Origin of the sequence: Bacteroides sp. OF04-15BH (assembly GCF_003477995.1) — a bacterium.
GTDB lineage: Bacteria > Bacteroidota > Bacteroidia > Bacteroidales > Bacteroidaceae > Paraprevotella.
The window spans coordinates 1-57,671 of sequence record NZ_QUEM01000016.1 but is presented as its reverse complement, the minus strand read 5'-3'; the positions used below and the strand labels follow the sequence as shown (position 1 = coordinate 57,671).

The window sequence follows — 57,671 nt, the reverse complement described above, 5'->3', positions numbered from 1 at the left end:
AAACAAAAGAAACTTTGTCCGTACGAGCGCGATTCCCACCGTTCGGACATGAGAAACATCTTCGACCAAATTGAACAGATGAATCCCGAAGCCCGGCATTCCATGTGGAACGCTTTGGACCGAGAGGGTAAATTGGTGGAAGAATAGAACACTGAATTGTTTTTTAACAGATAAATAATTCTTCTATTAGAAAGATTTGTCTATCTTTGAAACAGTATAAAACGAATAGACATGATGAAACTGAAAATCATATCGCTAGCTGCCTGTTTGGCTTTCTGCACGGACGGAATGGCTCAGAAGAGCAAGTCCAATCCGGCTGTATCTTCTTCATCTGTTGATTTTTATCTGGAACAATATGATTTTGACAATGCAGAAGCACAGTTGGAACGCAACATCAAGATGCTGCAAAGAAAGAAACAGTCTACGGAAGAAGCCGAAAAGCAGTTGGACAAGATTGATATGGCGAGAGCCATGCTGCATGCCACAGAGCGTGTGGTTTTTATCGACAGCATCGTGACCGACAAGGCGACTTTTCTGGATGCGATAAAAATTACTCCGGAGAGCGGTACCTTGACCTCGTATGCCAAATTCTTCGGTACCGGTGATTCGGTGGGCAGTGTTTATCTGTCGGAACTGGGGAATAAGATCTATTATTCCGTTCCTACACAAAAGGCTGACGGGCAAGGTTCCCGTAAGACACGTATCTTTACCAGCGATCTGCTGGGAGGTCAGTGGAGCAAGGCTACTCAGGTAAAGGGGCTGAATGAAGATGAGGATCAGGATTATCCCTTTATGCTTTCTGATGGAGTGACTCTTTATTATGGAGCACGCGGAGAAGAGAGTCTGGGAGGCTATGATATCTTTGTCACCCGTTATGATGCGGACAACAAGACTTTCCTCAAGCCCGAAAATATCGGTATGCCTTTTAACTCTCCGGCCAATGACTATTTGTATGCCATTGATGAAATCAATAATCTGGGCTGGTTGGTGACAGACCGCTGCCAGCCTGCGGGAAAAGTCTGCATCTATATCTTTGTGCCGAACGCATTGCGCAAGACCTATGATTCTGAGGCTTACAGCGAAGAGGAACTGAAAGGACTGGCCAGAATCAGCAGCATTGCGGCCACCTGGGGAGATGCGGCTCTGATGGCAGAAGCTCGTGAGCGTCTGGAACAGGTGATGAACGAGAAGCAGGATGTTGTCAAGCCAAAAGACTTTGATTTTGTCATTAATGATGATTTGACCTATACACTGGTGGCTGAATTCAGATCTCCTGAAGCACAGAAAATGGCTTCGTGGTGGAAGGAAGGACAGGCCCAGCTGACGAAGAGCAAGGAAACGCTGCTGCAGTTGCGTAATGCATACGCACAGGGCAATGAAAGCAGAAAACAGCAGCTCAAGCAGCAGATTCTGACCATGGAACAGGCTTATGAAAAGCTTTACTATGGTTTGGAAGAGCAGGAAGTCAAAATCAGAAATACAGAGATAAATTATCTGAAAAGCTCCAAGTAACCCTGCTGGGATTACGGAGCGGAATTTTAAAATTGAAGGCCTATGAAAAAGTATTTTGCAGAATCTGAATTGATTATCAATCCGGATGGAAGTATCTTCCACTTGCACCTGAAACCGGAGCAGTTGGCCGGTAAGGTCATTCTGGTGGGTGATCCCGGACGTGTTCCAACAGTGGCTGCGCATTTCGACAGTCAGGAATGTGATATTCAGAGCCGTGAGTTCCGAACCATAACCGGTTCCTATAAAGGAAAAAGAATCACGGTGCTTTCTACGGGTATCGGTTGTGACAATATCGATATTGTGATGAACGAGCTGGATGCTTTGGTGAACATAGACTTTCAGACCCGTGAAGAAAAAGACGAACTCCGGTCGCTGGAGTTGGTTCGTATCGGAACGTGCGGCGGATTGCAACTGAATACTCCCGAAGGTACCTTTGTCTCCAGTGTAAAGAGTATCGGTTTTGACGGACTGTTGAATTACTATGCCGGAAGAAACGAGGTGTGCGATCTGGAACTGGAAAAGGCCTTTATGGAATATATGGACTGGTGTCCGCAAAAGGGAGCTCCTTATGTGATAGATGCTGATCCCGAACTGACCGACCGTATTGCGGGTACCGACATGGTGCGTGGTATCACCATCGCCTGCGGAGGCTTCTTCGGGCCACAGGGCCGTGAATTGCGCATTCCGTTGCAGGATCCGCACCAGAATGAAAAGGTGGAGAACTTTGAGTTTAAAGGGCTACGTGTGAACAATTTTGAAATGGAAAGCTCGGCGCTGGCGGGTCTGGCCCGTTTGCTGGGCCATAAGGCAACGACCTGTTGCATGGTTATTGCCAACCGACGTACGGGCAAAGCCAATGCGGCTTATAAGCAGACGATTGATTCGCTGATACAGACCGTATTGGATCGGATTTAAAAATGAAACAAAAGTATGCCCGGCTGTTGATAGTCGGGCATATCTATTTTATACAAACAAGTAAAATCAATATGAATTTCTCAGAAACTATTTGTGCTATTGCCACAGCTCCGGGAGGAGCAATTGGTATGATACGAGTATCCGGACCGGATGCTATCAGGATAACAGATTCTATTTATAAAGGAGTAGGGGGTAAGAGTTTATCTGCTGCAAAACCCTATACCTTGTCTTTCGGACAGATTATCGGAGAGAAAGAAGAAGTGGTAGACGAGGTGCTGGTCAGTGTGTTTCATGCACCGCATTCTTATACCGGTGAAAACAGTGTGGAGATTTCCTGTCACGGTTCTGCCTATATTCTTCAGACGGTAATGCAGCTGTTGTTGCAGCATGGATGTCGCACTGCCGAGCCCGGTGAGTTTACACAACGTGCCTTCCTGAATGGCAAGATGGATTTGAGCCAGGCTGAGGCAGTGGCCGATCTGATTGCTTCCAGTTCGGCGGCAACTCATCGTTTGGCGATGAGCCAGATGCGCGGCGGATTCAGTCGTGAACTTTCCCAACTTCGTGACCAGCTGTTGCACCTCACTTCGTTGATGGAGCTGGAGTTGGATTTCAGTGATCATGAAGAACTGGAGTTTGCCGACCGTTCGGAATTGCGTACTCTGGCCGAGAAAATTGAGCAGGTAATCCGTCATCTGGCCCAATCCTTCCGTTTGGGCAATGCCATCAAGAACGGTTTCCCGGTGGCTATTGTGGGAGAGACCAATGCCGGCAAATCCACCTTGCTTAATGCCTTGTTGCATGAAGACCGGGCCATTGTAAGTGATATTCACGGTACCACACGTGATGTGATTGAGGATACGGTCAATTTGGGTGGCATTACTTTCCGCTTTATTGATACGGCCGGTATCCGTGAGACTACGGACACAATCGAGAGTCTGGGTATTGAACGCAGTTTTCAGAAAATGGAACAGGCACAAATCGTGCTTTGGCTGGTGGACAGTCAGTGCGCTGCGGAACAGATCCGTACTTTATCTCCTCAGATTCTGCCTTTGTGTGCCGATAAGAAACTGGTGGTGGTCCTGAATAAGGCTGATCTCTTGGCAGGGGCTTCACCTGCACATTTGCCGGAATTACCAGAAGGAGTGGACGTCATTTCCATTTCCGCCCGCGAGAAGCTGGGATTGGAGCAGCTTCAGAATCTGTTGATCGCTACAGCTCAGTTGCCCGAAGTGGGAGAGGGGGATGTGGTGGTGACCAATCTTCGTCATTACGAGGCTCTGACGCAGGCTTTGGAATCTATTGAACGCGTGTTGCAGGGTATGGATCAGGGCTTGTCCGGTGATTTCATTTCTCAGGATTTGCGCGAATGTCTGTTCCACCTTGCAGAAATCGTTGGTGGAGAGATTACTACGGATGAGGTGTTGGGTAATATCTTTAAGAATTTCTGCATCGGGAAATAAGGACTGAAAAACGATGAAAAACGCCAGCAAACAATAACAAATAAAAGTCTAATAATCAATATATTAAACAATGTTAGCAATCTACGCTAACATTGTTTATTTTCACGGTTTTGCATATTTTTGTACCCCGAAAGTACCTGTTGACTCATTAGAGTAATTTTTCACTAACAACGTGTGCGAAGTACAAAAGGTATTTACACATCATTACACACCTTTACACACTATTTCGCAGCGAGTTTTGGAGAGTAAAATATGGGTAACAAGGTAAGAATTGAAAGAATCTGTGAATTTTGCGGGAAGACTTTCATAGCAAAGACCTGCAAGACACGTTTCTGTTGTAAGGCTTGTAACGACAAGTATTACAAGGAGTTAATTAGAAGTGACCGCTATAATGCAGTCACAAAAGAAGTGAAAGAGGAAAAGAAGAAAAGAATCCGTCTGGCTGTAGATGAACTGGAAGTTATACAGGCGAGAGAATTTATCAGCCTGAAACAACTCGCCATTTATCTGGGGGTAAGCCGAAAAAGTATTTATACTTACATGCGGATTTATGAAATTCCATTTTCACAAATTGGCAAGTAGGATATTGTAATCAACTGCAACGAATTAGAACCAACTATAATGAAGTCGCTGATTTTCAGCGGCTTTTTTATTTGCCAAAAATCCAGCTATATTCGTACATCAAGGCTGAGTTCAAGAATGTCGCTCATCAGAAGAATCGACATCGAACTTATGCTGAAAACAAAACCTTATGAATTTCTCAGACCAAAAGATGAATTTGACGTTACCGAGTATTATACCGCTGAACAGATTGTGGAAAAGTACAAAGTCAACGCCGTGTGGACCTATACCCGGCAAAACAATCTTCCAAAATCAGAATCCGCCAGCCATCATTCTATAAAAGTTTATTTATTTTCCGGAATTCTGTAGGACTGACATCCTTGTATTTCTTGAATAATCTGTTCAGGTGGCTTTCATCAGTGAAGCCCAGTTCTTCTACTATTTCATTTATCCTCATATCACTATGTAAAAGTCGGCTTTCTACCATCTTCATCTTATAATTCAATATATATTGTTGCATGGTTTCATTGGTTTGCTTTTTAAAATATTTTCCAAGATAATTGGGAGAGATACCAAAATGTCGACATATTTCTTTTGCTTTAATTTTTTCCGGGAAACAGATATTGGACTGTATATATTGCAAGATATTAAGTACCAGATCTGTCGAATTGTCATTCAGCCTTTCAGGAAGAAACATGGCCACATTTCTGGCTACCACTATAATTATAGTATTAATCAATTGCGTAATTATCTCGGTACTATAGATATGCTTGTTTTGGTATTCACGTATGATAGCCTCTATCATGGGTTTGACAAGCAGTTTATCCGTGGTGTTTCTTAGGATACACCCGGGCTGATGGTTAGCATGCTGGAGAATAAACTCCAGTCTCTGAATATTATCATCACCTAAAACAGCAGAATGGATATAAATATCATTGAACTTGATATAGATAAAAGTTGTTCTGGTATGAATCTCAAATGAGTGAATATCACCGGGAGTAATCAGAAATAGATGTCCGTCATGATACGGAAACTTATGGTTGTTTATCCATTGAATTCCCGTACCGGTCAGAATATATACCAATTCAAAAAATGTATGATCATGTTCTTTCAAGTTCGTATCATCTACCTCACTGAGGGTGATTTCAAAAGGCTGATGTAAGTTTTCTCTTTTCATGGGCTTGTATATATTCACAAAGATACAGATTATAGGAAAGATATTACAGAGCAAAATCGGAAAAGTTGTATAATTTTGCCTTTGTAGTTAAAAGAAAACTGATTATGGAAACAGAACTGGAAAAATGCTTGTCCGGAGAATGGTATGATTGTCATGCTCCTGTCTTCATCGAATTTAAGACGAAGACACATAAACTGTTATTAGAATACAATGCCTTGCCCTACGATGCAAAAGAGAAGAAGTATGCTATACTGAAAGATATGTTCGAAAATATTGGAAAGAATGTTTCTGTAGGCAGTCCATTTGTATGTGATTATGGATGCCACATAACGATTGGCAACAATGTCAGCATCAATACAGGGTGTACACTGGTCGATTGTAATAGAATTACTATAGGAAACAACGTACTGATAGGACCGAATGTACAAATATATACAGCAACCCATCCGGTTGAATTGGAAAAACGATTAACACCTGTGGAAACGCCTGACGGAATAAAATATATACGCCATACGTATGCACTTCCTGTAACCATCGAAGATGGATGTTGGGTTGGCGGTGGAGTCATCATTCTACCAGGTGTCACCATAGGCAAAGGAAGTGTCATTGGTGCTGGTAGTGTCGTTACAAAATCTATCCCAGCTGATTGTTTGGCTGCAGGTAATCCTTGTAAAATCATCCGTAAAATCAATGTACCTAATGAACAAGATTAAGTTGGTAGCCTTCGATTTGGATGGAACCATTGCGGATACGCTTCCACTATGCATAAAAGCTTTCAGAATGGCTGTACAACCATATATATCACAGACTTTATCAGATGATGATATCATAAAGACTTTCGGTCTGAACGAAGAAGGAATGATAAGAAAGGTGATTAAAAATGAATATTGGAAACAGGCACTACAAGATTTTTATCCTATTTACATGAAACTGCATCGTTTTATGTGTCCACAGCCATTTCAAGGTATACGTGAACTGATTATTCAATTAAGACAAAATAACCTAACTGTAGCACTTGTCACAGGCAAAGGAGCAAAGAGTTGTGAGATTACATTGCAGCAATTGGGGATGAATTCTGATTTCGACAGAATCATAACAGGTAATGCAGAACGAAATACCAAACATGAAGCTTTGAATGCATTGTTGAATGTTTACCATCTTTCCCCTGCAGAAATCGTGTATGTCGGAGATACTGTTTCTGATATAATACAATGCAGGATGGTGAACGTGGTATGCTTGTCCGCTGCCTGGTGTGTAACAAATTCTATTCAAGAAAAACTGGAAAAATGCAATCCAGGAAAAGTATTCAACAGCATTGAGAAAATATCGGAATATCTTTTGAATATCTCCAATGAATATTGAGAATATTTCCATATTTTTGAAATCTAAAAAAGAAATAGCATGACTTTATCAGATTGGTTCTAAGGATTCGAAAAAGGGATAAGCTGTCTGAACGAGGAACAGCGCGCCTCATTCTTTTCGGAATGCGGGAAAAATTGTGTGAAATGTGGAACACTACAAATCTATCAGCAACTATATGAAAAAGCAAATGGTGATTTGGACACCTTCTTTTCAGAAGCAAACAAACTGCCTGGAGTTAAAAGCGAAATCATTGAAAAAGGTTCTGCGTATCATCTGCACTTTATGGAATGTACGTGCATGCTTCACCGGCAAGGATATGTTTCCACACCCTTACTTTGTGAGTGTTCCAAGCAAAGCATTCTTTACGTCTTACATTCATTATGGAAAGACAAGGCATTTCGGGTAACAATCTGCGAATCCATTTTACGAGGTAGCCAATATTGCAAAATGTAAATTGAAACAACAAACAATGGAAATACATAATTTACTGAACGTCAAATCAAGGGCAGAGCTACGTGAGTGGCTTATTCAGAACCACAAAACAGAGAAAGAATGCTGGGTTGTGGTAAAACGTGGTAGACCTACGGATAACAATACTTTCTGGTATATCGATGCTGTAGAAGAAGCACTATGTTTCGGTTGGATAGACAGTACTACTAAGAAAATAGCCGATGATATAACAGCCCAGAAACTTTGTCCACGAAAGCCAAGAAGCAATTGGTCCGAACTCAACAAAGAAAGATGCCGCAGAATGGAACGGTTAGGACTGATGACCGATGCCGGAAGAGCTGTTTTGCCGGATATGTCGCCTAATGGTTTTATCATAGACAAGGATATATTACAGAGGCTACAATCCGACCCTGTAGTGTGGAAGAACTTCTGCCAATTTCCTGATTTATATAGGCGAATCAGAATTGATACCATCCAAATCAAGAGGAATCAACCCGAACTTTTTGAAAGTCGCCTGAACAAATTTATAGAAAATACCCGAAAAGGACTTCTCTACGGAGAATGGAATGACAACGGAAGATTATAAAAATACGGCACTATAAAATCAAAGCTTTCATTCCCTTCGGACGATGCCGTAAAAAAGACCGTTTACCTTTCACTTATGGAGATCGAGAAGAAATGGACACAGCCTATTCATAACAGGGGCTTGATTATGAACCAATTTATGCTTATTTTTGAAAACAGAATCCAGATCGTAAGAATAAACTTACAGCTGAATCCTGTTTCCATTTACACAAAATTTTGGATAGTGTTGAGATAAGAGATTTTATATTATAAATTACAAATATAACTATCTAATTTACGATTAATCTGCGTTCTGCTTAGCTTTATTTTCTTTCTCATTAAATTTTTGAACTTTCTTAAAATCAAATTCTTCAATATAAACAGCCACTTTAAAACGGTTTTCCAATGGTTTTGCAGAATCGTTTTGACTTATTATTGCACTAAATAAAATATCATCATCCCATCCCATTTCAAGGAAGTCTTTAATAAATTTTCCTTCTTCTTCGGGAATTACGCCAATGACTATACCATCGTTACTTCCTTCCTCTTTCTCTATGATATTGCTCTCTATAATTTTTTCTGAAATATCCTCTGCAATCTTTTCTGATTCACCATTACTTCTATTAATAGTCTTCGATATAGTTTTTTTATATTCTTTCGTTGAAACTATATTACCTTTCCAAACAACTCCTACCTGTTTTTCAAATCCTGTAAGTTTGTACTTTTTTTTTAAATCGTTCACTAAAAAGACTTTATTTCCTACATTAACTTTATCCCAAGAGTTTGTTCCCCCACACTCAAGAACTTTTTTTAAGCCAAATTCTTTGTAAAATTTTTCCATAAACTAATCTTTTTTATAATTAAAAATATCATTATCAAATTGTTGTTCAACAGACATTTGTCTAATTTTATCAAGCCATTCTATTATCTGCCTTGGTGAATTTTTGAATCCTTCAGTCTGATGCCTTTCAATAGCCAAAGCTATCAAAGAATACTCTCTTTCCAATGATGTAGAAAATACACCCTGATCGTCTGTATTGATTGAAACGGCTATATCATGTTTGTTGTAAGGAGTGTTCAAACCACTATTATAGAATTTCAGTATAGGATGTTCATCATAGTTTGACATTTCTCCAATTCTGTAATTGGAAGTAGGATTACATTCTATAGATATCCTCTTGCTTTCAATCTCTTTAAGTAATTGCTCTTGTATTGCCTCAAGAAGCTTATAAAAATCTTCTACATAGCTTTCCTTTATAGTAAAGGCTACAGCTTCCGAGCCTCTCTCTACAATTTCATCTTTATGATACTGATCGAACAATTCAAGCGCATTGATATTGAATTTTGCGATTTCTATTCCATATTCATGATTTTCTGCACAGTTGTCCCATTCTTGTTCTAATTCATCATCACCTTCTTCCCTATCACTAGCAAATTTAGGATTATTCCCTCTTAACACCCACGACTGGTAATAGTCATTGATATTATTTTTAACATCAGGATCATCCAATAATTCATAATTAATCTTACCATCCTGATATATTTGTCCTTGATACACTTCATAAAAATATTGATTAAATATTCCTTCTAAATAATAACAGAGAGGAGTAAAGCCAAACAATCTTTTACACTTGTGGTGTAACCAAACCATATTATCAAGCAGGACCTGCTTGGTACAGCATATAGTGTTATAACGCATGGAATAGTATTTTCTTACGTCAGTACCTAGTACAAGACAATGGCCTAATCTGTCACCATTTTTCAAGTTAAAGTAAATCATAGCTTCCTCGACTGCACGAAGTCCATCTGCTATATCATAAAAATCTTCTCCAACATGATAGGTTATATTCAAATCATTAGGTCTTTGTCTTCCATTATTCTTTATATTATGGTATCTAAGGAATCGAAAAGCTTGAGCAAAGACCTCTGGACGACACATGAGCTCTGTATTTGCAGCATCAATTCCCACAACATATCCAGAAAGAGGATAATCTTCGGAACCTACTCCAAGATATTCAGCATTATTACGGAATTTATGTATAGCAAAAGCTCTTTTTTTGATATCTTCTCTTAATTCCTTATGCCTATATTCCTTATCCTTTCTTTCATCTCTAGACTTTATGAAATGTAATATAATTGAAAATCTTTCTTTATATTTTTCATCTACACTTTCTGCTATTTCTTTTATTTTTTCTGCTATACCCTCTGCTGTTGTATCAGGAACTATACGAGTTTCAAGATACCTATCTTTACCATTTATTAAAAAAGACTCTATCGCTGCTTTATAAAGAAATTTCTTATGTCTTTTTGCAATAAACTTATCTTTTATTTCTTCATACAATGTAAAATTGTGAAATCCAACCGTAGAATTTAACTGAATTATTGCATTTCTAAATTTAATCTTATAACAGAGATAACTATAAAAAAGAGAACTTATATCTTTATAGTCATCACAACCCTCTAATAATAGTCTAAAAACACTATACATCAGCTCTCTTTCAGATGAAAGTATAGATCTAACATTATCCTTATTGTAACGTGGAATTCGTATATAATCCAAATCCTGGTAGTCAGATTTATCTTCAAAATGTTTTGATGTTTCCTTAGCTTTGGACAGTAGAAATTCCAATGAATGTGATTCCAATAATTGACGTTTGGCAGACTCATCGATTGCACTGTGTACGATAGCGTCATTTGCATTATTCATTTTATCGTCAATGATAATTGACAATTGAGCAGATGTAATTTGGGCATTTTCTGATAGTAATCCGGTTCGTGAGGCTAAATATAAACGTATGGCACATGCTCTATACATTTTTGCATAAAGATCCTTATCCCATCCGTAAGTTTTCCGCAAGTTATAAACTTCGGTAAAAATATTCTCCATGCTCGTAATATTGTTCATTATCGAAAGCCAGCTTATATCAAAATTATATGAAGAGCCTTTTAAGTGCATGTGGAGATCTGCCATTTTATTTTTAAACAGAGCATTAATTTCCTTATTATTATGATCAATATATGCCGGCCAATCAAAATATTTCCTTTTGGACCTGTTAACAATATCGAGAGATGCTGCAAAAACAGTAGTAAATGTATCTTCTCCAAAGAGATTTGAGACATTATGCCACCTTAATAATTTGGAATAATGACAAACCGGATCGTTGTTTTTAAAATATATAGTCTTACACGCAAAATGCAACAACATATTGAAAACAGACAGGTTGAAAGATTTTAACTCTTTATGAGACTTTAAAGGTTTCATCCACTCAGAAACTACAACCTGCCCCACTATTGATTCTTGATCTAAAGTATTATATGTATTAACCTTTCTTAATAGGTATTGAATCTGCGATTCTTTCATCTCCGTATCAGGACGTGGCATTTCACCACGGTTATATTGATTATCCTTTTGCATCATATTCGCACAAAAAAGGACTTCATCGCCATCCTGTTCCTTAAAAACAGCTTTCAGCGCATTACTTAAATGTTCCATTATATTATAGATTTATTAGTCAAAAAGTTGTTTTATCTCTTCTATTGTGAGTTTTTCATTTATAGTATTGAATAATTCGGACATTTCCTCCTTGTTTTTATGTAGTTCCAAAATTTTTTCTTCAACGGTATCTTTGCAAACCAAACGATATACCTTAACATCATTTTCTTGACCTATCCGGTGAGTCCGTGCAAAAGCCTGACTTTCAACAGCAGGATTCCACCAGTCATCCAGAAGAATTACTCTATCGGCAGCTGTAAGATTCAGTCCTGTTCCTCCAGCCTTTATACTTACCATCATAACTGTGGCAGAAGGATCATTCTGAAATGTATTGACAAGTGTTTGTCTGTTACGCGTATTACCTGTAAGTATTAACGGGTTCAGTTTTTTCAGTTCCGAATGCTTTATAAGTAATTCCAAAGCTGAAGTAAATTGTGAAAACAACAATACTTTATGATTTTGTGAAACGAAATCCTTTATCAGTTTTATTGCGAATTTGAATTTAGAACTGTCTATCATCGCTTTTCCACTCAGATTAAGTGGCAAAAGACTGGTGTTTACACAGCATTGTCTTAATCTTAATAACCCCTCAAGTGCTATACTGGTCAATCGTCCACTTGTTCCATCACTCATAGCAAGGAGAAATGTTTTTCTTACTTTGGAATATATTTCTCGTTCTTCCTTCGAAAGCTTTATATATACATTTTCTACGACCATATCAGGCAGATTCAAAACATCATCTTTTGTCCTTCTTAATATAAACGGTGACAGAAACATTTTAGACAGTTCCACTACCTTCTTTCTATCGTTAGTGTCAGTCAAACTCTTGATTTTATTATATATCAGCTCAGTTTCTGGCTGTATAAGTTTAAATTGTGCCCATATTTCATCAATAGAATTTTCAATGGGAGTACCACTAAGTATAATCAAATAATGTCTGTTAAGTGACTCTATGGCTTTATGACGGTGTGTATTGTCATTCTTTACCATTTGTCCTTCATCTACTATTATTGTATCAAATACTCTTTTGCGGTATTCCGAAGCATGAATCCTTATGGCTTCGTATGACTGTATTTCGATTCTTTCTAACAATTGGGGGGTAAACTTTATTATTTCATTTTTCCAATTTGCAGTAAGTGAAGCTGGACATATTACAAGAAATCTGTTACTTTCTTCAGCTATTGTAGTAAGATAAGCCAATGTCTGTAATGTCTTGCCCAATCCCATATCGTCAGCAAGCAGCCCTCCCCTATGATTCTTTCTGAGCTGAGATAACCACATAACGCCATCCATCTGATATGGTTTCAAATGTACATTCACATTTTCAATAACTATCGAAGTTATTTTTTCTCTTTCGCTATCAGATAAAGGTAGTATAGGTTTATAAAAATTCTCGATATTTATATTGTTGGGAATCAAACTACCGATAAACTTCTCAGGAGTAAGATTCTTTATCTTATCAGAATCAAACAAATTAAAGTTACCATCCGACTCTATATAATTTCTGCTATTAAGGTATGCATGAAGAATATCTTTAATATTTAAAGAGTCAGGACTTTCTTCATTTTCAGACGAAAACCACTCTATCCCGTTCTTATCTCTATGATATGAAGCTGTAGAGTATACTCCTTTAGAAGAGGGTAAATAGAGTTTCCATCCCTTAGATATAAGTTCTGTAAGTACTTTTACATCGGGCTTGTCTAACGATAACGTGCTGTATAATCTGTCAAGATTTAAATCAATAGATTCTATAAATATATCTTCACCCTCTTTATCTCTGTAAAAGAAATCGTTATTATCATTTTTAATTGGAATGGAAGTATAACATATTGGATATAATGTAGCAGAATCTTCATATCTAAATCTTAGATTCATTTTCTTCCACCACGCCCGAATATCTGATATATAAATTTCTCCCCCGATAAGTTTTCCTTTGCAAATAGGTATTTTATCCGAGGAAACATAGTTTTTCAGAACAGATGTTATATTTTTTATTTTTCTTAGAGATGAATTTTTCCCTCCAGAACGCTGGTATATCCATTCATGATTAGACAAAGCTTGAATTAGTTCTTCATTCACCATTTGCACTGGAGCGAAAATAAACGGCTGTTCTTCCTGTCCAACCATAAACAGGAGTTGAGCCAAACGGTCTGTCTGAAAAATTTTGGAACGACGAATATCATCTCCGTTTACTTTTCTTTGAAACGGAGACAAAGATCTGGAACCTGTTTCCATACAGACTTCAATGTCAATATTTCGGTTTGAAGTCGTATTATTCAATATACATACAAACCTGTATTCCATCAGTCAAACTTATAAAAGTAATTAAAGCTATCTATCATTCTTTTCTTCAGCTTATTCTTTTTTTCATCATTACAACTTATCTGATGATATGGCAAAACCGAAGATTGTATTTTACCTGCAAAATCGAAATCATCTATTCTACATCCACCGTCACAAATATATCTCAATTCACAGTCTCTACAAGGGATAACATTATCAACTGAAGTAGCCGAATGTATTTCTTTACCTTTTTCCATGAAAAAAGACATTGGTTTCTCAGTAACATTTCCGAATGTTTCCATTTCGTTTATTCTGTTACAGAAGTAGACATTTCCATCCGAGCTGATAGAAATACCTCCCAATCCACAATTTATAGCTACCAGATTTGCAGTATGACCGGCAAGGAAGTTCTCATAATCTGCATTTTCATCAACATGCTTTTCTATATCCTTTATTATTGCAGAATATTTTTCGTTCTCTTCAGCTGTAAAATGCACATCTCTACCGGGAAGAAGCTTCTTGCTAAGTTTGAAGAATACATCTTTACCTGATGTTTTTTCTTTTATCAAATCGACCAGATTTTTGTATCGGGTCTGTGTATTCTCATTAAGATTGTCATAAGTAAATGTAGTAGCGACAGACGTCTTTACTCCAGCATTGGCAAATTTCACAATAGTATCTACAACTTTTTCAAAATGCCCACTTCCTCTTACCATGGAGTTTGTTTCTTCATCAACACCATCAAGGCTAAACTGAATTTCATCAATAAATGGAGCCAAATCATGTATCAATTTATCTGACCACAACAACCCATTGGAAAGAACAGTACTTTTCAAACCTAAATCATGAGCATGATTTATTATTTGCGGGAAATTTTTAAACATAAGAGGCTCTCCACCAGAGAAAGTTACAAATTCTCCTCCATTTTCTTTGAATGAGGTCAGAACTTCCATCCAGTCTACTAATGTTAATTCATTTTCCAGTTTTTTCCCGGACAGCATAAAACAATGTTTACATTTAAGATTACATGCATTTGTAATATATATATTAAGCATTTTGTAACCTTCAAGATATTCTTTAGTTATCTCGTCATTGACTCCTGCAAATTTTCTTGCAAAAATTGCAGCCAAGACAATCTTTAAGTCACCCATTGCTTCTTCGCTATCCACTGTTTCTATTACATTGCCAACGCACTTTCCAGAACGTAGCATATTTAGAAAATCTATCTGTCTGGTATTATAAAGGACAATCCAATTTGCTGTTTGTACGGCAATAACCAGATAGAAATTATTGATTTTTTCTACAACTATTTCATTAGGGAAATGAAGTATATCATCGTAATTCAATTCTCCATTCATAATCTATCAAAACTTATATAAATAAAAAATGCCCCACTTTTTTCTGGGGCATCAAAATTTCTGTAAACCAAAATTAGTTTTGGTTTACATCACAGCGTTTGAAGCAATACATAGCTCCTACGCGCTCAGCATCAGAAATCTTTTTTTCTGACCAATTGAATGTAATTCTCTTTTTCATTTTTTTTAATTTATTTTTAAGTTTATAATTATAAATAATGTCTGTTCTCTATTAACTCAGTTATTAAAGTACAGCAACTTTTTAAATCCTCTATATCTATGGTCTCAACAGGACTATGCATATATCTACAAGGAATACTCAATAACAAAGTACGGATTCCATCACGGCTAATCTGAATCACATTAGCATCAGTACCAGTCGGACGTGCAAAAACCTCTATCTGATAGTTAATATTCAAATTCTTTGCCAAAGATACAACTTTTTTCGTAATTTCATTATCCATATTAGGACCAATTGCAACAACAACGCCTTTTCCTAAATTTATATTACCATCTCTTACTGGAGACATTCCAGGGTAATCTGTTGCATGAGTTACATCCAAAACTATACATAGGTCTGGATTTATAGCAAATGCAGCAGTCTGGGCTCCTCTTCCTCTAAGTTCTTCCTGAGTCGTGGCAACATAATATATGTCATCAATACATTTTTTTTCTGCAAGTATTTGAGCTATAGAAATCATTGCAGAAAGGGAGCATCTATTATCCATAGCCTTTCCTATCATCTTTGTACTTTGCTGATATGCTACTGACTCCAATGTTCCTATACTACCAACTTCTACCAACTCTAAAGCTGAGTCTTTATTACCTACGCAAATATCAATCCACAAATCTTCAGGATTTAATGACTGCTTAGAACCTGGATCCTTTTGGAGATGAATTGGTTTAACTCCTATGACTCCTTTAATAATTCGATTATCAACACCTTTTATTAATACAGTTCTACCCGGAAGAATATTGGTATCTATTCCACCTATTTCATCAAAATACAAATAACCATCATTGTCAATATAAGTAACTATAATTCCAATTTCATCAGCATGAGCAGTTATCATTATTTTTTTTCGTATATTTCCACAGCCATACTTTACAGCTACAGCATTACCTATATTCGTAAGATTAATCTCATCAACATATTGTGACATTTCTTTGCACCATACATCAACAACTTCTTTTTCATAACCGGATGGTGCAATTATACTTGATGCATGCTTTAAAAAACTTGTATTAAACTCCATAATATCATTTTTATTTATGGCACAAATTTAAAGAATTTTATTGGAAATCTTTACTAAAAACTCAGTTATAACTAAACTTAGGAAAAAAGATTATTTCTTTTATGCTTCATATCATGTATGCTTCATCAGTATGCAGGAAGCTCTAATCAATAACAAATATGATAAGTTGTAAAAATCAGCTATTCACTGATATATTGGGTAAAAAAATAACGAATTATATGAGGATGATGTATACCGTAGTCAAGTCTAACAACAACTACTACTGTTCTTCCAAATTTCATAGTATCATAAAATGCAGGCACAAATGCCAACAAACGGACTATACCATATAACAAAACGACACAAATCAACATCAATCTTCATATTATCTCACTTCATAAAGATTTAAAGACAACTCCAAAATATGTACTCTATTTTGTATAATATTGCACTCCATTGATAAATACGCTATACTACTAAAAAGGGAAAAATATCTCGTTCTTGTAATTTATTTACTGGGAAACTTTGAATTTCAATAAAATAAAATTTCTAGTGGCAAATTATGTATCAATCATTTTTATTACATTGATATATTGCTTCTTGGAAAAGTAGCGATATGTTTGTGTTGTAACGCATAAATGCTGTTCGAGTCATATTATATATCTGATTTTTTAGGTGTAAAGGTATTTCGGATATTCAGAGACTACAATATGAAATAGCGAAGTTGCTTATTGTTTAACGGGTATAGTATTACCGAATACTTTTGGTTTCTTTTTTCAGGTGAGACTTCCGATTTCTCGCTCGACTCGTCCTCTGATCCGAAAAATTGAAATCTCAGAAGATAAAATAAGGCTATTACAATGAGAAACAATATGTTGTGCAGAAATGAAAAAACTTAATCTGGTCTAAGAAAATCCTCAAAATGTACGAATTTTTAAGTCTTCGGCATCTTTTTCTGAAGTCATGCTGAAGATTATTTTTTTGATGCCGAAGACTTTTTTATTTTTTGATCATGTTTTCAGAAAAAAACGTTCTCAAAAAGTGTATATTTTCTGCATATATGCAGAAATTGAGGAGGGAAATGCGGTATATTTATGCGAATTCTTCTCTGGATGACTTTAAAATGAAGAAAGCAATGCATCGTTACCACAAGTAGCACTGCAATAGATACCATATTCGTTCTGTAAAAATTATTGCTAATATACCTGATTGTTTTTTCGTTGTCTTCTCCAGCGAAGCTAATTATTTATAGGTTGATGCCGACAAACTTGGGAGGAGTAATCCTGTCCAGATACTTCTTCATTTCTGTCGTTTAATACTTTCTGATATGATTTTCAGGAATGTATACCATGACTTGCCCAGAATATTTTTATTGAGTAACTTTATTAAAGTCACTTAATTATTTTTTTTCGTAACTATGGGGTGGTTTATCTATTTTTTCTATCTTTGCGTTTGTAGTAATTGTTGATTTAATATTATTGAGGCATGAAAAAGACACTCAAAAATATTTATTGGGGATTTTTATGTTTGTTCTTTCTGCTGTCCTGTCATCAGCAGAAAGAGGGTTCTTCAAGCCGTTTGCCCGATTATCCCATATCAAAGGGAGTGTCTGCTCCTTTTGCCGGTTTTATTGGCGATTGGATGATGGTGGCCGGAGGATGTAGTTTTCCGGATGTTCCGGCAGCAGAAGGGGGAAAGAAAGTTTATTACCGCGAAGTTTATGCTTTGAATACAGCGGACACAGCTTCCCGTTGGGTGCATGTGGCCGACTTGCCTTTTCCGGTGGCCTATGGGGCAATGGCGGAAACAGAACAGGGACTGGTCTGTATGGGCGGAATGAACAGTGATTCTGTCATGACAGCCGTATATCGGATCGAGAAGATTGCCGAAAAGGATTCTTTTGCCATCCGATGCTTGCCTTCGTTGCCCGCACCGATAGACAATGGAGCAGCCGCGCACAGTCAGGGCAAAATCTTTCTGACAGGAGGAAACCAGAACGATCACGGGCGTAGATTATATGCTTTGACAGTCGGTTCGGAGGAAGGGGAAAGCTGGAAACAGCTGGCCGATTATCCGGGAAATATGCGGGTACAGCCTGTTTTGTTGGCTCAGGATAGCGCCTTGTATCTGTGTGGAGGTTTTGAAGCCCTTCGGTCGGACAGTTGTGTCTTGTCTGTTGATATGTTGCGCTATGATGTGGCTCGCAATGAGTGGAAGCACGGTTCTGCTTTCCCGAAAACTCCGTCTGGCGAACAGCGTTGTCTGGTTGGCGGAAGTGGGGTGGCTACTTCAAAGCACCTGATTCTGACAGGGGGAGTCAACTACCGCATCTTTAAGGATGCTTTGGAAGGCCGGGCTCCTGAGGACTATATGAAGAAATCTCCGGAGTGGTATCGCTTTAATCGTGATATATTGGTTTATTCTTCGGAGCAGGGCACCTGGCAGGTGCTGGACGGTACTGAGGCTGCTGCCCGTGCCGGTGGTGTGCTCCTTCAGAAGGATGGTCTTCTGTATATGGTTTGCGGGGAGATCAAACCCGGAGTGCGCAGTGCAGAGGTGAATGTGATTTCTGTGTTCAATGAGAAAAATATATAACCCTTTAAACAATCATTTATTATGGAAAAAATAATCGGACTTATCGATGCTCCTTTTACTCCGTTTTATGAAAATGGAGAAGTGAATTATGAACCTATTGGCGCTTATGCTCAGATGCTGGCCAAAAACGGACTCAAAGGTGTTTTCATTAACGGTTCTTCCGGCGAAGGCTATATGCTTACGGACGAAGAAAGAATGAAACTGACCGAAGCGTGGATTAAGGCTGCCCCCGAAGGGTTTAAGGTAATTGTTCATGTAGGAAGCTGTTGTGTAAAGTCGAGCAAGATGCTGGCAGAGCATGCTCAGAAATGCGGGGCGTGGGGAATCGGTGCCATGGCACCTCCGTTCCCGAAAATCAACCGTATCGAGGAATTGGTGAAATATTGTGAGGAGATTGCGGCCGGTGCTCCGGATCTGCCTTTCTATTACTATCATATACCTGCTTTTAATGGTGCTTTCCTGCCGATGACCGCTTTGTTGGAAGCTGTTGACGGACGTATTCCGAATTTTGCCGGAATCAAGTATACTTATGAGAGCATTTATGAGTACAACCAGTGCCGCTTGTATAAGAACGGAAAATATGATATGCTCCACGGACAGGATGAAACGATTCTTCCTTCGCTGGCTATGGGAGGTGCACAGGGAGGTATCGGAGGCACAACCAACTATAATGGCATCAACCTGGTAGGAATTATCGACGCCTGGAAGGCCGGTGATATTGAAAAGGCTCGCGAGCTCCAGAACTTCTCACAGGAGGTTATCAATGTGATTTGTCATTATCGTGGAAATATTGTGGCCGGAAAGCGCATCATGAAATTGATCGGACTGGATCTGGGTAAGAACAGAACTCCATTCCAGAACATGACAGATGAGGAGGAAGCCAAGATGAAACAGGAGCTTGAAGCGATTAACTTCTTTGAGCGTTGTAATAAATTTTAAGTACTGGTATGGATAAGAAAATTTATCTCGCCTATTGGGCTGAAAAATATAAGGAAGACCTGACTGAGAACATTATGCCTTTTTGGCTCAAGAATGGTCTCGACCGGGAGCATGGAGGTATCTATACATGTCTGAACCGCGATGGCAGTCTGATGGATACCACAAAGTCGGTGTGGTTTCAGGGCCGTTTTGCCTTTACTTGCAGTTTTGCCTATAATCAGGTGGCTCAAAATCAGGAATGGTTGGATGCGGCAAAATCGACTTTGGACTTTATCGAAAAATATTGTTTTGACGAGAATCGCAGAATGTATTTTGAGGTGACGGCCGACGGTACTCCTTTACGTCTGCGCCGTTATGTGTTCAGCGAGAGCTTTGCGGCTATTGCGATGGCTGAATATGCTGCGGCTACCGGTGATGCCGAATATGCCCGTAAAGCACTGGCTGTCTTCAAGGATATGCGTCGCTTCTTGAACACCCCGGGCATTCTGGAACCTAAATATCTGCCTACAGTACAATGTCAGGGGCATTCCATTACCATGATCATGATCAATGTGGCCTCTTGCATCAAGAAGGTGATTGAGGATCCGGAACTGGATATTCAGATTGATGAATCTGTTCATGCTCTTCGTACTTACTTTATGCATCCGGAATTCAAGGCTTTGCTTGAAACGGTAGGGCCTAATGGTGAGTTTATAGACACTTTGAGTGGCCGCACCATTAACCCGGGACATTGCATCGAAACGGCTTGGTTCCTTTTTGATGTGGCAGAGGCTCGTGGAGGCGACAAGGAACTGACGGAGCTGGCGCTGACCATTCTCGACTGGTCTTGGGATTGGGGCTGGGATGAGCAGTATGGAGGCATCATCAATTTCCGCGACTGCAAGAATCTGCCTTCTCAGGACTATGCTCAGGACATGAAATTCTGGTGGCCGCAGACTGAGGCTATTATTGCCACTCTTTATGCTTATAAGCTGACCGGTAATGAGCGTTATCTGAAGATGCATCGTATGATCAGTGACTGGACTTATGCCCATTTCCCGGATTCTGAATATGGCGAATGGTACGGTTATTTGCATCGTGACGGAAGTGTTGCCCAACCGGCAAAGGGAAATCTTTTTAAAGGACCGTTCCACATTCCTCGCATGATGACCAAAGCCTATACACTTTGTCAGGAAATACTGGCCGGATTGTAATCCCGCAAAAGAACGATTCTGTGCGGACCAAAAAGTCTGCACAGAATCATTTTTATGAAAACCATGAAATAACTTAATTATCTTCTTAGAAATCATGAAAAACAAAAAAATATATCCTTGGATTGTGGTGGCCTTGCTTTGGGGAGTTGCCTTGTTGAATTACATGGACCGGCAGATGTTGAGTACCATGAAGGATTCTATGCAGATCGATATTGTGGAGTTACAGTCGGCAACGAATTTCGGAAGGCTGATGGCTATATTTCTTTGGATTTATGGACTGATGAGTCCGGTGGCTGGAATGATTGGTGACCGTTTTAACCGGAAATGGCTGATAGTGGGCAGTCTTTTTGTGTGGTCGTCGGTTACCTATCTGATGGGTGTTGCCCAGACTTTTGAGCAGATTTACTGGCTGCGTGCCTTGATGGGAGTGAGCGAAGCTTTGTATATTCCGGCCGGACTGTCTCTCATCGCTGATTATCATTCCGGTCGTTCGCGCTCGTTGGCTGTCGGTCTTCACATGACCGGTTTGTATACCGGTCAGGCCATCGGTGGTTTCGGAGCCACGGTAGCCGCAGCTTTTTCCTGGCAGACCACCTTTCATTGGTTCGGAATCATAGGTATTCTTTATGCTTTCTTGCTTGTCGTTTTTCTGAGAGACAAAAAAAGAGAAGTGGAAATGAAGATACAGCCATCAGCGGCACAGCCTAAAGAAAGCCTGTGGCAGAGTCTGAAAAAACTGACAGGTAGTGTTGCCTTTTGGATTATTTTGCTTTACTTTGCTGCATCCAGTCTTCCGGGATGGGCAACCAAGAACTGGCTTCCGACACTGTTCTCTGAGAATCTGGATCTTCCGATGTCTGAGGCCGGTCCGATATCTACCTTTACCATCGCCTTGTCGTCTTTTGTCGGTGTGCTGTTTGGGGGAAGTCTTTCCGACCGTTGGGTACAGAAGAATCTCAAGGGACGTGTATATACCAGTGCCATTGGTCTGGGCCTGACCATTCCTTCTCTTTTGTTGTTGGGAATGGGACATCATATTGTTTCCGTTGTCGGTGCCGGTTTGTTGTTTGGTATCGGTTTTGGTATGTTTGATGCCAACAATATGCCTATTCTCTGCCAGTTTGTTTCTTCTCGCCGGCGTGCTACGGCTTATGGGGTGATGAATATGACCGGAGTATTTGCCGGAGCTGCTATTACGGATTTGTTGGGACAATGGACCGACGGAGGTAATCTGGGTATGGGTTTTGCCATGCTGAGTATAGTTATCGCTGTGGTGGTATGCTGCCAGTTGATATTCCTGCGTCCCAAAACAGATAATGCTGATTAAAAACGATTATTCACGAATATTTTTACGTTATGATACTTTCAAATTTACAGAATAGCGCCCGCATAGAGGCGTTGCATCCTTTGTTCAAAAAGTTTTTTGACTATGTAAAGAGTCATGATTTGTTGCATACGGAGTGCGGCCGTATTGAGTTGGATGGTGACTGTCTGTTTATTAATAATGTCAATCCGTCTTGTGTAAAGGCTGAGGATCAGGTGTTGGAAGTGCACCGTGATTATATTGACATTCATGTGTTGTTGGAAGGAGAAGAAACCGTTGGTTGGAAGGCTTTGGAAGACCTTCAGAACGAAAGGCAGGCTTATCAGAAAGAGGGTGATTATGCTTTGTATGGCGATCAGCCGACTACTTACGTCACTTTACGACCGGGGCAGTTCCTGATTGTATGGCCGGAAGATCCTCATGCGCCGTTGATTGGCGAAGGTAAACTTAGGAAATTAGTTGGGAAGATAAGAATATGATTCAGATATTGACAAAAGAATGGGAGATTACGAAGGAGTACATTTATGAGGTCGCTTTACAGCAAGGCATTGTTCAACTGGACATAAATGACTTTTTGTATGCCGTCCGTTACAGGCGTCCCTTGCTGGCGGTAAAAGTGGAGGATGAAGCTTTGATTCCGGAACTTTGTCAGCAGGCTTTTCATAACTTGGACAGCAATCTTTCTCTGAAACCTTCCGTGATTATTCTGAACTTTGTTTATGGGGAAGATAATCCGATTCATATAGAGGAGATACAGGCTTTGGTGGACATCTTTCAATCCTATAATGAGCAGAACATTGAGATAAAATGGGGGCTGCAGTCAAGAAAGGAGTTTGGTTACCAGCGTCAGGTTCAATTGTTTGCCTTTGGAAGGGAGACCGTGGAAGTCAAAGAGATAGGTTGTACGGATGCAATGCAAGTGTGGGGCACTACATTCCATGGGGTAGAGGAACTCATGCAATACGCTCGTAGCGAACAACCCAAGGATGGGGTTTGGGTAGGTGAAGATTCGGAGCGTTATCCTTGCTTTGATTCTTCGGATTATGCAACGGAAAACCGTTATTACCATAACTTTGTGTTTGCCTCTACTCGGGCTGAACTGGAGGACAAACTGGCCATGCTTGAGAATAGAAAACTTTTGAAAGGGAACTATAACAAGTTGTATCCCGAAATGCATCCAATTGCTTATTGGGAGGGAGACACGTATCATCCTTTATATTATACAGTACGGGATCAGGATATTTGATTATGTTAGTAGTACATCCGAAAGACAGAACGACACGCATGCTTGCTGCCCTGTATGAAGGGCAGCAAGTGCGTTTGTTTGACCAGAATTTTAGTAGTGCGGAGATAAACCGTGCCTTGTTCCATACTTCCCGGCAAGAGAGAATACTTTTGCTGGGGCACGGTTCCGATCAGGGATTGTTTTCCCGCGAAAATGATGAAGCGGATGATTTCGACCGCCTCATAGTATCTCACACACATGCTTATGCCTTGCGTCGTCACGGGGGAAATCTGGTGGGGATATGGTGTCATGCCCGGCTTTTTGCACAGGCAGAAGGGCTTCACGGGCTTTTCTCCGGAATGATTATTACAGAAATGAGTGAGGCGGAATATTATGGAGTGGAAACGACTCCCGAGGAACTGAAACAGGAGAATGAACTGTTGGGGCTACGGCTCCGCCAATTATTGGATGAAGACATTCCTTTGATGGATTTTCCGCAGCGTATGCGGGATTTTGATCAGCATCATACTCCCTTGACTGATTTTAATTACCAAAACTTTTACTATTTCTAGGGCTTTAATTACTCGTATGATTTTATTTTGTATTTTTGAGGTCTTCTTATAACATGATTTTTTATGCTTAAACAATTTCTATTATATATTGTAGGTTCAGCCTTAATATGTTCAGCTTGTACTTCAAAAACAGAATCTGTTGACGAGATAGAAAACAAGGTGGAAAGTAAGTTGTTGGAACATGAGCAAAAGATTCTTGATTTGTATCGTAATCAGGGATGTGAGGTAGCTTATAAAGAGTTGAAATCTTGGTTGCTTTCTGATACGTTGACAATGGATTATCCCTTTGATTTGCTTCGCGATTCTATAAAACTAGGAAAGGTCGTATCGCCGGATAATAATTTGTGTGTATACTATTGGGATACTATGTTAGGTGGTTCTATGTTTCTTTGGGGAAATGTGACACAATACCGCACAGCGAATGGTGTCATGGCAAAACCATATAGTCCGGAATTTCTGGCACAGCAGGCTAATCTCATGGAAAAGGATGAGGTAGATTTTGGTTCTTTTGTGAAAGAACTTTATCAGGTGCGCGATAATTCAGGAAAAGTTATCTATTTGCTTTCTTGTTATGCTTCTGCATCAGCTGTTTACGGAACGAATATATTATCAGCGTATACCGTAGTGGAAGACTCTTTACAAGCAGTTCCGAATCTGTTCATTAAAGCAGATTCTAATATGGTGAGCAATCTTACCAGTGATTGTTTTGGCGCGTATATAACTTATGATAAAAATACTCGTAGGCTTTATCTTCCTTTAGAATGGGCATCTGATAATAGTTCGTGTGTATGGAGTGAGTGTTTTCGCTTTAATGGCAGAAAGTTTGTTTTTACAGAAAAAATAAAATATGATAAAGATTTATAGTATGGACACATGTCCGGATTGTGTTTATGTTAAGGAGCAAATCAAGAACGATGACCGTTACGAGATTATTGATATCGGGCAGCATGTCCGAAAACTCAAGGAGTTTTTGAGATTGCGCGATACGAGTCCGGTTTTTGATGAGGCTAAAAAGAATGGTGCTGCCGGCATTCCCTGTTTTGTGCTTGAGGATGGCACTGTCACTCTGGTGCCCGAGGATGCAGGCTTGCAATCCCGTCCGATAGAGGATGGAGCTGTGTGCAGCCTCGACGGAAGCGGTTGCTGAATAAAAGGAAAAATCATTGGAATGCATTTCGCTTCCAATGATTTTTTTTAGGCTTACAGATGTGCCTGCACTTGTTGTAATAAGGCATTCAGAGGCAGCGCGCCGCTCTGTCGCCACAGCATCTGTCCGTTTCGGAAGAGCATGAGTGTGGGTACAGACTGTATTCGGTATTCCGCGGCGGTATTCTGATATTTGTCAACGTCAATCTTCAGGATGCGTATCTGCTCGCCCAAACGCTGTTTCAGTTCCAAAAGTACAGGATGCATGGTTTTGCAAGGGCCACACCAGGTGGCATAAAAATCCACCAGCACCAGCTGGCCGGATGAAATAACATCTTTGAAACTTTCCATAGTCTAATCTTTTTATTGTTGGTTACGATTTATTTCCCGATGAATCCAAGCCATCAGGACACTTACGGCATATTCTTTTTCATCCGTTGTCAGCGCTCTTCCGGGAGGGATATGATGCCATTTGTAGAAACAGCCGCGGCAACAGCAGCCCGTGGCATGCTGGGCCAGGAATACAGGGTGACCGCGCATGGGAGTCTGTTTGCCGTCATTGGGGATGAAGGCTGGTGCCAGACGTTTGGCCACAAAGTCTGCTGCATGGCGTTTTATGGTTTCCATTCCCTTCTCGCGAATGTAGCTTCTGTCCTTTTCCGATAGGTGAAAACGGCTTCTGAATTCGGAACGGGCCAGTTTTTCAAACAGTTGGCTGTGGTCGTAAACAGTCGGAGCGGCAAAGTCTTCTTCAGAAAAGAGCGAGCCGGGAGCAGTCACAGACGGTTTCTTCATTGGAATGATAATTTGTTGTGTAAAGTTAATATTTTCTATCATAACTTTGCCTGACGCTGCAAAAAAATTGTATCTTTGGTTTTCTGGAACAGAAATACGAATCATGAGACTGACTTATATTTTTCATAGTGGCTTTGCTTTGGAGACAGAGCAGTGCATACTGGTGTTCGACTACTGGATGGACCCCGCCGGAGTGATGCCGACTTTGTTGCAGTCCGGCAAGCCGATATATGTCTTTGCCAGTCATTTCCACGAGGACCACTTTAACCGGACCATATTCCAATGGAAAAACATGCGCCCAGATATACTGTATATTCTTTCAAAGGATATCCTGAAACGGCGTAGGGCCCAAAAGGAAGAGGCGGATGTTTGGTTGGCCAAAGGCGGAGTCTGGCAGGACGAGCGGATTCGGGTGACGGCCACAGGTAGTACCGACAGTGGAGTGTCCTGGATGGTGCAGACCGGTGGCCGGTGTATTTTCCATGCCGGCGATCTGAACAACTGGTATGCTCATTATCTGACCGATCAGCGCCGCCGTTCGTCCATATTCAGTGCCGAATTTAATTTGTGGGTAAATCCAGAGAAAGAAGAAAAACAGTATCTGGGAGAATTGAAGGACATCCGGAAAGTCACCGGACACTTTGACTTGGTGATGTTTCCGATAGACAGCCGCATCGGTAACGGATATACGCGGGGAGGCCGCCAGTTCATCGAGCAGTTTTCTGTGTCTTTGTTCGTACCGATGCATTTTGTGGCCGGCGGTTTTGAATCAGCCTGGCGCATGAGAGAGTTTACTGGTCCGCGGGGGGTGGGCTTTTGGAGTATCTCCCGTAATGGAGAGTCTTTGGAGTTTTAAGCAATATGGAACAAATCAGAAAAAGCATAGAGGTAGTTGCAGCCGTGCTGGTGCGTGACGGGAAATTTCTGGCGACACAGCGCGGCTATGGAGAGTTTAAAGATTTCTGGGAGTTTCCCGGAGGAAAGATGGAGCCGGGCGAAAGCAAGGAGGAGGCCTTGAAACGGGAGATTCGTGAGGAACTCGATTTGGAGATTACGGTAGATTCCGAGCAGATGACGGTGGAATATGATTATCCTTCTTTTCATCTGACCATGCACTGTTTTTTGTGTTCCATCGCATCAGGAACACCGGTACTCCGGGAGCATGAGCATGCTTTGTGGCTGTGCCGGGAGGATTTGCATAGCGTGCATTGGCTACCGGCAGATGAAGCGGTGGTAGAGCGTCTGTCGACTTCTCTACCTTCCGGACAATCCTGTTCTTAGATGATTCTTAGGGCGTAAGCAGGGACACGACAACCTGTATCAGTGCGCCGGGAAGCAGAAAGCGTTTGTCTTTTTCGTCACAGCGGATGGCATTCAGAAAGTGTGGCCATTCTTGTCGGTACACCTCATACATGCGGTTGTTTATTCCGTGACTTTGAGATGCGTTTTGCTGGCTGTGGTAGGTATTGGCATACCGGTCGCACAGTTTTACGAAAGGGGCATAGGGAGTGCAGCGGATACCGGCATAATAATGTGCTCCGGCGCGTTCGGCCCGGGTACGTCCCTTGTCGTTGGTCAGGGCGTAGACTATTTCAGCGGCGGTCAGCGCCTGCTCTTCTTCCATAAACCGACTGGCTTGTTTACGCACATCGTTGTAGGTTAGTCGCGCGTCTTCGATGCTGTCGTGGTAGTAGGCACCAAACACTAAAGGGAGTATGTCTGTTTTATCAGTAACGATTTCGTGACCGTATTTCATGGCTGCGTCGGCAACCATACAGAGATGATATCCATAAGGCAGATCACGGTCGTAAATCTGACCAACGCTTTGATGCAGGGCACAGGCGGCGTCTCGGATCGCTATAATCTCCTGCTGGTGTGTCCGGATAAATTCTTGAAAGAGCTCTTTTTTCATGGTTTCTTGAATTTTGGGAATACTTGATAATATGCTTTCAAAGTTACGTTTTTTCTCGTTAAGTCGCTATATTTGCAGGAGGAACTTAAAAAGAAAAACATGAAATACGTAGATGATTTTTTGAACTCTTCCTGGATGGTCAAGGCTAAGGAGTACTTGTCCAATCCTCAGAAGATCAGTAAAATGCTTCCGCTTTTGAAAGAGTATATCAGTAAGGAAGGCTTGAGTAAGGTAAAGGATATTTTATGTCTGATGTATTCTTATATCAAAGATGTGGCTACCGGTGAGTATAAGAATTATGACACAACGCGTTTGTTGATTATTCTGGCTGCTTTGATTTATGTGGTGTCTCCGTTGGATCTGGTTCCTGATTTTGTGCCGGGTGGATTGATAGATGATGCTACCATCGTTGGCTGGGCCTTTAAGGAAGCTGCCGAAGAACTGGAAAGATACAGAATTTGGAAAGGATGCTGATTCTGGGGAAATCAGGAAGAAACCGATGTCCTTCTCAGGAGAGAAAGACATCGGTTTCTGTTCTTGTCGGTATCGAATTCTGGGCACCGGGGCGGGTTACTGCCAAAGCGGAAGCCGCACATCCGAAACGGGCCGCATCGACCGTAGATTTTCCTTCTGCAAGAGCTACAGTCAAAGCTCCGTTGAAGACATCGCCTGCGGCAGTAGTGTCTACAGCCTGTACTTTGAAGGCGGGAATCATTCCTTGAAAATCATCGGTAAAGACAAACGCTCCCTGCGAGCCCATCGTGATGACTGTTTGCTGCACTCCCTTCTTGCGGAACCAGAGAGCGGCCTGAAGAGCACTTTCTTCATCGCATACCCGTATTCCGGTCAGCAGTTCTGCTTCGGTTTCATTGGGAGTGATCAGAAATATCTTCTCTAGCAGACTGTCTGGCAAGGGGCGTGCCGGAGCCGGATTGAGAATGAGCCGTTGTTGGCGCGCAGTGGTCTTTTCCGCAATATATTCCACCGTCTGAAGGGGAATCTCCAGCTGGGTCAGTACAAAATCGCTTTCAGCAATATCTTCGGCAGCTTTTTCTATGTCCTCTTCCGTAAGGCGGGCATTGGCACCGGAAATGACAATGATGCGGTTTTCGCCCTGTTCCTCCACAGTAATCAGGGCGGTGCCGGTAGGGGCTTCTGCATCCGTTAGTATATGTTTGGGAGAAATACCTTCGTGCATGAAATGCTGGCGCATCTGTTCACCGAAACCATCCTTTCCGAGTTTGGTGATGAAGGTCACTTCCGAACCGATACGTGCTACGGCAACTGCCTGATTGGCTCCCTTGCCACCGGGATTGGTGACAAAGGAGGAGCCGAAAATCGTTTCACCGGCTACCGGACAGCGTGGCACCGTGACTACCAGGTCCATGTTGGTACTTCCGATAACTGTAATCTTGCTCATCGTTCTTTATTTTAGTTTTTTACCGTCTGAAAAGGCTTTTCCGACTTCTTCGCCGATAATCAGATATTTATGGTGGATTGGATCATAGGTAATCGGTTTTAAGAGTGCCGGGTCAATGGCTCCCTCTTCATTCAGAATCTTTTCGTCGGCGGAGATATTGACTATGCGGCCCACCATGTGGCAGCTTTCCGGATCATAAGATACCAGTTCACATTCCAGAGTCATGGGAAGTTCCTCGATAACCGGGGCATTCACAAACTCAGATTTTACTGTGTGCAATCCGGATTTTTCCATCTTTTCGGGTTCTTTATTGCCAGACACCAGTCCCAGATAGTCACATGCAGCGACATGGTCTGCGGTGGCCATGCTTACGGTAAAGGCCTTGGTGGCCAGGATATTCTGAGTGGTCTTATGTCCTTCAGACAGGCAGATACCTACCATATTGTCAGTATAGATGCCTCCCCATGCGGCGTTCATGGCATTGGGTTTTCCGGCTTCGTCGTATGCTGCCACGATAAATACAGGCATGGGATACAACCAGGTTTTTGTTCCAAAATTCTTTCTCATAATCTTAAGTTTTATACGGTTATTGCCACTTTGATGACACCATCCAGATGATGTTCAAAAAGGTGATAGGCTTTTTCGATATCCTGCAAAGGAAAACGGTGGGTAATCAGTGGGGTAGTGTCGATCTTTCCTTCAGCAATCAGCTGGAGTATTTCGGCACAGTCGCATCCGTCTACACCGCCGGTCTTGAAGGTCAGGTTCTTGCCATACATGTCGGGCAGCGGAAGAACTTGAGGCTGGTCATACAGAGCCACCACCGTGACAAGAGCATTGGGGCGGGCGCATTGCCAGGCCAGCTGGAACGTGTCGGGAGCGCCGGCTACTTCGATGACTACATCCGCACCGCCATGATCGCTGTTGCGTTGCACAAATTCCACACATTGTTCCGGAGTGGTAACCAGCACTTCGGGATAGTGCTCCCGGATAAAACGGATGCGTTCTTCTGACTTTTCGCAGAGAATGATGCGGTGCGGCTTTTTCAGTCGGGTGCAAAGCAAGGTGCAGATGCCCGTCGGTCCGCCTCCAATCAGGAGGACTGTGTCTTCGGGAGTTATTTCAGAAATGCGGGTAGCCCAGAATCCCGTGGCCAGAATGTCCCCTACAAAAAGAGCCTGTTCGTCGCTCACGGTATCGGGAATGCGGTTCAGTCCCTGATCGGCATAGGGTACCCGTACCAATTCAGTTTGTCCGCCGTCGATACGACAGCCCAAGGCCCATCCGCCGTTCGGGTCCTGACAGTTGTTTACATACCCTTTGCGGCAGAAAAAACATTCTCCGCAAAAAGTCTCCACATTGACGGTAACCCGGTCGCCGGGCTTTACAGAGGTAACTTCTGAGCCTGTTTGCTCTATAATGCCCACCATTTCGTGGCCCACGGTGATGCCGGGCACGGCACGCGGCACGGAGCCATGCTTGATGTGCAGGTCGCTGGTACAGATGCTGCTCAGTGTGATGCGTACAATCGCATCGCGCGGATCCTGAATCAGTGGCACCGGTTTGTCGGTCCAGGCAAACTTTCCCCGTTCGATATAAGTATATGCTAACATAATTGCTGTATTTCAATCTATACAAATATAAGGATTTTAATTCGGAAATGGATTTTTGTTCCGAACTATTTGAAACTTTTGTGTATCTTCGCTTCAGAAGTCGTTATGCAATACCTAATTAATTTATACTTATTGAATATGAAGAAAATACTTTTTACCTTTTTACTCCTGTTGGGGATGTCTTGTCCGGTTGCAAATGCGGCAAAAGACCATGAGGGACCTGTTCCGGCTGCTCATCAGCTGAAATGGCATGAGGCGGAACTGGGAGTGGTTTTTCATTATGACCTTCATGTCTTCGATGGTCAGGTATACGGGCAAGGCAACAATCGCATCACTCCTGTGGAGGACTATAATATTTTTCATCCGGACAGTCTGGATACCGATCAGTGGATTCTGGCGGCAAAGGCTGCCGGTGCCAAGTTTGCCATTCTGACGGCTACACATGAAACGGGTTTCGGTTTGTGGCAGAGTGATGTGAATCCTTATTGTCTGAAGGCGGTGAAATGGCGCGACGGCAAGGGGGATATCGTGCGTGATTTTGTGAATTCGTGTCGTAAATATGATGTGCAGCCTGGCATCTATATCGGTATTCGCTGGAACTCTTTGTTCGGTATTCATAATTTCAAGGCTGAGGGCGAAGGGGAGTTTGCACGCAACCGTCAGCAATGGTACAAACGTCTGTGTGAAAGGATGGTTGAGGAAATCTGTACCCGTTATGGAGAGCTGTTCATGATCTGGTTTGATGGTGGAGCAGATGATCCGAAGGGATTGGGGCCGGATGTAGAACCGATTGTAAACCGTTATCAGCCCAACTGCCTGTTTTATCATAATGTAAACCGGGCTGATTTGCGTTGGGGTGGTTCGGAAAGCGGTACGGTGGGTTATCCTTGCTGGTCCAGCTTCCCATATCCGTATAGCCATAGTAATACTACAGAAGGAGCAATAGATCATAATAAACTATTGGCCCATGGCGATCCGGAGGGAAAGTATTGGGTGCCGGCCATGGCCGATACTCCTTTGAGAGGATATAACGGACGCCATGAATGGTTTTGGGAACCGGGTGATGATGACCGGGCTGTCTATCCGTTGGCAAATCTGATGGATATGTATGAAAAGTCTGTAGGTCGGAATGCTACTCTGATGGTGGGACTGACGCCTAATCCGCAGGGACTTATTCCTTCGGGAGATGTGGCGCGTCTGAAAGAATGGGGTGCGGAGATTCGCCGTCGTTTTGGAACTCCTTTGGCACAGACGGCAGCAACCGGAAAGCAGAAAGTATCTTTGAAGCTGGACAAAGCACAACCGGTTAATTATTACCTGATTCAGGAAGATATTACTCAGGGAGAACGTATCCGGGCCTATCGGGTTGAAGCTCGGGTAGACGGGAAGTGGATTACGGTTGCCAAAGGCTCTTCTGTGGGCCATAAGCGTATAGAAGCCTTTCCGGAAACGGAGGCCCGTGAATTCCGACTGGTTATAGAGCAAAGTACGGCTGAACCGCAAATACGGAATTTCAGTATTTTCTCTGTGAAATAATAAGAGTTGAATCACGGATATATAGTGTATTTACCCCCAAAGGAGAAAAATCCTTTGGGGGTAAATTTATTTGTTTAGCTCCCAGAATGCTACGGCAGAGGCTGCTGCCACATTCAGGGAATCTACTCCGTGGGCCATGGGAATGCGGACCACATAATCGGCTTCTTCTATAGTTTGTTGGGGGAGTCCGTCGCCTTCGGTTCCTAGAATCAGGGCCAGACGCGGTTCTTCCTTCAGTGCCGGATGATCCAATGGAATGGAACGGTCGGTCAGGGCCAGAGCAGCCGTGCGGAATCCCAGTCGGTGCAGGTCTTCCAAAGGACGCTCGGTCCAGCTCCAGGGAACGAGGAACACACTTCCCATAGATACCCGTATGGCACGTCGGTTCAGCGGGTCGCAGGAATCCCGTGTAATCAGAACGGCATCTATGCCCAAGGCGGCAGCCGAGCGGAATATGGCACCGATATTGGTCGTATCCACCACTCCGTGAATTACGGCAACTCGGCGGGCATTTCTGCAAATCTCTTCCAGAGAAGGCTGCGGACGACGATGCATGGCGCAAAGCACTCCGCGGGTCAGGGTATATCCGGTAAGGCGGGCCAGCAGTTCGCGTGGTCCGGTATAGACGGGTATGTCACCGCAACGCCGGATAATGTCAGCGGCGTCTCCCTCAATATGTCGGGCCTCACAGAGCAGGGCTTGCGGCTGATAGCCTGCATCCAGCGCCACCCGGATGACTTTCGGGCTTTCGGCGATGAAGATCCCCCGTTCGGGATCCAGCCGGTTGCGTAGCTGGGCTTCGGTCAGCGTACTGAATATTTCCACTCCGGGGTGGTCCAGTGTTTGGATTTCTAGGATTGGCATGTCGGTTATTCTTGATTTTGAGAAATGGAATCTTCGATGGTTTCGAGCAGAAAGCTCACGGGGCGGAACCCGTCGTTGCAGGAAATCATGGCCGAATATTTGTTTTTCATCCAGCCGTCGTAAAAATTGCAGCCTCCGTGGGCCAGCGTCCAGACAAAGGGCAGCATGCTTTGCCAGGCACTTTCGCAAAGTCCCAGCGGCTTGTTTCCGTCTTCAGAGATAAAGACCTGTCCTTCCTCTATATCGCAGGCATGTTCTATCGGATTTTCATATTTCTCCATTAAATCCGGATAGCAGGCTTTTCTCATGACTGTTATTTTAATTTTTTTCATTGCATGGATATTTTTATTGGTTCCGTATTTCTTTTTTCGGACCAAAAGGCTGGGGGAGTTTTTCGCCCAGTTTTTGTATGGCCCGGTTGATGCCTATCCGTTTAAAAAGCTGTTCTCGCAGAAAATCAATCCCGGTGCAGCTTAGAAATACCAGAATGGTGAAGAACAGTCCCGGCAGCAGAAGGTGATGGTGGCAGATTTCCGGTAACAGTCTGTTCCAGAGGAAATCCCGTACGGCACTATGCTCATGGCACAAATAGATGCCCAAAGTGTAAGGAGCCAGTTTTCCGATGAATTGCCCTGCTTGGCAGATTTCTTTCTTTTCCGTGAAGCAGGCAAAAAGACAGATGGAAGTCAGGAAAGTCAGGGCGTTGTTGCCGGTATATCTCAGTGTGAAGGCACCCTGTGGCTGGGTGATGTCGGTCAGATTTTCAGCCAGATGGAACAGATATATTCCCGCAGCGGTAACCGTCAGGCAAAGGACAGTGCGTGTGCGCAGCCAGTCAGGCAGGGCGAATTTCCGGAAATACCCTCCGACAAAAAACAGAAGGATGAACCAGTTGATGGACATGCCGGTGGTAAAGCTTCTGCCAAAGGGAATCTTGAAAAACAGCAGCAGGAGCACTCCCAGCAGAAAAAGGTATTGTTTTTGGTTGAGGCTTTTGCCCAAATAAGCCAGAAAGGGAGCCAGAAGAGCCAGTCCCATATATTGGGTGATAAACCAGTATTCGCGTCGGGGAAAGGGACTGAGATGATCCAGCCACGTTGTCGGCGGAATCTTTTCACCGCCACAGAAGCTGAAAATCAAGGACAGGAGGAGAGAATAAAAAATAGTCTCCACCCATATTTTCAGCAGCGCGCTCCGGAAAGTGGTCTTTTCAATGAGAAAATAACCGGATATCAGGACAAAGCAGTTTACTCCCGTCACGGTAAAGACATAAATCAGTTGCAGAATGAGATAGGTACATGTTTCGGAAACTGATTCCGGATGAAAGGTGCCCAGAGTAGGATGGTTGCGTACACCATAAAACAGGAAATGCCCTGTTACAATCAAAAACATGGATAGCACGCGGAGCACATCCATAGAAATCATTCTGCCGTTGCCGGTTTGAGCCTGTTGGGATACCATGATGTAGAGATTTGGCGATAAATAGAAATCAGGGCGGTTTGTCGCCTTGAGAAGCAAAGTTATAACATATTGGAATAAAAATGAATTCTTTTTTTCAGATTTTTACCGTTTCAGCCGGGAAAACCCGTAACTTTGTCCGGACTTCAAAGCTAAGGAAAGACAATGATACATTTTAATTCTGATTATATGGAAGGAGCGCATCCCGAAGTGATGCGTCGTCTGGTAGAGACCAATTTGGAACAGACTGTGGGATATGGTCTGGATGATTACAGTGTGCATGCCAAGGAACTGATCCGTGAGGCATGTCAGGCTCCGGAAGCTGCCGTATATCTGCTGGTAGGAGGTACACAGACCAATGCTACGGTCATTGACGGACTGTTGCGCCGCCATGAGGGGGTGCTGGCTACGGAAACAGCACATATCAATACTCACGAGTCGGGAGCCATCGAGGCCACCGGTCATAAGGTGTTGGCGCTGCCCCAGCATGACGGAAAGCTGCTGGCTTCGGAGGTTGAGGCTTTCATCCGCGATTTTTATCGGGATGAGACTTATGAACACATGGTGGCACCGGGAATGGTCTATATCTCTCATCCTACCGAGCTGGGTACTCTGTATAGCCTTTCGGAACTGGAGGCTTTGAGCGGAGTGTGCCGCAAGGCCGGCATTCCGCTTTATCTCGATGGAGCCCGTTTGGGATATGCCCTGTCGGCTCCTTCTACTGACGTGACATTGGCCGATGTGGCCCGTCTGTGCGATGTCTTTTATATAGGAGGTACGAAAGTCGGTGCTTTGTTTGGCGAAGCTGTCGTGGCAGCTCATCCGGGCCGACTGCCTCATTTCTATCCGCTCATCAAGCAGCACGGAGCCTTATTGGCAAAAGGCCGTTTGTTGGGATTGCAGTTCGAGGCTCTGTTTGCCGACGGACTCTATCAGCGCATCGGAGCGCATGCCGTGCGTTTGGCCTTGAAACTGAAAGAAGCCTTTCGTGCCAAAGGCTATCGGCTATTCCTGGATTCTCCGACCAACCAGCAGTTTGTGTTCCTGCCCAACGAGGTGATCGACCGATTGTCAGCGCAGGCCACCTTTGAATTGTGGGGCCCCCGCGGTGAGACGGAGACGGTGGTCCGTTTTGTGACCAGCTGGGCTACGCGTGAGGAAGATGTAGATACCCTGATTTCCCTCTTATAAGAATCATCCCGCTTTTCCTGTATATTTAATAAGGAAAGGCGGGATGAATTGTTTGATGGAAAATTAGTCAAATGTTTTACTAATTAAAAAGAAAGCCTTACCTTTGCACCTTGAAAATTTAAAACCACATCGGATGCAAGAAAAAGTGAACAACACTTCGCGTGAGTGTCTGCGCCAGCTGATCCGTACCCGTATGGCGTCGCGTCAGGCTATGCAGCGTTTTTTGAAGAATATTGGTGCTGACATTACTTTTGAGATGTTGCAGATAATGAGTTGTCTGTGGTATGAACAGGGAATCAGCCAGCAGATTTTGGCAGAGCGTACGGCAAAGGACAAGGCCTGCCTGACCAACCTGATGCTGAATCTGGAGCGTAAGGGTTATGTCTGCCGCCGGGAAGATACCCGTGACCGGCGTAACAAACTGGTTTTTCTGACCGAAGAGGGAGAGCGCTTCCGTCGGTGTATGGTGCCGAAACTGCAAGAGTATTATCAGCGACTGGATTTGCTGATTGGCGAAGAGAAACTGAAACAAATAGAGAATCTGTTGAAGGAGGTGCAACATGCGTTGGAGACCTATTAAATTTCTTTGTCTGCTGGGAGGGTTTATGGCAACTTCCGCAGGAGTCAAAGCCCAAAACGACAGTCTTTTTCTCTCCCTGCCACAGCTGTTTGAGCGGGGCAGCCGGGAGCATCTTCGTCTGGCGGCCGACCGGTTGAAGGAAGAGATTGCCCAGGAGAAAGCCCGTACGGCCCGCACGGCCCGTTTGCCCGAAATGACTGTCGGTCTGAAAGGAGGCTATTTGGGGCAGCCGATTGTCTGGCAGCATGGATTGAGCGATCCTACCCGTCCCGAATCGCCCGACTGGCAACAGAGTTATGCGTTTGATTTTTCGCAGCCTGTTTATCAGGGGGGACGCATCCGGTATGCCATCCGTCAGGCCGATCTGGCCCAGGAGCTTGCCGTGCTGCAGACGGCTGCCGACCAGGCAGACATCAAACTGGCATTGCTGGAGCAATATCTGGATTTGTTCAGCCTTTACAAGCAATGCCGTGTGTTGCAGCGCAACATCGAAGAGTCGGAACAGCGCCTGCGGAATATCCGTCGCCTGTGCGAAGAGGGAGTGATTACCAACAACGATGTGCTGCGCAGCGAAATGCAGCTGACCGATAACCGTCTTTCGCTTTCCGAGACTCAGAACAATATCCGTCTGGTGTCACAACAGCTCGACATTCTGCTCGGTTTGGACGAAAGTCTGCTTCTGGTCCCCGATACCACCCTTTTGAGTCAGGATTGTCCGGTGGCCACTTATTCGGAATATGTAGACCGTGCCTATGAGGCAGAGCCGTCGATGCTGCTCTTGCAGAAACAGACCGAGATGGCCCGGAATCAGATTCGCCTCACTCAGGCCGAGCAGATGCCCCGCCTGTCGCTTTATGCCTCCAACACCTTGGCGCGTCCGATCACCCGCACCATGGCCGACCTGTATAACAACAGTTGGAATGTGGGGCTCACCTTCACCTATTCCCTTTCTTCGCTTTATCAGAACCGGCATCGCCTGAACGAGGCCCGGCAGCAGGTGTCGCTGTTGCAGAACACCACCGACCAGACCCGGCAGCAGATCCGCATGACCGTTCAGAAGGCTTTGTTGAAACACCGCGAAGCGCTGGACCGGGTGGAGGCTCTGAAGTTCTCCGTGCGTCAGGCCGAAGAGAACTACCGCATCATGAACAACCGCTATCTGAATCAGCTGGCCATTCTTACGGACCTGCTCGATGCCGACAATTTGCGGCTGAATGCCGAGCTGCAGCTCACTACGGCGCGCACCCGGGTGCTTTATACCTATTATGAACTGCAACGGGTAACCGGTAATTTATAGTCAAGAATTCCATAGTATCTAAGAATATGTCAAAGTCATTCATTCAAATCAGATATGAGCGCCTGAAAAAGAAAAAGCGCCGCAACATCATTCTGAATATCGTATGTCTGCTCATTGCCGGTTCCGGACTGGCCTGGACGGCCAATTACTTTTGGCGTTATATCAGTTATGAGATTACCAACGACGCTTTTGTGGACCAGTATATCGCACCGATAAACGTGCGGGTGTCCGGGTATGTGCAGGAAGTCCGCTTCCGCGAGCATCAGTATGTGCATCAGGGAGATACCCTGGTCATTCTGGACAACCGCGAGTATCTCATCCGGCAGAAAGAGGCGCAGGCCGCTTTGCTGGATGCCAAGGGGGCGGGACAGGTGCTGGCTTCCGGCATCCGTACTTCGCAGACGCGCATTGACGAGCAGGATGCCAATCTGGCCGAGGCCAAGGCCAAGCTCTGGCAGGCCGAGCAGGATTACCGCCGTTATGAGCGTCTGTTGCAGGAGGAGTCTGTGCCCCGCCAGCAATATGAGCAGATGAAAGCCACTTACGAAGCGGCGAAGGCCCGTTATGACGCGCTGCGCAAACAGAAGGAGGCAGCCCATTCGCAATATGATGAAACCACTCATAAAAAGGTGGGCGTGGAGGCCAATGTGCTGCGGGCCGAAGCGGCACTGGATCTGGCCAATCTGAATCTTTCGTACACCGTGGTGACAGCTCCTTATAGCGGCTACATGGGACGGCGTACTCTGGAGCCCGGTCAGTATGTCACTGCCGGACAGACCTTGTCTTATCTGGTCCGCCAGTCCGGCAAGTGGATCACCGCCAATTACCGCGAAACGCAGATTGCCCATATCTACATCGGGCAGCCTGTCCGTGTCAAGGTGGACGGCATTCCCGGCAAGGTGTTCCGCGGGCATGTCACCGCCATATCCGAGGCTACGGGCTCCAAGTATTCTCTGGTGCCGACCGACAATTCGGCCGGTAACTTTGTGAAGGTGCAGCAGCGCATCCCCGTGCGGATAGATCTGGATGAGGTAGACGAGCAGAGCATGAGCCAGCTGCGTGCCGGCATGATGGTAATCACCGAAGCGGAGCGGAAACGATGAAGACGGCGCGCGAACTGGAAATACCGGTGCGGGCCTGGGTGCCCGACCGTGTGGCGGTGATGATTCTCTTTCTGGTGATGCTTCCCATCGCCATGCTCAACGGCACCTATACCGGCAGCATTGTGGAAGTGTCCAATACGCTCGGTGTCTATACCGAAGACATCACCATCGGTTATTATGCCGCTTCGGCAGGAATGGCGGTGTCTTATCCCATTGTGCCCAAGATTCTGGCCACCTTTTCTTCCAAAACCCTGCTGGTGGCCGATCTCACCTTGCAGTTTCTGCTCAGCTGGTTCTGCGCCCGGCAGTCGCAGATCGAGTTGCTCATAGCCTCCAGTTTCGTCATCGGTTTTCTGAAAGGATTTCTGATGCTGTGGGTCATCCGCCGCATCAAGTTCATATTCAGTCCGGCCGATGTGCGCAGTGAGTTCTATGCCTACTTCTATCCGCTGGTGTTCGGTTGCGGACAGCTGTCGATGGTCATTACCGCCCTGCTGGCCTATCATTACGACTGGAAGTATATGTACTACTTCATGATGTTGCTGCTGCTGGTGGCTTTGCTGGCCGTTCTGCTGCTGATGCGCCATGACCGTCCGGCCAAGCCGGTGCCCTGGCGCGAACTGCATCTGCGGGAGATGCTCATTATCTCTACAGGACTGCTGATGCTCATCTATGTCATCACTTACGGTAAGGTGCTCGACTGGATGGCCTCTTCGCGCATCATCCTCTACATCATTCTGGCCCCGTTGTTGATAGCCCTGTTCCTTTGGGAGCAGTTCCATTCCACACATCCTTATGTCAGTCTGAAGCCTCTGTTTCAGTGGAAGGCCATTCTGGGATACTTCTATATGATGCTTGTGATGTTTTTCAGCACTTCCACCAGTTTGCTCACGAGTTATCTCACCACGATTCTGCGGGTGGACAACACACACAGCTATACCCTTTACATCTGGCTGCTGCCCGGCTATATGCTCGGTGCCTTTATCTGTTTCTGGTGGTTCCGCTGGCAGCGCTGGCGTTTCCGTTTCCTCATTGCCGGGGGGATGGCCTGTTTCGCGATCTTTTTCGGGATGCTTTATTTCGGCATTTCGCCCGACAGCACCTATGAGATGCTCTACTTGCCGATGTTTCTGCGCGGTTTGGGCATGCTTACGCTGATTATCGCTTTTGCCCTTTTTGCCGTGGAGGATCTTCCGCCGAAATATCTGTTGTCCAATGCCTTCTTTCTGATCACGTTCCGTTCGGTGCTCACGCCGGTGGTGGCATCTGCCTTTTACAACAATGCGCTCTATCGGTTGCAGCAGAAATATCTGGTTCAGCTGGCCGAGAATACCACGCTGGTGGATCCGCTGGCGGTGTCCCGCTGGAATTCGTCTTTGGCTTCGGCCTTGCAGCAGGGAAGGGGGATGGACGAGGCTACGCAGGTGGCCACCAACACGCTCTATAATGTGTTGCAGCAGCAAAGCACGTTGCTGGCTTTGAAGGAACTGCTCGGATGGCTGTTTGCCGTGACTGTGGTGCTGGCCATTGTGTCGCGCTTCATTCCGTTCCATAAGACCGTTCGGGTACCTGTTATCCATACCGGCGAGGATATGGTATAAAAAGAAAAAATCATCCCAATGAAATGAACAGATCATTTTGATGATTCTGTCCGTTCATTGGGATGATTTTTTTCATGTCTTTCAGCATACTCCGCGAATGCGGTCGTCAAAGGCAGCGAGAGCGGCCTTGGCGCCTTCGCCCATGGAGATGATGATCTGTTTGTAACTTACGTCCGACACATCGCCGGCTGCATAGATTCCCGGTAGGGAAGTGCGGCCATTCCGGTCGGTGACGATTTCGCCCAGACGGTTGGTTTCTACCACTTCGCGGAACAGCTGGCTGTTGGCTGTCAGTCCGATTTGCAGGAACACGCCATCCAGCGCCAGGGTTTCTTCCTGTTCTGTGGCACGGTCTTTCAGGCGCAGACCCGTGAGCTTTTCCCCGTTGCCCAGAATTTCCAGTGTCTGTTTTCCGGTGAGCACCTCCACATTCGGCAGTGTGTGCAGTTTCTCTTGCAGCACCGTGTCCGCTTTCAGGGAATCCATAAACTCCAGTACCGTTACACGGGCACAGATTCCGGCCAGGTCGATGGCAGCTTCCACGCCCGAATTTCCTCCGCCGATGACTGCCACATGCCGTCCTTTGTAGAACGGACCGTCGCAGTGCGGGCAAAAGGCCACGCCGCGTCCGATATATTCCTGCTCGCCCGGCACATTCAGCTTGCGCCAGGAAGCACCGGTGGCAATAATCAGAGCCGGGGCTCGGAAACGTTCTCCGCCGCGGGTGTGCAGCACTTTCTGTCCCTCCTCCAGAGAAAAGTTCTCGATTTGCCGGTTGTCATACACCTGAATGTGATAGGCATCCAGATGGCGGCGCAAATCACCCGCCAGTTCTTTTCCGGTGGTATGAGGTACGGAAATGAGGTTCTCGATGCCGACGGTTTCGTTTACCTGACCACCGATACGTCCTGCGACGACTCCCACTTTCAGACCCTTTCGTGCCGAATAGATGGCTGCTGCCGTTCCGGCCGGTCCACCGCCAGCCACCAGAACATCAAAATCCACCTCCTCGGGAGAGGTTACCTCGGATGCCGGTTGCCGGCCGAGCCTTTCTTCCAGTTTGTCGAGCAATTCGCCCAAGGTGCCCCGTCCGATATGCAACACCTGATCGCCTAAAAATACCGCGGGCACGGCCTGAATTCCCTTTTCCCGGGTCTCCTCAGGATAGAGCGCACCGTCAACGGCCGTGTGCCGGATGCCGGGATGCAGCAGGGCGATGGTGTTCAGAGCCTGCACCACATCCGGACAGTTGGTACACGACAGCGACATGTAAGTGATAATCTCCGCTTCTCCTTTCAGAGCCTGGATTCGTCGTGTGGTCGTTTCGTCGGGCAGGTTCTTGCCCTTGCCGTCGGCATTGAGAATGGCCAGCAGCAACGAACTGAACTCATGTCCGCCCGGTACGGCCCGGAAGCAGATTCCCGTGTCCGAACCGTTTTTCAGGAGGTGCAGCTCCAGATCCTTTCCTTCGCGCAGGCGACAGTCCAGCCGTTCCGAGCACGACGCCGTTTCTTCCAGCAGTTCTTTCAGCTCCTGCAAAGATTTGTGGCCGTTTCTTGCAGCGATGTCGAAGAGATAGTCCGCTTCCAGTCCGGCAAAGATCTGTTTCACCTGTTCCTTTAATGATGCATCCAGCATAAAGTACCTCCTTTTTTAGATTTTACCCACCAAGTCAATGCTTGGTTTCAGAGTTTCTTCTCCTTTCTTCCATTTTGCGGGACAAACCTCGCCGTCGTGTGCCGCTACAAACTGAGCCGCTTCGACCTTACGCAACAGCTCGTCGGCATTTCGTCCGATGCTGTTGTCCTGAATCTCCACCAGCTTGATGAGACCTTCCGGGTTTACGACAAAAGTACCGCGGTAGGCCATGCCATCCTCCTCGATCATCACGCCAAAGGCACGAGACAGAGCTCCGGTAGGATCGGCCAGCATCGGATACTGAATCTTGCGGATGCTTTCAGAGGCATCGTGCCATGCCTTGTGTACAAAGTGAGAGTCCGTACTTACGGAATATACCTCGACACCCATGGCACGGAACTGCTCATACTTCTCGGCCATATCGACCAGCTCAGTAGGGCAGACAAAAGTGAAATCAGCCGGATAGAAAAAGAAAATGGCCCACTTGCCTTGAATATCCTCATTGGATACGGTTACGAACTTGCCGTTATGATAAGCCTGAACCTTGAACTCAGGTACACGTGTGTTGATAATTGTAGTCATAATTTTCTTCGTTTTAAATTGTGGTTTTGTTTGAATACTGTTTTGTAATAATTACAATGCAAAGGTAGTCCGAAGCCTCCAAGGATGCAATACCCAAAAGTGAGTAAAATGAGGTCTGCGGAAATCATCTTTTCGGCAGGTGATGATTTCCTGTTTATATATATAAGGTGTGCTTCAGCAACCGTTGGATTTTATGGGTTAATTTATATTGTTGTGCAAGGTTTTTTATGTTTTAATTGGTTAATGTATTAATCTTTTATCTTAATATAGAAATTAAAAAAAGTACTATTTATTTTTTGATATTACTATAAATCCATTGCTTTATGCATTTATTGTTATATTTATTCATTTTAATGCTGTTTTTTATTCCAAATCATTAATATTACTACTTATTGCGTAAAAAAAAAGGATATTTTTTTTGGCTTTTAATATATATCCCTATATTTGCAATCGAATAACAAATTAATTTAAAATTAAGTTTTATGCAAAAATTATCTACTTATTCAGTAAAGGGCATTCTGATGGCTTTGGTATGCTTACTGTTTGTAGGTCTTGATGCAAAAGCCGTTCGGTCTTCTGCAGTTGAAGATCTGAATATAGACTTGAAGGTGGGAGAGACTTATGAGTATAAGGCTTTCCAGTCAGTCTATGTTTCTTACGTAGCCACAGAAAATGGAGTCCTTAGATTGGAGAATCATTCTCCTTACGGTTCTTTTTTGAGTCAGACAAAAGGACGTTATGTTGACACTTCTACAGAGACTCTGAAGACAGCTGTGAATGGAGTTCTGGAAGTGGAGGTTCAGACAGGTGCCACTTATTATTTTTATCAGTGGATGATGGATGCCGGAAGCTTTACTTCTTCTTTCAGAAAAGCAGACGAGGTGAAACTGGAACTGGTGTCTGTAACTCCGCAGGAAGGTTCCGTGCTTTCTTCTGAAGACGCTTCTCTGGTGTCTTATGCCTTTAACAACGATGTGTTGATCGACAATGCCACGATTACTTCGGGAGCACAGACTGCAACCGTAGAAGTCAACATCACTTCTGAGCGTTTTGCTTCTTTGGATGTTCTGTCTGTTCTGACAGGATGGCTTAAGGAAGAGAAGGTAAAGGCCGGTGATGATTTGACCATTACTCTGAACAAGGTACGTTATGCTAAAGACCAGAGCATTATCTACGGAGAAGACGGTTCTTTGAGCGTAACCTATAAAATAGCTGCAAAAGCTCTGGAACTGGTTAGTGTAACCGGTGCATCTCTGGATAAGTTCACCGATTTCCTTTCATATTATGTTCCTTCAAATCCTGCATCCAAGATTGTCTTGACTTTCGACGGCAATCTGTTGAATGATGCCAATGATGCTCCGAAGGCTGTTTTGAATTATGGAGATCTGGATCTGGATGCAGTCGGTGGTTATTATCAGGAGAGTATTCCGGTAACTGTCGAAGGTAATACGGCTACCGTAGATTTGTCTGGTAAACTCAGACGTACTCAGGACATGACTCCGAATTACAGTTCTGATGATGATATCTTCAAGATCCTTTCTATTAAGGTTGCCAATCTGAAGTCTGAAGACGGACAGTATATCGCTTCTACACAGCCAGGTGCTGTCGGTTCTATTTCCTTTATGTTCAATCTGGTGGACGTAACTGCAAATGTAGCCAGTGACTTCACTCCGGCAAATGGTTCTTCACTGACCGATGTGGATAATTTGGAAATCTGGATTCAGAACGATGCTACATTGATTTATGAAGGTGTACGTTTTGACTACGTTTCCGGTGGTGCGAACAAAAGCACTATCGTCATGAACGACAAGATTGAGAAGGTTGAGGACCCGGCAGATAACACTGCCATGATTCTGACCGTACCGGTTCCACGTATGATTGCTGATGAAGGTTCTGAGGTTAAGGTATCCTTGTCTGCTTTGTCTACTGTTGATGGATTGGATCATAGTCAGGATGTAGTAGCCACTTATCAGGCACCGGTTTATTCTCCGGAAGATACCGAGTTGAAGATCTTGAGCTGTAATTACGAAAATGGTGGTTCTTACGAAAAGATTCCATCAGAAGGTACGCTGACCCTGACAACTTCTAAGGATGACGAGATTGGTTTCATGATTTTCGATATCAAGGATATTACAACAGATGAAATTGTGAAATCTACTTCAATCTTCCAGAAAGAAGAAAACGGATGGTCTAACTACTTCTATTATGACTGCGTTTTGATGGAAGGTCATCAATACGAACTGACTGTTACTGCTTATAAGGAAGAAAATGATTACAATTACGGAGCTGATCCTCTGGGAGTAGGCAAAGTTACCTGGAACGGTTTGACCAAACCTTATGAGTACAGCGACGCAACTCTGGTAAGTATCACTCCGGAACCGACACCGGAAGACGATACCAATCTGGAAACTCCTGTGAAGATTGAAACTGCTGACGAGGATTACAGCATTGATTTGACTTTCAGTAAGGCTGTTGATGTCAATGCTTTCATTATCCAGGGATTCGGTATGACCGCTGACTTGAAGTCAGTTACTTCAAATGAGGACAAGACCGTTTGGACTTTGGTTATCGGTAAGGAATATCTGGCTTCAGCTCCAGAAACAATTCAGCTTTCTGTTTCTGCAAAGGATGAGCAGGGAAGAACAGTTAAGGCTACTCATGGAGAAGATGATGGCAGCTACTGGATTTTATACTATTCTTGCACAGTACAGGTTCCGGATGTAACAATCTCTACCGTAGAAACTGCAGGCGTGGTTACCGGACTCAAATTTGATTGTACCAAGTTCCTGTCTCAGTCTTATCTGGGAAGTAAGGAAATCAAGATTTATGATTTGGCCAACCGTACCGTGGTTTATAGCATTGAGAGCGGCGCTCAGTTCACTCCGGTAATTCCTGAAGAAGAACAGGATAATCCGTTCTATCAGCCTAATTCACTGATCTATTACTTTGACAAGCCTCTGGCAGACGGAGCTTACAATGTGATTTTGCCACGCGGTTACTTCATTTTGGGTGAACAGTTTGATTCATTCAACAACAAGGAGGAAGTCTATAACTTCACTGTAGGTTCTTCAACCGGTGACGGTGAACTGGACAAGACCTTTGAACCTGCATCTGTAACTCCATCTGGCGAAGAGTCAGTCTACAGCATTAAGGAAATCCGCCTGAAGATGTCGACTACATTCTCTCTCAATGAGAAAGATCCTAAGGAAGTCAGTCTGGTGGGACGTCTGAGCGGTAGCACAATTACCGGTACTTTGAGCCGTGATCCGGAAGATGAGTTCTTCACCATTCTGGTAACTTTGGAGAAGGAAGTGACTACTCCTGATTCTTACATGTTGATCATTCCGGAAGAAGCCTTCGGTGATGATGAGTATGGTGCAACTGAGTTTGCCGGTGGTAAGTGCAATCCTAAGTTGATGTATTCAATTGTTGTCGTTGCGGCTCCGAAACCAATCGAAATCACTCCGGCCGACGGTGCTGAAGTGGAAGAGTTGAGCGAATTCTTCTTCAAGGGCATTGAAATCAATGATTATGCCAAGGAGATGGTTCTGAAGGATAAGGATGGTAACGAACTGGCTAAGTTCAATGCCGACAAGTTGGAATGGGTATTCGAAGATGGTAATTGGGAAAACTTCTTGGGTTACCGTTACACTTTGGATGAGACAATCACTGAGCCGGGTGACTACACTCTGGAGATTCCGGAAGGCATGCTGGCTTACTCTAACTTCGAGCCAATACCTGCCATGACATTGACTTACCACATTGCTGGTCCGGCTACCGGTATTCAGAATGTATGGGGCGACAATGCTCAGGTAACCGTTTACACAATTGATGGTGTATTGCTCTATCATAAGGCTGATGCTTCCGTAGTGAAGAATCTGAAGAAAGGACTTTATATCATTAATGGTAAGAAGGTAGCTGTTAAATAATTTAATTGACAGATAAATGATTGGGAGGAAAGGTAACAGACTGTGTTATCTTTCCTCTTTTTTCCCGCAACCGGTTGGGCTGCGGGTTTTTAAGATTTAATAAACATGATATTATGAGTATTATCGGATTGAAAAAAAATCAGAAAAGAATGCAGGGATCTTTGCGTTTCAAGACACTGTCCATGGCGCTTCTGTGTTGCGCTTCCTTGGCAGCCTCACCCGTGATCCGCAAGAGCATCACGGTGACTGGGCCGGATGGAAGCGAACTGGTGCTGATGCCTCATGGCGATGAGTTCGGAGTGTGGTATACCGATACAGAAGGACGGGTGATGGTGCAGGATGCACAGGGTAATTTTGTGTATGGCCGTCCGGATGCCGCTGTTGTCAACCGGACCAGAGCGGCAGCCCAGAACCGTATCGGCGAGATGTCCATTCACGAAGGAAGTCCCCGCATACCGGTTATTCTGGTTTCTTTTGCGGACAAGGACTTCTCGGAAAAGGATCCGAAGGCCGGATTTGAAAACCGTTTGTGCAGAGCGGCTACGCGCAGTGAGGTGGAAGCCGGAAACGGTTCTGCCTATCAGTATTTCGCCGATCAGAGCGACGGCAAGTTTACACCCGAGTTTGAAATCATCGGTCCCTTGAAGCTGTCGCAGCCCGAAGCTTCCTATGTCAATAAAGAAGCCGAAATGGTCAGCGAGGCCGTAGCTATGGCCTCAGAACAGGGTATTGTGCCCGACTGGTCGGTCTATGACAGCAATGGGGACGGAATGGTGGACGCATCGTATGTGATCTTTGCCGGTGAAGGACGGCATGCTCATCCTCAGGACATGACGCTGATCTGGCCGCAGACCTCTGTATTTGTGAATAACCCGCCGCAGGCTGACGGAGTGACTTTCCATGCTTATTCCTGCTGTAATGAACTGCTATATGATGAGCTGGACGGCTTTGGCACGTTCTGCCATGAATTCAGTCATCAGTTGGGATTGCCGGACTTCTATCGCACCGACGGAGGCATCCTGACCGAGTTTAATATGGGCCCCTGGTCTTTGATGGATTACGGCGGTTATAACGGCGGCGGTTACCTGCCTGTGGGTTATCGTGCTTTGGAGAAATGGTGTATGGGATGGACCGAACCGGTAGAGCTGGACAAGGCGGCTACGATTGTGGGCTGGCCGGCGAATGCGGCACCGCTCAAGGTTTCCAATAATGTGGATAATTCGGAATACTATATTCTGGAAACAATCGACGGAAAGGGATGGAACCATGACTGTCCGGCTGAGGGTATTCTCATCACGCACGTTTATCTGCCCGGCGGATTTAATTCCAATTCCTGGAAAGACAATTCTCTGAACAACAGTGCTGCTCCCAGCGTGCATGTGATTGCTGCCGACAATGAGCGTCTGCAACTGGTAACCGGAGTGAACGAGGCGGAATATGAAGAAAGCATCCGTCATGACCTGTATCCGAACGAGGCCGGTAATAATGAGCTGACCGATACATCAACTCCGGCGGCGAATGTATATGTGGGTCTTTGGGGACTGATGGGCAAGCCGATAACGGAAATGACTTATGATGCACAGACCGGACGGGCTTCATTCCAGTTTATGGGGGGAGACGACCAGAATGTGATTACCTCGGTCAATGCTCCGCTCCTACAGGCCGGAGCAGAAGAAGGTTGCTGGAGTCTGGACGGATTGCGTTGGGACAAAAAGCCGAATCAGAAGGGTATCTATATTGTTCGCGATGCACAGGGAAATCTGATCAAAGTGCTCCGATAAGACTTGGGGTATCGTGATAAAATAAACCGCCCGGACTCAGTGTTTCCTTCACTGTTGTCCGGGCGGTTTGTTTTTTATGTCTCAGAAGCGGGTTAGCGGGTCAGTTCCAGATTCAGGAACTGGTTGATGGCTCCCATATTCTGATTGTTCTTATAGGCAGACAGGGCAAATCCTCCCATCTTCTTTCCATCCTGGAAAGTACTGTCGGCCTTGAAGGGATAACTGAGCTTGTCGTTCAGATATTCCGGATTGCAGAAATAGTGGCGTGCCACGGTTTCCTTTTCCTTGGAATAGATAATGTTGTCTTCCGACAAACCGCAGACATATACCTGATATTGTGAATTGAACATACCGGCATAACTGTTGGTGACAATGGCCAGACTATTTCCGTATGCTACGACCGGAATACGGATTCCATCTTGCAATCCTTCGATGACCATCTGTCCGGGATGACTTTCATCGGCAATGAGCTGAATCGGCTTTTGCTGTTGCTTGCCGCTTTTATCCTGCCATTGTGCAGTCCAGTTTCCTAAGAAGTCGCTGGTTTCATACTGGTAAATGCCTGTCGTGATGGTCTGGTTCAGAGAAGCACAATAGAACTTCACCAGGGCATAGCGCGGTGCTCCACTGGTATTGGAAGTGATGCTTAAAGTGGTGCCGTCAGAACCGATATTCGGGGTAATCCAGGAAGCATCGGTTGAAGATTCATAATCGAAAACGGTTTTGATGGCGTAGGCCAGATCCTGTTGTTTGTTATTTACTACAAAGGTATCCTGTCCGGCATCGCTTCTGAAATAACCTCCGGCTTGTGAAACCGGCACCTTCTGACTTCCGTCGGCAGAAGTGATGGTGACGATAGCCGTACGGCCCTCCAGGGAGGTATTGTTGGATACCTGCAGGAGCACGCTGTCCTGCTTGCAGGTTACCTGGCACCAGTCTTCAGAAGAACTTGCTGTAAAATTGCCGGATTGAGACAGGACAATGTAACCCTTGGATTCTTTGGCCTGAAAGTAAGCTTCCGATTTAACGACCTGCAAAGAGTAAGTGCTCTCTTCTTCATCCTGGCAACTGATGGCACCCATGCAGAGCATGGGAACCATCAGAAAAGGAATATATTTTTTCATTATTCTTGTTCTTTTTGTTTAAACTCAATGTTGTTGTAACTCTCCAAAACACCGATAGGGGAACTTTCCAAAGAGAATTCCTTGAAGGCATAGAAAACGAAACCTTCCAATGAAGTACCCGAAGAGCGTCCGTTGTCCTTGAAGGTGAGAATGCGCGGAGACAGCTGCTTGGCTTCGCTGACAATTCCGGCAGTTTCGGTCATGAACATGGTTCCCTGATCCGGGTTCCAAGGGCAGAGATACAGATAGGCATTTACTTTCTCTCCGCTTTCATAGGTCAGCTGTACTGCGGTAAGGAACTGGGTGCGGAACTCCAGCATACCGGTGATTCTGTTGTAGAGTGCTTTGGTTTCTACCTTCATGCTTCCGCAAGGAATCTTTACCGACAGCGTGTCGCTTTCGTTCAGGCGGGTGAATTCGATGTTCACCGTGGTGTCCTTGCGCTCAAACATATAGCTGTAGCTGGCTTCCCATTCATTATCTGTATAGAACTCAATAGGAACCCAATAGTCTGGGCGTTCATATTGCAATACTACGGAAGCATCTGTGGTGGCAGTAAACTTCTTGTCTGTGACATTCCAGGTGAACTCGTTCACTGTAACGTCGTTTACGGTAAGCGGTTCAAACAGGCGGATACCTTTATCGGTATAGGCAAAAGAAGTTTTTTGAGTGGTTTCTTTGCCGGTACCATCGGTCTTGCTGATGATCAGGACATTGGACTGAGAATAAATGTTCTTGTTGAAAGCATAGCCGTTCTGATAACCGACGAGTGTCGCATACTCGGCGCTTTCTTCGCGAACTTTCTTACAGTTGTTCAGGTAAGTATCCCAATCCATATCCTCTGCCATACGCTTCATGGTCAGAATCGTATTGTGTTTCTTTCCTTTCAGGGTGATGGCATCCGGAGTGGCATTGGTAATGACAAACTCAAAGTCGCCTTCCAGACCATCGGCATCGAACACACCCTTAGGCTCAGACCAATAGTGAATCAATGCATTGTAGGTGCAGAAAGATAGGGTAGGACCCTGATCCTTCAGCAAAGAATATTTGGAAGTGACACGTTCGCCCACTTCTACGGCCTTGGCTTCGCCATAGCCTCTGACACGGGTGTCGGAAGCAATCGTGACATCTTCTCCTTCGAATTTCATGAGAAGAACCACACCGCCGATATCGTGCATTTCTCCTCCAGCATAATATTCCAATAACCAACCGTTGGGGGCTTCGGTCAGAATTTTCTGATATTCCTTCAGACTTGCTTCAACACGCTGGCCGGGCTCTTCATTGAAAATTTCCTCTTCGCTGAAGAAGCAGGATTGCATCAGCAGGGATATCAAGAACAAACAACTGATTAAACTATATTTTTTCATACCGTTTCTTAATTAATATTTTCTAGATCCAGATTGTGAATTTCGCTGCAACGACGCTGCACCACGCTGCGAAGCTCGTCCATGTCAATATTCCAGGATTCCTGCATGTAGGTCTTGACCAGCTCCAGTTTGCGGGTAACCAACTGGGCACCTTCTTCACCGCAATCCTTCAGCATGGCATCCCATGAAGCCTGGTCTTGGGTGATATAGGTTGACAAGGTCTCTGCAAAATCCTCGTCAGGCTGTTCCATGGCATAAGGAGTTACGAACCCTCTCTTATGAGCTGTGGAATCGGCTGTCTCTTCCCACTGTGAGCCGATGTATCCGCTTTCGGTGATTGTCTTGAAATCGGTGCTGTAAGGCTTGGTCTGGTGCAGGATATGAGAGAACTCATGGTGCATGACGTGGAAATAGCTTGTGTTCAGCTGTTCCGGATGCTGGATATAGTTGTCGATATAGTTTACATTGTAGAGCATGACCTTCATACCTCCTTCAGCAGTACCCAGCATCTCGGTTTGGGTATCGGCATTATAGGCTGATGAACCGATGAGCATGATTTGTTTTGGCACATAAGTACGCATGAAGTCGATTCCGGCTACTTCGTCATAAGCTTCCAGCCACACGTATTTTACGATCTTTGAAAGCTTGATGGCATTCTCCGTCTTTACCGGAGCCAGGTCATAAGCCAGATTGCTCTCGATGTCTTCCCATTTGTATTTGACATCAATATTATAAGGAGCTACATAATTCTTCAGCAGCCATTGGTCGAAAGCGTTACGCTCGGGAGCTGTGGTGTCGAAATTACTTCCCGGAGTTATTTCGTCCCGGTCGCATGAGGTAGCACCGAAACAGCAGGCTGCCAAAAACAGATAACCTATATATTTTCTAATCATTGGGTATACTTGTTTAATAATGATCTATATATGATATGTTATGATCTCGGATTCGCTTCCAGACCAGCCAGAATAACATCTGCCGGAAGCTGGATGGCGCGGCGTGGATCGTCGGCTTTCAGTTCATCGGTTACGGTGATTTCCTTATCCTCAATAATTCTGCGGTAAATGGTAATACCATAGCGCTTGATGTCGCCCCAACGCAGACCTTCATGCAAGGTGGTGATACGACGGGCGTGCAGGATGAACTGAATCAGGTTTTCCTGTGTTCCGGCTTCCAAAGCAAAATCCGGATGAAGCTCTTTCTTCACGGTCGGTTCAGTCGGTGTGTAGTAGGCAATATTACCGTAGAACTGGTTGATGTTCTCTTCTGTCAACTGTACCTTGGAAGTGGTGTAGGCATTCAGCCAGCTCTGCATGTCGGCAATGGCCTTGCTGTATTGCTTGGTCAGTGCATAGGCTTCGGCACGGACGAGCAAGGTTTCGTCGGTGTTGAAAGCAGAACTGATGATGTTGTAATAACCGTTTCCTAAAACCGGATCTGTATATTCCATATAATAAAGTGGGAACTTTCTGAACACCACCTTCGGAATGCTGGTATAGTCGGCCGGCTGCTGTTTCAGAGTGCTGGTGCAGTCTCCCCAAACACCGGTTGAGCTACAGGTTTCTGTTTCTGCAATTGTCGGATTGTGACAGTAACGGTTTGAGGTTGTCAACGGACCGTTGTAGAGTCCCCAGAAAGAACGTGAGGTGACCAGCAGCAGGTTGGCCTGTTCCGTCGAACTGATGTAGGCGTTAGGTTGATGATCTTCATTTAAAGACAACTTACCCAAGGCCTCCCAGTCACGCAGTACCAGACTGGCATTGTCGCCCAGAACTACGTTGGCACATTCAATGGCGCGTTCATATTTTCCATAATACAAATAGAAACGTGCGGCAAAGGCATAAGCAGCCTTACGGTTGAAGTGATATTTCGGAACACTATAATTATTGTCGTCCACTAAGGCGAGACCTTCTTCGATATCTTTGGCGATCTTTTCGTAAGTCTGACCGATTGTTCCGCGCTCATAGCTTGGATTGACCGTAGTTTCCGGTTTGGTGCTGTAAGGAATACCCAAAGCTGTATTCTGATTGCTGGTAGTCCAGGCATTGCAGAAAATGTAGCTCAGCATGAAGTGTCCGTAAGCACGGCACAAAAGAGCTTCGCCTTTCTGTGCTTTCAAATCCTCCGTGTCACCCAGTTTCTCGATAGCTTCCAGAGCATGGTTGCTGACGGCAACAGCCTTGTAGCAGGCTTCCCAGTAAGCTCCCGGACTGTCATTGCCGGATTCTTTAGTGTCTTTCCAGTGATAGACCTCTTCCGAAAGACGGTCTAACTCCATATTTCTGGAACCGTTGTCATCGGTATTGTCTGATGAAAATTCTGCCAGCATATTCCAATTGGCAGTGGGGTAGGCATCCACAAGCACTTTGCTGATCTTTTCAGGGGTGTTCAATTCTGTACGGTTATCAGGCATTGTATCCAGAAAGTCGTTGCATGAGGCGCATGCAAACAGAATAGATGGAACAACGATTGCTTGCAATATTTTTTTCATTTTCTTTTTCTATACTTTGTGATACACTATTAAATTCCTAATCTAAGAGTAAAGGTGAACTGACGGGGTACTGGTGAAGCAACACCACCGGAGTTGATGAATTCCGGATCCTGTCCGTTCAGCTTCTTGTCTGCATAGAGAAGGCAAAGATTGGTTGCCTGTAATTTGGCGGACAGGCTGGACAGCTTCAGAGTTGAACAGATCTTTTTCGGGAAATCATAGTTCAGGGAAATTTCCTTCAAACGGATGAATCCTCCGTCGGCTACTCTTTCTGTTGAATAGTTGTAAGCGTTATATGCTGTTGCGAGCTGTGTATTGTTGTAATACTGACGGTAGCTCAGGATGGTCGGAATTGTGGTGTGTTCCTCGTCACCCGGCTTCATCCAACGGTTTTTGAACTCGCGTGAAGTAGCGGTAAGGTCTGTATATTTGGCACTGAATACAGGGTCCAGACGAACTACATTACCTCCTGAATAGGTGATATAGACATTCAGACGGAAATTCTTGTAAGAGAAAGTATTTCCCAAACTACCGCTGAAAGTCGGGTCAGTCGGTCCTTCGTATTTCAACCAGGAGAAGTCGTCGCTGTATTGGAAACTCAGGTCTGTGCTGGTAATCTCTCCCTTTTCGTTATAGAAGGTCGGGATACCGTTTTCGTCCAGTCCGGCAAACGGAATGGAGAACAGACCTCGGTGTGGATAACCCACCATGGTGAATCCGGTTCCGCTCACATAGTCCATTGTAGAGGCGATGGCATTCAGCTGGGTCACCTCATTCTTGTAAACAGAGTAGATGAAGTCGGTTGTCCATCTGAAGTTCTTGTTCTGAATATTGGTTGAAGAGATGCTCAATTCAAAACCATGTGACTTCATGGCTGCAACGTTTGCGTATTTGGAGATCTCTCCTCCCACACCCTGAGTTCTGGTTGTTCCGATCAAATCGTGGTTGTCACGGGTATAGAAATCCATGCTGGTGTTGATTCTGTTGTCGAACAGACCGATTTCCAAACCGACGTTGAACTCAGTTTTCTTTTCGTAGGTCAGATCATCATTGGCCAGCATCACCAGTTCCAGACCACTTTCCTGAGTACCGGTCATAGGACGGAACGGATTGTAGCTGGAGAATATGGCTGTTGAATTGGTCAGGTTCGGACCACGGTCTCCGGTCAGTGAGTATGACAATTTCAGTGATGCAGTAGAGACAACCTTTTTCAGGGGTGCGAAGAATTTCTCCTGATCCAGGTTCCATCTGCCGGAAATGTTCCAGGTGGGCAACCAGCGTGCAGAGCGTGAACGGCCCAGCTGGTTGGTTCCTTCGTAACGTACGGTACCGTTTACAGAATATCTCTGCTGGTAGGCGTAGTTGGCATTCAGGAAGAAGGCTGCACTTCTGGAGTGAGAATGTGACAGACCGTAATAGCTGGTTCCCTGTTCAATGGCCTGTTTGAAATACTGGTAGATATAGAATGGAGTTTCTCCCATTTCATATTGCATACCGATACCATTGAAGGTAGAATAGTCATAGTCTGTGGCATTGGTTTCCATACCTCCGTATACGTTGGTCAGATGGTCGTCTTTCCACAGGCGGTTCCAAGAGAATGAAGTACGGAAATCAAATCCTTTGGTCTTATAGTCTGTACGGCGATAGATACCTCCTTCCGGGAGAACGGTGATCGGCAGGTCATAAGGATGATCCGGGTCTGGATACAGTTTATCATTGGAGTCAATGATGATAGAGTTGTCCATGGCGCGGTAGGCATTGGCCTGATTGGACTCATCCATGATGAAGTGCTCATTGTCGATGGTGTTATACTTCAGGGCACCCAAAACGCTTAATTCCAATTCCTTCACAGGAGCCCACTTCAGTTCGGTCTGGAACTTCAGGTCAACGGTATTCAGTTCAATGAAGTTGTTGTCCAGTTCCTTGAAGATATTGAAATCGGCATAATTGCGTCGGTAAGTTTCTTTCGGATCAAGTGTACGTGAAGAATTCAAAGCATAAGAGTAGGGGTTAATGTCAAAATCACGACTGATTTCTCCATCTACCAGATTGACGGCCTGACTGGAAGTTCCCGGCGCGTTCTGCTTTCTGTAGGCTGCATTGCTGAGCAGGTTCAAAGTTACTTTCTTACCTAACTTATAAGAAGTGTTCAAATTGGCAGTATAGCGCTGAACACCACTTTTCAGATACCATCCCGGATCGTTCATCACACTCAGGGAAGCGTAATAAGTAGCTTTGTCACTACCGGAGGAAACACTGATAGAGTGGTTCTGCATGATTGAATTGCTGAACAGTTCGTCGAACCAGTCTGTGTTTCTCTGTTCTGCCATTTGCAGATAACCGTTGCGTGCTTCAGTAGTGTTTGCCAAGGCAAACTGTCCGGTTGTCGGATCGTAAGTATTGATCAGCTGCCACATTTTTCCATAAACTCCGCTGTTGGGAGCATTGTACAGACCATTTGTGTTGTCACCGGAGAAGTTCAGCCAACCTTTTGCAGCCATTTCGCGGTACACATCCATCTGGTCTTTGGAGTTCATGATGTTGTAGTTGTTGTAGCTGGGTTTCATACGGGTGGTGAATTCTCCCGTATAATTGATGCGGCTTACACCGGCCTTTCCTTTCTTGGTCGTAATGACAATAACGCCGGCCATGGCCCGTGCTCCATAAATAGAAGTTGCGGAACCATCCTTCAGGATTTGGAAGCTCTCGATATCGTCGGCATTCAGTCCGGCAATGGCAGAGCTCAGCAAGGTTTCCACATCACCTGTTGCCAGTTCGTCGGCACCGATGTTGATCACGTCTTCCTGGATGACTCCGTCAACGACCCACAGAGGGCGGCTGCTGCCATAAATGGAAGTAGCACCACGAACTCTGATTTTAGGAGCCGAACCGAAAGTTCCCGATACGTTCTGAACGGAAACACCGGCAGCTCTTCCTTCCAGAGAGCGGCTGATATCGGCCATACCGTCTATTTTCATTTTCTCGGCATCGATTTTTACCGTGGCACCAGAGAACAGACGTTTATCCATTTTCTGCATACCGGTGACCACTACCTCGCCCAGATTCTTTTTCTCGGATTGAAGGATTACTTTAATATTTTCCTGTATGGGAACACTCTGAGGATTAAATCCCATATAGGTAATTTCCAGAAACTTAGATTCATTCGGAATGTTATTGAGGGTAAAACGTCCGTTTATATCCGTCACGACACCCAATGAAGTACCTTTGACTTTAATAGTGGCTCCCATAAGCGGCTCATTGAAGTCGCCGTCGATGACGACACCTGATGCCTTCTTCTGTGCCCAAGAGCTATAGCTGAAAGCCAAAAGCGAAAAAAGAAATAGTAAAACTTTGTGTTTCATAAGTTTTTTGATGTAGGTATTAAAAGGTGAGGGAGTTGTCTCCCTCACACTTTATCATGTTAATAAGAATAGATTTTTATTTCATGAGTACCTTTTGTACTGTGGTCTGACTGCCTTGCGTCACTTTAACCAGAACAATACCCTTATATCCCGGTACGGTCAGTCGGGTGCGTTCAGAGCAGACAGCGCTGTTCAGTACTGCACCGTTCATGCCAATCAGTTCCACTTTGGCGTCAGCTGCACCTGCGATGCAGATTTCGTTATCCTGGCAAGAAATCTGGATCTTCTGAGCGTCCTGTGCGTCTTCAATTCCAGAAGTGATGCTCAGACGAGCCTGAGCTGCATTGATATATTTACCACTGTTTCCGTCAATCATCATAACGACAACCTTGCAAGAGTTTGCATCATTATATTTGATGGCGCTGTTGGTTGTGGTGATTGTGGCTTCATAAGTCTTTCCGGCTTCTACATCAGCAGGGATATATCCTCCGGTACCGTTGAATGATGTTCCGATGCATCCCAGTGCCACGTGGTCGAAATAATATGGAATCACTTCAGCCTTACCATAGATTCCGCCTTTACCCCATTCGCCTAAGGCCGGAGAGGTTTCGTTGGCTTTGTAGTTCTGCGCCCATAAGGGCATACTGTAAATGTAGGTTTGGCAAC

Annotated in this window: 52 protein-coding genes and 2 pseudogenes (1 of these 54 running past the window's edge); 31 read left to right on the top strand and 23 right to left on the bottom strand. The window is 44.6% G+C overall.

The features are described from left to right. From DXA74_RS08805 to DXA74_RS08780, 6 genes and pseudogenes are all read left to right on the top strand, one after another. Positions 1 to 147, top strand: partial view of an ATP-binding protein gene (locus DXA74_RS08805; protein ID WP_118526730.1) — the final stretch only. The gene continues 588 nt to the left of window position 1, outside the view; only the last 147 of its 735 coding nucleotides appear in the window; its start codon lies beyond the left edge, outside the window; the stop codon is at positions 145 to 147. 84 nt (positions 148 to 231) lie between these two features. Continuing rightward, entirely contained in the window at positions 232 to 1,512 is a 1,281-nt protein-coding gene (locus tag DXA74_RS08800; protein ID WP_118526728.1) for a hypothetical protein, read from the top strand. Between the two features lie 42 nt (positions 1,513 to 1,554). Continuing rightward, positions 1,555 to 2,427: a nucleoside phosphorylase gene (locus DXA74_RS08795; RefSeq protein WP_118526726.1), complete on the top strand. Its 873-nt coding sequence runs from the start codon at positions 1,555 to 1,557 to the stop codon at positions 2,425 to 2,427. Between the two features lie 71 nt (positions 2,428 to 2,498). Continuing rightward, a complete protein-coding gene (mnmE, locus tag DXA74_RS08790; RefSeq protein ID WP_118526776.1) occupies positions 2,499 to 3,890 on the top strand; it encodes a tRNA uridine-5-carboxymethylaminomethyl(34) synthesis GTPase MnmE in 1,392 nt (463 codons plus the stop codon). A 252-nt stretch (positions 3,891 to 4,142) separates the two neighbouring features. Next, positions 4,143 to 4,472: an HTH domain-containing protein gene (locus DXA74_RS08785; protein WP_118526724.1), complete on the top strand. Its 330-nt coding sequence runs from the start codon at positions 4,143 to 4,145 to the stop codon at positions 4,470 to 4,472. Positions 4,473 to 4,565: 93 nt separating this feature from the next. After that, positions 4,566 to 4,804 (top strand): annotated as a pseudogene (locus DXA74_RS08780) (DNA-binding protein); the annotation flags it as partial. Here the strand turns inward: DXA74_RS08780 and DXA74_RS08775 are convergent. Then, the gene (locus DXA74_RS08775) at positions 4,786 to 5,628 is read right to left on the bottom strand and encodes an AraC family transcriptional regulator (RefSeq protein WP_118526774.1); all 843 of its coding nucleotides are present in this window, start codon (positions 5,626 to 5,628) and stop codon (positions 4,786 to 4,788) included. The pseudogene DXA74_RS08780 and the gene DXA74_RS08775 overlap by 19 nt on opposite strands. 104 nt (positions 5,629 to 5,732) lie before the next feature. Here DXA74_RS08775 and DXA74_RS08770 point away from each other — a divergent pair, with 104 nt between their 5' ends. The 5 genes and pseudogenes from DXA74_RS08770 to DXA74_RS16925 form a co-directional block, all read left to right on the top strand. Then, positions 5,733 to 6,341, top strand: a complete 609-nt coding sequence (locus DXA74_RS08770; RefSeq protein ID WP_118526772.1) for a sugar O-acetyltransferase — start codon at positions 5,733 to 5,735, stop codon at positions 6,339 to 6,341. Continuing rightward, positions 6,328 to 6,990 (top strand): HAD family hydrolase, encoded by a 663-nt coding sequence (locus DXA74_RS08765; protein WP_118526722.1) that lies wholly within the window; start codon positions 6,328 to 6,330, stop codon positions 6,988 to 6,990. The genes DXA74_RS08770 and DXA74_RS08765 overlap by 14 nt, the downstream gene beginning before the upstream one ends. Positions 6,991 to 7,068: 78 nt before the next feature. Further along, on the top strand, positions 7,069 to 7,443 hold the full coding sequence (locus tag DXA74_RS16580) for a hypothetical protein (protein WP_233550496.1): 375 nt from the start codon (positions 7,069 to 7,071) through the stop codon (positions 7,441 to 7,443). Positions 7,444 to 7,459: 16 nt separating this feature from the next. Then, positions 7,460 to 8,026, top strand: coding sequence for a YdeI family protein (locus DXA74_RS08755; RefSeq protein ID WP_118526770.1), 567 nt, complete (start codon positions 7,460 to 7,462; stop codon positions 8,024 to 8,026). Between the two features lie 15 nt (positions 8,027 to 8,041). Further along, positions 8,042 to 8,194: pseudogene (locus DXA74_RS16925) on the top strand (IS256 family transposase); the annotation flags it as partial. A gap of 111 nt (positions 8,195 to 8,305) precedes the next feature. Here the strand turns inward: DXA74_RS16925 and DXA74_RS08750 are convergent. From DXA74_RS08750 to DXA74_RS08730, 5 genes are all read right to left on the bottom strand, one after another. Further along, positions 8,306 to 8,845: a hypothetical protein gene (locus tag DXA74_RS08750; RefSeq protein WP_118526720.1), complete on the bottom strand. Its 540-nt coding sequence runs from the start codon at positions 8,843 to 8,845 to the stop codon at positions 8,306 to 8,308. Between the two features lie 3 nt (positions 8,846 to 8,848). Beyond that, positions 8,849 to 11,497: a hypothetical protein gene (locus tag DXA74_RS08745; RefSeq protein ID WP_118526718.1), complete on the bottom strand. Its 2,649-nt coding sequence runs from the start codon at positions 11,495 to 11,497 to the stop codon at positions 8,849 to 8,851. Between the two features lie 15 nt (positions 11,498 to 11,512). Beyond that, the gene (locus DXA74_RS08740) at positions 11,513 to 13,732 is read right to left on the bottom strand and encodes a DEAD/DEAH box helicase (RefSeq protein ID WP_158576047.1); all 2,220 of its coding nucleotides are present in this window, start codon (positions 13,730 to 13,732) and stop codon (positions 11,513 to 11,515) included. Positions 13,733 to 13,800: 68 nt separating this feature from the next. Then, a complete protein-coding gene (locus DXA74_RS08735; protein ID WP_118526714.1) occupies positions 13,801 to 15,138 on the bottom strand; it encodes a radical SAM/SPASM domain-containing protein in 1,338 nt (445 codons plus the stop codon). A 206-nt stretch (positions 15,139 to 15,344) separates the two neighbouring features. Continuing rightward, positions 15,345 to 16,391, bottom strand: coding sequence for a M20/M25/M40 family metallo-hydrolase (locus tag DXA74_RS08730; RefSeq protein WP_118526712.1), 1,047 nt, complete (start codon positions 16,389 to 16,391; stop codon positions 15,345 to 15,347). Between the two features lie 1,464 nt (positions 16,392 to 17,855). Between DXA74_RS08730 and DXA74_RS08725 the strand changes: the two genes are divergently transcribed. The 9 genes from DXA74_RS08725 to DXA74_RS08685 all read left to right on the top strand — a co-directional run bounded on the left by DXA74_RS08725 (position 17,856) and on the right by DXA74_RS08685 (position 25,365). Continuing rightward, a complete protein-coding gene (locus tag DXA74_RS08725) occupies positions 17,856 to 18,965 on the top strand; it encodes a cyclically-permuted mutarotase family protein (RefSeq protein WP_118526710.1) in 1,110 nt (369 codons plus the stop codon). 21 nt (positions 18,966 to 18,986) lie between these two features. Next, on the top strand, positions 18,987 to 19,904 hold the full coding sequence (locus tag DXA74_RS08720) for a dihydrodipicolinate synthase family protein (RefSeq protein ID WP_118526708.1): 918 nt from the start codon (positions 18,987 to 18,989) through the stop codon (positions 19,902 to 19,904). 8 nt (positions 19,905 to 19,912) lie between these two features. Beyond that, positions 19,913 to 21,097: an AGE family epimerase/isomerase gene (locus DXA74_RS08715; RefSeq protein ID WP_118526706.1), complete on the top strand. Its 1,185-nt coding sequence runs from the start codon at positions 19,913 to 19,915 to the stop codon at positions 21,095 to 21,097. Between the two features lie 94 nt (positions 21,098 to 21,191). Continuing rightward, positions 21,192 to 22,424 carry an MFS transporter gene (locus DXA74_RS08710; RefSeq protein ID WP_118526704.1) on the top strand — a complete coding sequence of 411 codons (1,233 nt, stop codon included), beginning with the start codon at positions 21,192 to 21,194 and terminating at the stop codon, positions 22,422 to 22,424. A gap of 29 nt (positions 22,425 to 22,453) precedes the next feature. Beyond that, positions 22,454 to 22,900 (top strand): YhcH/YjgK/YiaL family protein, encoded by a 447-nt coding sequence (locus DXA74_RS08705; RefSeq protein WP_118526702.1) that lies wholly within the window; start codon positions 22,454 to 22,456, stop codon positions 22,898 to 22,900. Continuing rightward, on the top strand, positions 22,897 to 23,667 hold the full coding sequence (locus tag DXA74_RS08700) for a hypothetical protein (protein WP_118526700.1): 771 nt from the start codon (positions 22,897 to 22,899) through the stop codon (positions 23,665 to 23,667). The genes DXA74_RS08705 and DXA74_RS08700 overlap by 4 nt, the downstream gene beginning before the upstream one ends. Before the next feature lie 2 nt (positions 23,668 to 23,669). Continuing rightward, complete coding sequence (locus DXA74_RS08695) at positions 23,670 to 24,218, top strand: hypothetical protein (protein ID WP_147401065.1); 549 nt, start codon at positions 23,670 to 23,672, stop codon at positions 24,216 to 24,218. 63 nt (positions 24,219 to 24,281) lie between these two features. Beyond that, on the top strand, positions 24,282 to 25,082 hold the full coding sequence (locus DXA74_RS08690; RefSeq protein ID WP_118526696.1) for a hypothetical protein: 801 nt from the start codon (positions 24,282 to 24,284) through the stop codon (positions 25,080 to 25,082). Next, positions 25,066 to 25,365, top strand: coding sequence for a glutaredoxin-related protein (locus DXA74_RS08685; protein ID WP_118526694.1), 300 nt, complete (start codon positions 25,066 to 25,068; stop codon positions 25,363 to 25,365). Before DXA74_RS08690 ends, DXA74_RS08685 begins: the two co-directional genes overlap by 17 nt. A 53-nt stretch (positions 25,366 to 25,418) precedes the next feature. On the opposite strand, the gene trxA is transcribed toward DXA74_RS08685, so the two are convergent. Both trxA and DXA74_RS08675 read right to left on the bottom strand, forming a co-directional pair. Further along, entirely contained in the window at positions 25,419 to 25,715 is a 297-nt protein-coding gene (trxA, locus tag DXA74_RS08680) for a thioredoxin (protein ID WP_118526692.1), read from the bottom strand. 12 nt (positions 25,716 to 25,727) lie between these two features. After that, on the bottom strand, positions 25,728 to 26,159 hold the full coding sequence (locus DXA74_RS08675) for a DUF4186 domain-containing protein (protein ID WP_118526768.1): 432 nt from the start codon (positions 26,157 to 26,159) through the stop codon (positions 25,728 to 25,730). Between the two features lie 103 nt (positions 26,160 to 26,262). On the opposite strand from DXA74_RS08675, the gene DXA74_RS08670 reads away from it, so the two are divergent. Beyond that, complete coding sequence (locus DXA74_RS08670) at positions 26,263 to 27,015, top strand: MBL fold metallo-hydrolase (protein WP_118526690.1); 753 nt, start codon at positions 26,263 to 26,265, stop codon at positions 27,013 to 27,015. A 5-nt stretch (positions 27,016 to 27,020) separates the two neighbouring features. Beyond that, positions 27,021 to 27,440, top strand: coding sequence for a (deoxy)nucleoside triphosphate pyrophosphohydrolase (locus tag DXA74_RS08665; protein ID WP_118526688.1), 420 nt, complete (start codon positions 27,021 to 27,023; stop codon positions 27,438 to 27,440). Positions 27,441 to 27,447: 7 nt separating this feature from the next. Here the strand turns inward: DXA74_RS08665 and DXA74_RS08660 are convergent, their stop codons facing one another. Next, positions 27,448 to 28,071, bottom strand: coding sequence for a hypothetical protein (locus DXA74_RS08660; protein WP_118526686.1), 624 nt, complete (start codon positions 28,069 to 28,071; stop codon positions 27,448 to 27,450). A 99-nt stretch (positions 28,072 to 28,170) separates the two neighbouring features. Between DXA74_RS08660 and DXA74_RS08655 the strand changes: the two genes are divergently transcribed. Next, entirely contained in the window at positions 28,171 to 28,545 is a 375-nt protein-coding gene (locus DXA74_RS08655; protein ID WP_118526684.1) for a YkvA family protein, read from the top strand. A gap of 34 nt (positions 28,546 to 28,579) precedes the next feature. On the opposite strand, the gene rbsK is transcribed toward DXA74_RS08655, so the two are convergent. From rbsK to DXA74_RS08640, 3 genes are read right to left on the bottom strand one after another with little or no spacing between them, the layout of a single operon-like run. Beyond that, positions 28,580 to 29,491 (bottom strand): ribokinase, encoded by a 912-nt coding sequence (gene rbsK / locus DXA74_RS08650; RefSeq protein ID WP_118526682.1) that lies wholly within the window; start codon positions 29,489 to 29,491, stop codon positions 28,580 to 28,582. Positions 29,492 to 29,497: 6 nt separating this feature from the next. Next, on the bottom strand, positions 29,498 to 30,058 hold the full coding sequence (locus DXA74_RS08645; RefSeq protein ID WP_118526680.1) for a flavin reductase family protein: 561 nt from the start codon (positions 30,056 to 30,058) through the stop codon (positions 29,498 to 29,500). An 11-nt stretch (positions 30,059 to 30,069) separates the two neighbouring features. Next, positions 30,070 to 31,104: an alcohol dehydrogenase gene (locus DXA74_RS08640; protein ID WP_118526678.1), complete on the bottom strand. Its 1,035-nt coding sequence runs from the start codon at positions 31,102 to 31,104 to the stop codon at positions 30,070 to 30,072. Positions 31,105 to 31,242: 138 nt separating this feature from the next. On the opposite strand from DXA74_RS08640, the gene DXA74_RS08635 reads away from it, so the two are divergent. After that, positions 31,243 to 32,640, top strand: a complete 1,398-nt coding sequence (locus DXA74_RS08635) for an alpha-L-fucosidase (RefSeq protein WP_118526676.1) — start codon at positions 31,243 to 31,245, stop codon at positions 32,638 to 32,640. A 66-nt stretch (positions 32,641 to 32,706) separates the two neighbouring features. Here the strand turns inward: DXA74_RS08635 and DXA74_RS08630 are convergent, their stop codons facing one another. The 3 genes from DXA74_RS08630 to DXA74_RS08620 are packed head-to-tail and all read right to left on the bottom strand — an operon-like array spanning position 32,707 to position 34,965. Beyond that, positions 32,707 to 33,504 (bottom strand): RNA methyltransferase, encoded by a 798-nt coding sequence (locus DXA74_RS08630; protein WP_118526674.1) that lies wholly within the window; start codon positions 33,502 to 33,504, stop codon positions 32,707 to 32,709. A 5-nt stretch (positions 33,505 to 33,509) separates the two neighbouring features. Continuing rightward, positions 33,510 to 33,836, bottom strand: coding sequence for a TIGR04076 family protein (locus DXA74_RS08625; protein WP_118526672.1), 327 nt, complete (start codon positions 33,834 to 33,836; stop codon positions 33,510 to 33,512). A gap of 13 nt (positions 33,837 to 33,849) precedes the next feature. Next, complete coding sequence (locus DXA74_RS08620; protein ID WP_147401064.1) at positions 33,850 to 34,965, bottom strand: acyltransferase; 1,116 nt, start codon at positions 34,963 to 34,965, stop codon at positions 33,850 to 33,852. A gap of 162 nt (positions 34,966 to 35,127) precedes the next feature. Between DXA74_RS08620 and DXA74_RS08615 the strand changes: the two genes are divergently transcribed. The 5 genes from DXA74_RS08615 to DXA74_RS08595 all read left to right on the top strand — a co-directional run bounded on the left by DXA74_RS08615 (position 35,128) and on the right by DXA74_RS08595 (position 40,734). Then, complete coding sequence (locus tag DXA74_RS08615; RefSeq protein ID WP_118526668.1) at positions 35,128 to 36,153, top strand: low specificity L-threonine aldolase; 1,026 nt, start codon at positions 35,128 to 35,130, stop codon at positions 36,151 to 36,153. A 133-nt stretch (positions 36,154 to 36,286) separates the two neighbouring features. After that, positions 36,287 to 36,733 (top strand): MarR family winged helix-turn-helix transcriptional regulator, encoded by a 447-nt coding sequence (locus DXA74_RS08610; protein ID WP_118526666.1) that lies wholly within the window; start codon positions 36,287 to 36,289, stop codon positions 36,731 to 36,733. Between the two features lie 25 nt (positions 36,734 to 36,758). Next, positions 36,759 to 38,030: a TolC family protein gene (locus tag DXA74_RS08605; protein ID WP_233550495.1), complete on the top strand. Its 1,272-nt coding sequence runs from the start codon at positions 36,759 to 36,761 to the stop codon at positions 38,028 to 38,030. A 26-nt stretch (positions 38,031 to 38,056) separates the two neighbouring features. Beyond that, complete coding sequence (locus tag DXA74_RS08600; protein WP_118526662.1) at positions 38,057 to 39,133, top strand: HlyD family secretion protein; 1,077 nt, start codon at positions 38,057 to 38,059, stop codon at positions 39,131 to 39,133. After that, on the top strand, positions 39,130 to 40,734 hold the full coding sequence (locus DXA74_RS08595; RefSeq protein ID WP_118526660.1) for an MFS transporter: 1,605 nt from the start codon (positions 39,130 to 39,132) through the stop codon (positions 40,732 to 40,734). Before DXA74_RS08600 ends, DXA74_RS08595 begins: the two co-directional genes overlap by 4 nt. A gap of 81 nt (positions 40,735 to 40,815) precedes the next feature. On the opposite strand, the gene ahpF is transcribed toward DXA74_RS08595, so the two are convergent. After that, positions 40,816 to 42,372 (bottom strand): alkyl hydroperoxide reductase subunit F, encoded by a 1,557-nt coding sequence (ahpF, locus tag DXA74_RS08590; protein ID WP_118526658.1) that lies wholly within the window; start codon positions 42,370 to 42,372, stop codon positions 40,816 to 40,818. A 15-nt stretch (positions 42,373 to 42,387) separates the two neighbouring features. Next, complete coding sequence (gene ahpC / locus DXA74_RS08585; protein ID WP_118526656.1) at positions 42,388 to 42,954, bottom strand: alkyl hydroperoxide reductase subunit C; 567 nt, start codon at positions 42,952 to 42,954, stop codon at positions 42,388 to 42,390. 482 nt (positions 42,955 to 43,436) lie between these two features. On the opposite strand from ahpC, the gene DXA74_RS08580 reads away from it, so the two are divergent. Together DXA74_RS08580 and DXA74_RS08575 are read left to right on the top strand one after the other, a co-directional pair. Beyond that, positions 43,437 to 46,883, top strand: coding sequence for a hypothetical protein (locus DXA74_RS08580; protein ID WP_147401063.1), 3,447 nt, complete (start codon positions 43,437 to 43,439; stop codon positions 46,881 to 46,883). Positions 46,884 to 47,032: 149 nt separating this feature from the next. Next, entirely contained in the window at positions 47,033 to 48,664 is a 1,632-nt protein-coding gene (locus tag DXA74_RS08575; RefSeq protein WP_158576046.1) for a M6 family metalloprotease domain-containing protein, read from the top strand. A 92-nt stretch (positions 48,665 to 48,756) separates the two neighbouring features. On the opposite strand, the gene DXA74_RS08570 is transcribed toward DXA74_RS08575, so the two are convergent. From DXA74_RS08570 to DXA74_RS08545, 6 genes are all read right to left on the bottom strand, one after another. Continuing rightward, positions 48,757 to 49,788 (bottom strand): BACON domain-containing protein, encoded by a 1,032-nt coding sequence (locus tag DXA74_RS08570; RefSeq protein ID WP_118526650.1) that lies wholly within the window; start codon positions 49,786 to 49,788, stop codon positions 48,757 to 48,759. Further along, positions 49,788 to 51,155 carry a DUF4302 domain-containing protein gene (locus tag DXA74_RS08565; RefSeq protein ID WP_118526648.1) on the bottom strand — a complete coding sequence of 456 codons (1,368 nt, stop codon included), beginning with the start codon at positions 51,153 to 51,155 and terminating at the stop codon, positions 49,788 to 49,790. The genes DXA74_RS08570 and DXA74_RS08565 overlap by 1 nt, the downstream gene beginning before the upstream one ends. 8 nt (positions 51,156 to 51,163) lie before the next feature. Then, the gene (locus DXA74_RS08560) at positions 51,164 to 52,048 is read right to left on the bottom strand and encodes a putative zinc-binding metallopeptidase (protein ID WP_233550494.1); all 885 of its coding nucleotides are present in this window, start codon (positions 52,046 to 52,048) and stop codon (positions 51,164 to 51,166) included. Between the two features lie 38 nt (positions 52,049 to 52,086). Beyond that, positions 52,087 to 53,643, bottom strand: coding sequence for a RagB/SusD family nutrient uptake outer membrane protein (locus tag DXA74_RS08555; RefSeq protein WP_118526646.1), 1,557 nt, complete (start codon positions 53,641 to 53,643; stop codon positions 52,087 to 52,089). A 29-nt stretch (positions 53,644 to 53,672) separates the two neighbouring features. Further along, on the bottom strand, positions 53,673 to 57,005 hold the full coding sequence (locus DXA74_RS08550; RefSeq protein ID WP_118526644.1) for a SusC/RagA family TonB-linked outer membrane protein: 3,333 nt from the start codon (positions 57,003 to 57,005) through the stop codon (positions 53,673 to 53,675). Between the two features lie 76 nt (positions 57,006 to 57,081). Then, positions 57,082 to 57,671, bottom strand: a 590-nt coding sequence (locus DXA74_RS08545; RefSeq protein WP_233550493.1) for a DUF6383 domain-containing protein, incomplete at its 5' end; no start/stop codon positions are given.

Excerpts from the sequence above, each read along its gene's own strand:
- DXA74_RS08800 (WP_118526728.1), top strand. The coding sequence starts at position 232 with ATGATGAAACTGAAAATCATATCGCTAGCTGCCTGTTTGGCTTTCTGC.
- DXA74_RS08795 (WP_118526726.1), top strand. The coding sequence starts at position 1,555 with ATGAAAAAGTATTTTGCAGAATCTGAATTGATTATCAATCCGGATGGA.
- mnmE (WP_118526776.1), top strand. The coding sequence starts at position 2,499 with ATGAATTTCTCAGAAACTATTTGTGCTATTGCCACAGCTCCGGGAGGA.
- DXA74_RS08785 (WP_118526724.1), top strand. The coding sequence starts at position 4,143 with ATGGGTAACAAGGTAAGAATTGAAAGAATCTGTGAATTTTGCGGGAAG.
- DXA74_RS08775 (WP_118526774.1), bottom strand. The coding sequence starts at position 5,628 with ATGAAAAGAGAAAACTTACATCAGCCTTTTGAAATCACCCTCAGTGAG.
- DXA74_RS08770 (WP_118526772.1), top strand. The coding sequence starts at position 5,733 with ATGGAAACAGAACTGGAAAAATGCTTGTCCGGAGAATGGTATGATTGT.
- DXA74_RS08765 (WP_118526722.1), top strand. The coding sequence starts at position 6,328 with ATGAACAAGATTAAGTTGGTAGCCTTCGATTTGGATGGAACCATTGCG.
- DXA74_RS08755 (WP_118526770.1), top strand. The coding sequence starts at position 7,460 with ATGGAAATACATAATTTACTGAACGTCAAATCAAGGGCAGAGCTACGT.
- DXA74_RS08750 (WP_118526720.1), bottom strand. The coding sequence starts at position 8,845 with ATGGAAAAATTTTACAAAGAATTTGGCTTAAAAAAAGTTCTTGAGTGT.
- DXA74_RS08745 (WP_118526718.1), bottom strand. The coding sequence starts at position 11,497 with ATGGAACATTTAAGTAATGCGCTGAAAGCTGTTTTTAAGGAACAGGAT.
- DXA74_RS08740 (WP_158576047.1), bottom strand. The coding sequence starts at position 13,732 with ATGGAAACAGGTTCCAGATCTTTGTCTCCGTTTCAAAGAAAAGTAAAC.
- DXA74_RS08735 (WP_118526714.1), bottom strand. The coding sequence starts at position 15,138 with ATGAATGGAGAATTGAATTACGATGATATACTTCATTTCCCTAATGAA.
- DXA74_RS08730 (WP_118526712.1), bottom strand. The coding sequence starts at position 16,391 with ATGGAGTTTAATACAAGTTTTTTAAAGCATGCATCAAGTATAATTGCA.
- DXA74_RS08725 (WP_118526710.1), top strand. The coding sequence starts at position 17,856 with ATGAAAAAGACACTCAAAAATATTTATTGGGGATTTTTATGTTTGTTC.
- DXA74_RS08720 (WP_118526708.1), top strand. The coding sequence starts at position 18,987 with ATGGAAAAAATAATCGGACTTATCGATGCTCCTTTTACTCCGTTTTAT.
- DXA74_RS08715 (WP_118526706.1), top strand. The coding sequence starts at position 19,913 with ATGGATAAGAAAATTTATCTCGCCTATTGGGCTGAAAAATATAAGGAA.
- DXA74_RS08710 (WP_118526704.1), top strand. The coding sequence starts at position 21,192 with ATGAAAAACAAAAAAATATATCCTTGGATTGTGGTGGCCTTGCTTTGG.
- DXA74_RS08705 (WP_118526702.1), top strand. The coding sequence starts at position 22,454 with ATGATACTTTCAAATTTACAGAATAGCGCCCGCATAGAGGCGTTGCAT.
- DXA74_RS08700 (WP_118526700.1), top strand. The coding sequence starts at position 22,897 with ATGATTCAGATATTGACAAAAGAATGGGAGATTACGAAGGAGTACATT.
- DXA74_RS08695 (WP_147401065.1), top strand. The coding sequence starts at position 23,670 with ATGTTAGTAGTACATCCGAAAGACAGAACGACACGCATGCTTGCTGCC.
- DXA74_RS08690 (WP_118526696.1), top strand. The coding sequence starts at position 24,282 with ATGCTTAAACAATTTCTATTATATATTGTAGGTTCAGCCTTAATATGT.
- DXA74_RS08685 (WP_118526694.1), top strand. The coding sequence starts at position 25,066 with ATGATAAAGATTTATAGTATGGACACATGTCCGGATTGTGTTTATGTT.
- trxA (WP_118526692.1), bottom strand. The coding sequence starts at position 25,715 with ATGGAAAGTTTCAAAGATGTTATTTCATCCGGCCAGCTGGTGCTGGTG.
- DXA74_RS08675 (WP_118526768.1), bottom strand. The coding sequence starts at position 26,159 with ATGAAGAAACCGTCTGTGACTGCTCCCGGCTCGCTCTTTTCTGAAGAA.
- DXA74_RS08670 (WP_118526690.1), top strand. The coding sequence starts at position 26,263 with ATGAGACTGACTTATATTTTTCATAGTGGCTTTGCTTTGGAGACAGAG.
- DXA74_RS08665 (WP_118526688.1), top strand. The coding sequence starts at position 27,021 with ATGGAACAAATCAGAAAAAGCATAGAGGTAGTTGCAGCCGTGCTGGTG.
- DXA74_RS08660 (WP_118526686.1), bottom strand. The coding sequence starts at position 28,071 with ATGAAAAAAGAGCTCTTTCAAGAATTTATCCGGACACACCAGCAGGAG.
- DXA74_RS08655 (WP_118526684.1), top strand. The coding sequence starts at position 28,171 with ATGAAATACGTAGATGATTTTTTGAACTCTTCCTGGATGGTCAAGGCT.
- rbsK (WP_118526682.1), bottom strand. The coding sequence starts at position 29,491 with ATGAGCAAGATTACAGTTATCGGAAGTACCAACATGGACCTGGTAGTC.
- DXA74_RS08645 (WP_118526680.1), bottom strand. The coding sequence starts at position 30,058 with ATGAGAAAGAATTTTGGAACAAAAACCTGGTTGTATCCCATGCCTGTA.
- DXA74_RS08640 (WP_118526678.1), bottom strand. The coding sequence starts at position 31,104 with ATGTTAGCATATACTTATATCGAACGGGGAAAGTTTGCCTGGACCGAC.
- DXA74_RS08635 (WP_118526676.1), top strand. The coding sequence starts at position 31,243 with ATGAAGAAAATACTTTTTACCTTTTTACTCCTGTTGGGGATGTCTTGT.
- DXA74_RS08630 (WP_118526674.1), bottom strand. The coding sequence starts at position 33,504 with ATGCCAATCCTAGAAATCCAAACACTGGACCACCCCGGAGTGGAAATA.
- DXA74_RS08625 (WP_118526672.1), bottom strand. The coding sequence starts at position 33,836 with ATGAAAAAAATTAAAATAACAGTCATGAGAAAAGCCTGCTATCCGGAT.
- DXA74_RS08620 (WP_147401064.1), bottom strand. The coding sequence starts at position 34,965 with ATGGTATCCCAACAGGCTCAAACCGGCAACGGCAGAATGATTTCTATG.
- DXA74_RS08615 (WP_118526668.1), top strand. The coding sequence starts at position 35,128 with ATGATACATTTTAATTCTGATTATATGGAAGGAGCGCATCCCGAAGTG.
- DXA74_RS08610 (WP_118526666.1), top strand. The coding sequence starts at position 36,287 with ATGCAAGAAAAAGTGAACAACACTTCGCGTGAGTGTCTGCGCCAGCTG.
- DXA74_RS08605 (WP_233550495.1), top strand. The coding sequence starts at position 36,759 with ATGGCAACTTCCGCAGGAGTCAAAGCCCAAAACGACAGTCTTTTTCTC.
- DXA74_RS08600 (WP_118526662.1), top strand. The coding sequence starts at position 38,057 with ATGTCAAAGTCATTCATTCAAATCAGATATGAGCGCCTGAAAAAGAAA.
- DXA74_RS08595 (WP_118526660.1), top strand. The coding sequence starts at position 39,130 with ATGAAGACGGCGCGCGAACTGGAAATACCGGTGCGGGCCTGGGTGCCC.
- ahpF (WP_118526658.1), bottom strand. The coding sequence starts at position 42,372 with ATGCTGGATGCATCATTAAAGGAACAGGTGAAACAGATCTTTGCCGGA.
- ahpC (WP_118526656.1), bottom strand. The coding sequence starts at position 42,954 with ATGACTACAATTATCAACACACGTGTACCTGAGTTCAAGGTTCAGGCT.
- DXA74_RS08580 (WP_147401063.1), top strand. The coding sequence starts at position 43,437 with ATGCAAAAATTATCTACTTATTCAGTAAAGGGCATTCTGATGGCTTTG.
- DXA74_RS08575 (WP_158576046.1), top strand. The coding sequence starts at position 47,033 with ATGCAGGGATCTTTGCGTTTCAAGACACTGTCCATGGCGCTTCTGTGT.
- DXA74_RS08570 (WP_118526650.1), bottom strand. The coding sequence starts at position 49,788 with ATGAAAAAATATATTCCTTTTCTGATGGTTCCCATGCTCTGCATGGGT.
- DXA74_RS08565 (WP_118526648.1), bottom strand. The coding sequence starts at position 51,155 with ATGAAAAAATATAGTTTAATCAGTTGTTTGTTCTTGATATCCCTGCTG.
- DXA74_RS08560 (WP_233550494.1), bottom strand. The coding sequence starts at position 52,048 with ATGATTAGAAAATATATAGGTTATCTGTTTTTGGCAGCCTGCTGTTTC.
- DXA74_RS08555 (WP_118526646.1), bottom strand. The coding sequence starts at position 53,643 with ATGAAAAAAATATTGCAAGCAATCGTTGTTCCATCTATTCTGTTTGCA.
- DXA74_RS08550 (WP_118526644.1), bottom strand. The coding sequence starts at position 57,005 with ATGAAACACAAAGTTTTACTATTTCTTTTTTCGCTTTTGGCTTTCAGC.